Source organism: Thauera sp. K11, from assembly GCF_002354895.1.
GTDB lineage: Bacteria > Pseudomonadota > Gammaproteobacteria > Burkholderiales > Rhodocyclaceae > Thauera > Thauera sinica.
Genome location: NZ_CP023439.1, coordinates 1 through 55,703, shown reverse-complemented (window position 1 = coordinate 55,703; position 55,703 = coordinate 1). Strand labels below are relative to the sequence as shown.

The window sequence follows — 55,703 nt, the reverse complement described above, 5'->3', positions numbered from 1 at the left end:
GCGCATTGGGCAGCAGCGACAGGGTCAGTTCGGGTTCGGCGCCGATCGCATTCAGCCCCGGCGTGTCGAGCACCACCAGGCCCTGCTCGAGCAGCGGATGCGGAAACTGCACCACCGCATGCCGCCAGCTCGGGATCTCGACCTTGCCGTCGGCGCCCGGCTTGAGCCCGGTCTCGCCCTTGGGGTCGATCTTGAAGCCGAGCTGCACCGCCTCCTCCTGCGCGACCCGCTCGGTATCGCCGACGCGGGCGAGCGCGGACTGCAGCTCGGCGGCCTCCAGCGAGCGCAGCGGAAACACGCGCCACTCGTCGGCGAAGCGCTTGAGTTCGCTGACCGGCGCCTGCAGCGCACGCGTACGGATCGGCAGCAGGCGCAGTTCGGGCCGCGCATCGGCCGACCACTGCAGTTCGGTCGGGCACATCGTGGTCCGCCCCGCGCTCGAGGGCAGTATGCGGTCGCGATAGCCGGCGAAGAAGATGGCGTTGATCAGTTCCGACTTGCCGCGCGAGAACTCGGCGACGAAGGCGACCGTGAGCTTGTCGTCGCGCAGGCGCTCGAGCAGGTACTGCAGCCGCATGTCGGCCTGGACGTTGCCCACCTCGTTGCGGGTGAGCCAGCCGCGCAGCCTGGTGACGGCATCGGCGGCGCCGCTGCGCCAGCGGCTGTAGGCGGAAAACTGGTCGGCCAGGTTCAGGATCGGAGTGTTCATCGCACGGACCACGCAGGATTGAGGGCGCACGGCACGGCGCACGCGGCGCGCACCGGATGCGGCGTGAGCATAGCGTCGATCGCCTCCGGCGGCCATGCCCGCCGCCGGACCGCGGACCGGCGGCATCGTACGGCCGACAAACGTCGCCCTCGCGGCATCCCGCCCTGCGCCGGCCGTCCCGAGCGTACCGGCGCCGCTCGGAGGGCCGTGGACGCAGCAGGCATGGGGGCGTCTCCCTTCAACCCCGCGGCTGGCAGCGCGGGCAGAAATAGGTGGCGCGCTGCCCGCTGACGATGCGCTGGATCTCGCCGCCGCACACCCGGCAGGGCTCGCCGTCGCGGCCATAGACGAAATACTGCTGCTGGAAATAGCCGGGCCTGCCGTCGCCGCCGACGAAATCGCGCAGCGTGCTGCCGCCGGCGGCGATCGCCGCGCGCAGGGTTTCGCGCACCGCCGCCACCAGGCGCCCGCAGCGCTGCGGGCCGAGCCGGCCGGCGGGCGTCATCGGATGGACCCGGGCGCGGAACAGGCTTTCCGACGCATAGATGTTGCCCACCCCCACCACGCGCCGGCTGTCCATCAGCACGTGCTTGATCGGCGCGCGCAGCCCGCGCGTCGCACGGTGCAGCCAGGCGGCATCGAAGGCATCGTCCAGCGGCTCCGGCCCGAGATGCGCGAGCAGCGGATGGCGCCCCGCCTCCCCGGCCTGCCACAGCACCATCCCGAAGCGCCGCGGATCGCGCAGGCGCAGGGCGATGTCGCCGAACACGAAATCGACGTGGTCGTGCGCCCGCGGCGGTTCCGCGGCGGGCACCACCCTCAGGCTGCCCGACATGCCCAGGTGCACGATGACGCTGCCGCCGCCGAAATCGAACAGCAGGTACTTGGCCCGCCGCGACACCGCCAGCAGCCGGGCGCCGACGATGTGCGCCGGCAGGTCGTCCGGCACCGGCTGGCGCAGGCGCGGGTTGCGCACCACCAGTGCGCTCAGCACCCGGCCTTCGGCATGCGGACGCACGCCGTTGCGGGTGGTTTCGACTTCGGGCAATTCGGGCATGGCGATCCGGAACGGGCGTGCGGCGGGAAGGGACCGCAGCGCAAGCGGGGCTTGCGGCAGCGCGGCTCGCTTGCAGGTGAAACGGCAATCTGCCTAACATGGAGCGAACTGAATTCTAGTTCAGCCATCCAATGGCCGTCATCGCTGCGGCGGCATGGCCGTCCCGGCATGCGGTGCGCCTCGATCCAGTCCGCCGGACCTTATCCATGACCTTCAAGTTTGCCCGCTTCGCCCGCCGGACGAGTCTGGCCGTCGCGCTATGCCTTGGCGCCGGCCTGGCCGCCGCGGCCGAGAAGCCCAGGACCGGCAGCGATCTGCCGGCACAGGAACTGACGCCGCGCACGCTGTACCAGTTGCTGCTGGCCGAGATCGCCGGCGCACGCGGCCAGATCGGCCTGTCCACCCAGTTGTACCTCGACCTGGCACGCAACACGCGCGACCCCCGCATCGCCCGCCGCGCCACCGAGGTCGCGATGTTCGCCCGCAACCTCGAGGCGACGAACCAGGCCGCGCGCCTGTGGGCCGAGATCGCGCCGGATTCCCCCGATGCGCGCCGCATCCTGTCGAACGTGGCGGCCGGCGGCAACGGCAACCTGGAAGACGCGCAGGCGCAGCTCGCACGCGCGCTCGCCACCCACCCCGAGCGGCTCGCACAGAACCTGCTGGGACTCAATCGCGCGCTTGCGCGCATCGAGGACAAGCAGGCGGTCCAGACCATCGTGACCCGGCTCACCGATCCCTACCTCGACCTGCCCGAGGCGCACTTCGCCCGCGCGCAGGCGGCGATGATCGCGCAGGAGCCGATGGAAGCGGTGGCGGCACTGGATGCGGCGCTCGGCCTGCGCCCCGACTGGGAGCCGGCCATCCTGTTCAAGGCGCAGGTGCTGCAGCATGCCGGCGCGGCCGACGAGGCGCTCAAGCAGGTCGAGGCCGCGCTCGCACGCCAGCCGGACAGCCGCAACCTTCAGGTCGCCCATGCCCGCGCCCTGGTGGGCGCCAAGCGCTACGACGAGGCGCGCACCGAATTCCGCCGCCTCCTCGAAGCCGCGCCGGACGACCACGAGTTGCTGTTCGCGGCCGCGCTGCTGTCGCTGCAGCTCGACGACCCGGCCGATGCCGAGGCGCAGTTCAACCGCGCGCTCGCCGCCGGCCATCCGGAGCAGGACCTCATCCGCCTGCACCTGGGCCAGATCGCCGAGAGCCGCAGCGACGGCACCGCCGCGCGCAAGTGGTTCGACGAGGTCCGCTCGCCCGAACAGCGCCCCGAAGCCGTGATCCGCAGCGCGCAGAGCCTCGCCCGCGAGGGCCGGATCGACGAAGCCCGGCAGCGCCTCCAGACCGAAGAGGGCGACGAGGCCGCCCGCCGGCGCTACATCCTGGCCGAAGCCCAGTTGCTGCGCGACGCCGACCGGCCCGCCGAAGCGCTGGCGGTGATAGACGCCGCGCTGCGCACCCGCCCGGACGACGTCGACCTGATGTACGAGGCGGCGATGCTGGCCGAGCGGCTCGATCGCATCAACGTCATGGAAACCCGGCTGCGCCGCGTGATCGCGCTCAAACCCGACCACGCGCACGCCTTCAACGCACTCGGTTACTCGCTGGCCGACCGCGGCCTGCGGCTGAAGGAGGCCGAGGCGCTGATCGCCCGGGCGCTCGAACTCTCGCCCGACGACCCCTTCATCCTCGACAGCATGGGCTGGGTGCTCTTCCGCCGCGGCGATGGCACCGGCGCGCTGTCCCATCTCGAGCGCGCCTACCGCACGCGCCAGGACCCCGAGATCGCCGCCCACCTCGGCGAGGTCCTGTGGAGCCTGAACCGCCGCAATGATGCGAACCGCCTCTTCGACGCGGCGATGACCGCGCATCCGGAAAACAAGCTGCTCCGCGACACCACGCAGCGCCTGCGCAGCCGATGAGGCCGGTCGCCCCGCATGCACCGGCCGCCGCGCGCGCCGGTCGCCGTGCGTTGCTCGCCGCCGTGCTCGCCGCCGCGGCGACAGCGGCATGCGCGCCGCTCGCGCCCAGGGAGGCGGCGCCCGCCGCGCAACGCCGCGCCGTCGCCGCGTTCGAGCTGGAGGGCCGGATGTCGGCCAGCGACGGCAGCCGGGCGGCGAGCGGCAGGGTGGAATGGCAGCACGGCCCGGCCTCGGACACGTGGACGGTCTATACCCCGCTCGGCCAGGTGGCCGCCCGCCTGGAAAGCGATGCCGCCGGCGCCCGCCTGACCGACGCCGGCGGCCAGCGCATCGATGCCCCCCGCGCCGACGTGCTGCTGCCGCAGGTGCTGGGCGTCGAGGTGCCGGTGGCCCGGCTCGGTGACTGGGTACAGGCCACGCCCGCCGCCGGCGCCGAAGTGCGCTCCCGCGATGCGTTCGGCCGGCCCACGCAGGTGTTCGACCAGGGCTGGCGCATCGACTACCTCGACTATGCCGCGCCGGACCCCGGCGCGATGCCTGCACGCCTGGACATCTCCCGCGGCGACGCCCGCCTCCGCCTCATCGTCGACACATGGACGCCACGCCCCTGAGCGCCCGTACCGGCGCCCCGCGCACCGATCTTCCCGGCCGGCTCCTCGGCTGCCCGGCACCGGCCAAGATCAACCTCTTCCTGCACGTCGTCGGCCGCCGCGCCGACGGCTACCACCTGCTGCAGACCGCCTTCCGCCTGCTCGACTGGGGCGACACGCTCGATTTCGCGCTGCGCGAGGACGGAGCGATCCGACGCGTGAACGGCGTGCCCGGCGTACCCGAGGAGGAAGATCTCGTGGTCCGCGCCGCGCGCCTGCTGCAACGGGCCGCCGGCACCCGGCTGGGCGCGGACATCGCGCTGCACAAGGCGCTGCCGCTGGGCGGCGGCATCGGCGGCGGCAGTTCGGACGCGGCGACGACGTTGATCGCGCTGAACCGCCTATGGAACTGCGGCCTGTCGCGTGCCGGGCTGCAGGCATTGGGCCTGCAACTGGGTGCCGACGTGCCGGTCTTCGTCTTCGGCCGGGACGCCTTCGCCGAGGGCGTGGGCGAGGCGTTGCAGCCGCTGGCGTTGCCGCCGGCATGGTATGTGATCGTCTTTCCGGGAACCGGCGTCCCCACCGCCGAAATTTTTCGCGCGCCGGAGTTGACGAGAGACACCGCCCCCATCAAAATAGTGGACTTCGTTACGGGCACTACCCGAAACGACTTGCAGCCGGTGGCATGCAGTCGGTTTCCGGAAGTCAGGCGCGTGATCGACTGGCTGGCGCAACATGCGCCGGCGCGGATGACAGGCTCGGGCGCCTGCGTCTTTGCGGAAGTCGCATCGGAAACCGATGCACGACGCATCGCCGGAAGCTGCCCGGCGCAGTGGCAGGCGTGGAAAGTTCGCAGCCTGGCTCGCCATCCGTTGTACGAGTGGCTACAATAGCCGCCGTTTCACGGATCGACGCGCGGGCGATAGCGAAAAGGTTTCTTGGGGAGTCGCCAAGTCGGTTAAGGCACCGGATTTTGATTCCGGCATTCGAGGGTTCGAATCCTTCCTCCCCAGCCAGACAGCAACGGGCAGGCCATGGGCCTGCCCGAGTCGTTTTTGCGCGATGATTCTTACGGCATCGGAGTAGCGGTAATGCCCCACGGCAGCCTGATGGTCTTCACCGGCAACGCCAACCCCAAGCTCGGCGCGGATGTCGCGCGGCGCCTGGGGATTTCCCTCGGAGCCGCCACCGTCGGCCGCTTCTCGGACGGCGAGGTCAACGTCGAACTGCTCGAGAACGTCCGCGGCAAGGACGTCTTCGTCCTGCAGCCCACTTGTTCTCCGACCAACGAGAACCTGATGGAACTGCTGATCATGGTCGATGCGCTCAAGCGCGCCTCGGCCGGCCGCATCACCGCCGCGATGCCCTACTTCGGCTACGCCCGCCAGGACCGCCGCCCGCGCTCGGCCCGCGTGCCGATCACCGCGAAGGTCGTCGCCAACATGCTGCAGGCCGCCGGCGTCCAGCGCCTGCTGACGATGGACCTGCACGCCGACCAGATCCAGGGCTTCTTCGACATCGCGGTCGACAACGTCTATGCCGCGCCGGTGCTGCTGGCCGACCTCGACAAGCAGAAGTACGACGACCTGCTGGTGGTGTCGCCCGATGTCGGCGGCGTGGTGCGCGCCCGCGCCTTCGCCAAGCGCATGGAATGCGACCTGGCCATCATCGACAAGCGCCGGCCCAAGGCCAATGTGGCCGAAGTCATGAACATCATCGGCGAGGTCGAAGGCCGCACCTGCGTGATCATGGACGACATCGTCGACACCGCCGGCACGCTGTGCAAGGCCGCCGCCGCGCTGAAGGGACACGGCGCCAAGCGCGTGCTGTCGTACTGCACGCACGCGGTGCTGTCGGGTGCCGCGGTGTCGCGCATCAACGATTCCGAACTCGACGAACTCGTCGTCACCGACACCATCCCGCTGCGCGAGGAGGCCAAGGCCTGCGGCCGCATCCGCCAGGTCTCGGTCGCCTCGCTGCTCGCCGATACCATCCTGCGCATCAGCAACGAGGAGTCGGTGTCCTCGCTGTTCATGGAATGAGCTTTCCGCCCGTGCGGGCTGCATGCCGCACGGGCTTCCCCTCTCCGCCTGGTCGCGGGCGGAGTCTTCAACTCAGGAGCAACACAATGCAGATCGAATTCAAGGCCACCAAGCGTGACGCTCAAGGTACGGGTGCGAGCCGCCGCCTGCGTCGCGCCGGCCAGTTGCCGGGCATCGTCTACGGCGGCGCCGGCGACGTCCGACTGGTGCAGATGGACCACAACGAGCTTTACCACCTGCTGCGCAAGGAAGCGTTCCACTCTTCCGTGCTGACCATCGACATCGACGGCAGCAAGGAAACCGTGGTGCTGCGCGACACCCAGTGGCATCCGTACAAGCAGCAGGTGCTGCACATCGACTTCCAGCGCATCGACTCCGGCCAGAAGATGCACCTCAAGGTGCCGCTGCACTTCGTCAATGGCGACGTCAGCCCGGCCGTCAAGCTCGGCGGCTGCATGATCGCGCACCCGATCAACGAGGTAGACATCCAGTGCCTGCCGGCCAATCTGCCCGGATTCATCGAGGTCGACCTGTCGGCGCTGAACGCCGGTGAGACGATCCACCTGTCGCAGCTCAAGCTGCCAGCCGGCGTCGAGGTCGTGCACCACGGCGAAGGCGACCCGGTCGTGGCCAACGCCACCGTCGCCAAGGGCCCGGCACCCGAAGCCGCGGAAGGCGAAGCGGCGTAAACCTGCCTTCCCGCCCGCGGATGCCCGGGACCGACACCCGATGAGCGCCCCTGCCCGGCTGCCCGACAGGGGCGCTCTTTATCCCGTGGGGAGGATGTCGCGCAGCGACGGGAGGTTAGTGCAGTGAGCACCGCGCCCGCACGCGCGCCTCGTCTCGTCGTCGGCCTCGGCAACCCGGGGGCCGAATATGCGGAAACCCGGCACAACGCCGGGTTTTGGTTTTGCGAGCGCCTCGCCGACAGGCTCGGCGCTCGCTTCTCGTTCGAGTCCCGTTTCCACGGCCTGGCCGCCAATGCGCGAGAAGCCGGCGTGTGGCTGCTGATGCCGCAGACCTACATGAACCGCTCCGGCCAGGCCATCGGCGCGCTGGCGCGCTTCTACCGCATCGAACCGTCCGAGATCCTCGTCGTGCACGACGAACTCGACATCCCGCCCGGCCAGTTGCGGCTGAAGTTCGGCGGCGGGCTCGGCGGCCACAACGGGCTGAAGGACACCTCGGCCCACCTCGGCACCCACGACTACTGGCGCCTGCGCATCGGCATCGGCCACCCGGGCGATCGCAACGAGGTGGTGCACTTCGTGCTCAAGCCGCCGCGGCGCGAGGAACAGGCCCTGATCGACGAAGCGATCGACAAGGCGCTCGCGGTCTGGCCGCAGCTCGCACGCGGCGAACTCAACGCCGCCGCGACCCGGCTCAACGCGCGCCCCACCGCGCCCAAGCCGCCGAAAGCCCCGAAACCGCCCCCGGCCGACGCCGGCACCTGACGCTTTCCGCGCTCAGTAGCCCACGGCCGCGAGCGCGCGCAAGGGGCCGACCCGGCGGATCGACTCGATCTGCTCCGGCTGGCGCGTATACAGCGTGCCGCCGAAACACACGGCGCTCATCGGGATTCCCTCGAAACACTCCTGGCTGCGCGGCACCATCAGCAGCCAGCCGTCGCCCGCCAGTAGGTTGCAGGGCGGCAGCAGACCGTCGGAATCCGGCCTGAGCCCGAGTTCCCCGCATGCGGTGAGATAGGCCGCGTACAGGCTCTCCGCCGCCGTCTCCACCGGCACGCCCTGGCCGCAGCGCACGCGCACGAAGGCGTGCTGCATCGCCAGGGCCGGATGCCGGGCCACGCCCTGCTCCGGCAGCCCCCCGGGCAGTCCGGCGGCGAACGGCCGCAGGCTGGCGTTGCCCTCGGCCTCGGGCAGCCACTGCACATGCTTGTGGCGCTGGCTCGCACCGGCAGCGGTGCCGCCGTTGAACAGCCCGATGCCGCCCGCCTCCGCCATGATCGTCGCCAGCGCCGCAAAATCGGCTTGCGCCAGCGGCACCAGTTGTTCCTCGAACTCGCGGCGCGCCAGCACCAGATGGCGGTCGCACAGCGGGAACTTGTTCAGGATCGCGACGTGGGCATCGCCGAGGGGCCCCACGGTCAATTCCGGATCGGGGTTCAGGAAGGGATTGAAATTCGGGTCGCGCGGCCCTCCCGGAATCGCGACCTTGGTCGCATCCTTGGCCGCCAGCGACGACACCCAGCGCACGATGAAGCGCAGGCCCGCATCCTCGATCTCGGTCTGTTCGGCCTGCACCGGCTGCAGCGCCCCCGAAGCGCGCGCGCTCGCGCTGCGCGCATCGACCGCCTCCATCCAGCTTCCCGTCATGTCGTCTCCTCCACCAGTTCGTTTCCGGGCAAATGCGGAACAGGGATTGTAGACGCGGCATGCGTGCTTTGCGCCTGCGCACCCGCCGTTCCCCGCTTTGGAACCCCTGACGGCAACGCGGTACAATCCACGGTTTTCCACACCGGATCAAGGCAGTAGCGCATCCGCGCCGCCGTGCCGCCGGAACGACGAGGATTCACATGAGCCTGAAATGCGGAATCGTCGGCCTGCCCAACGTCGGCAAGTCGACCCTGTTCAACGCCCTCACCAAGGCCGGCATCGAAGCGGCGAACTACCCCTTCTGCACCATCGAGCCCAACGTCGGCATCGTCGAAGTGCCCGACCCGCGCCTGGATGCGCTGTCGGAGATCGTCAAGCCGCAGCGCGTGCAGCCGGCCATCGTCGAATTCGTCGACATCGCCGGGCTGGTCGCCGGCGCCTCCAAGGGCGAAGGCCTGGGCAACCAGTTCCTCGCCAACATCCGCGAGACCGACGCCATCGTGCACGTGGTGCGCTGCTTCGCCGACGACAACGTGGTGCACGTCTCCGGCAGCGTCGATCCGATCCGCGACATCGAGGTGATCGACACCGAACTCGCGCTCGCCGACATGGCGACGGTGGACAAGGCGATCAACCGCTACAAGCGCCCCGCCGCCGCCGGCGACAAGGAAGCCAAGGCGCTGGTCGCGGTGCTGGAAAAGTGCCTCCCCCAGCTCGACGAAGCCAAGCCGGTGCGCGCGCTCGACCTCTCCAAGGAAGAATGGGCGCTGCTGAAGCCCTTCTGCCTCATCACCGCCAAGCCGGTGCTGTACGCCGCCAACGTCGCCGAGGACGGCTTCGAGAACAACCCGCACCTGGACGCCGTGCGCGCCCACGCCGCGGCCGAAGGCGCCGAGGTGGTGGCGCTGTGCGCCGCGATCGAAGCCGAGATCGCCGACCTGGACGACGCCGACAAGAAGGACTTCCTCGAATCCATGGGCCTGGAAGAACCCGGCCTCGACCGCCTGATCCGCGCCGGCTACAGGCTGCTCGGCCTGCAGACCTACTTCACCGCCGGCGTGAAGGAAGTGCGCGCCTGGACCATCCACGCCGGCGACACCGCGCCGCAAGCGGCCGGCGTCATCCACACCGATTTCGAGCGCGGCTTCATCCGCGCGCAAACCATCGCCTACGAGGATTTCATCCAGTACAAGGGCGAAGCCGGAGCCAAGGAAGCGGGCAAGATGCGGGCGGAAGGGAAGGAATACGTGGTGAAGGACGGAGACGTGCTCAACTTCCTGTTCAACGTGTAAGCACAGGGGCGGCTTGATCCGCTGCCCTCGCGCCAGGCGTGGTCGAAGGCCGGCAGCGTCATTTCCGCCCGATCCTGCCCCGCAAGCCTGCAGCCATCGCGTGACCGGCCAGCGCGAGGAACGCCAAGGATGGAGCGCGCATCATCTGACACCAAGCCAGTACGCCGGAAGCGCAATCGACTCCCTGGCCGTTGAATACAGATCGCGAGCGTCAAAGTAGCGGGCGTGCGCAGTGTGGACCGTTTCCACGCCAGCGGCGCGTAGCGGCTGCAGGTGATGTGGAAATACTGCGTGACGACCAGGGCGGTCTTGAGGCCGCGCGACTTCATGATGGCAGCGCTGTTCCAAGCTGTCGCCTCGGTGTTGTCTCCGTGCTCGTCCAAGAGAATGGCTGCGCGTGGTACCTGCTGCCGCTCCGCCAGGTAGTCGGCCATGACGCCGGCTTCACTGAAGCCTCAAGAATCCCTCGCCCCCTGTCAGGCATGTCGGCATCCCTCCGCAAGGCCCTATGGCCTGCACTACAGGCGTGGAAACAGGGTAGTTGAATGAAGTTAATGAGGTATTCAAAAGGAGAATACCCTATTTAAAAGCCATGATTACCCCGTTGAGACGGCCTGGGCTTACATTGCCATGCACTCGCTTACCCCCGAGTCCCTCGCTGCGCTGCGCTTCGACGGCACCCAGGCGGCCACCCTGCGCTCGCTGGGTAAGGAGCGGGGGCGGCAGCAAGGGCGACCGGGTGCGTGCAGAAGTCCTGGGGCGCAGCCTGCCGTTTTCGATTTCGGAGATCGAGGATGCCTGCCCGGGTGCGAGCCGGGACATGGTGCGGCTGGTACTGCGGGCGATGAAATCAGAGGGACTGATCGAATCAACCGGCAAAGGGCGTGGTGCGAAATGGGTCAAGCAAGCATAAGGGGAGCATGATGGAACTGATCGACGACATCAGCCGCTTGCAGGACGACGACCTCAAGCAAACCATCCGACCAGGGCCATGACTGAAGATCGCGGCCTCGTGCTTTTCGATGTACGCCTATGAGGCGTTGAAGGCCGAACTGGAAAAGATCGACAAACTGGACTTCATCTTCACCTCCCCCACCCTTGTTGCCGACGAAGTCGCCGACAAGATCCGCAAAGAGCGCAGGGAGTTCCACCCCCAAGTTCGACCGGGGGCGGCTCAACCGCATCAACTGGGGCAACTATGCGGTACGAGCGGCGTGCTCCATGATCTGCTCGATACGCTGCGCCACCTCTTGATCGCCTTCGAATCGCAAGATGCGACATTGCCGGCTAGCGAGCCAAGCCTCGTGGCGCGCGCGACTGCGTCCCGGCAGTTTTCCCTCGTCATACTGGGCAGCCCATGTCAGGAACGCAGGATTTGCGCCGCCGAAGAGGGCGGTTTCCCGCGCTTCTATCCGCTGAAGTCTCAAGCTCGTAGGCAGTAAGAGGAACACCACCAGATCAAACGAATCTTCCAGTTCCGCACCCCAGCCACAAACCGAACCGGAAACGACGGTCCCATCGAATTGCCTCAGATGGTCGAGGATCATCCCCAGGCGCAGGCCAGTGTCGAACTTCTCCTGGAATGGCGAAGTGGTGGGCTTCCAGTAGAAATCGTCCGCGTCAGCGAAGCCAAGACCGAGCCGGGCGGCGAGGGCCCGCCCCAGGGTCGTGGTTCCGGAGCCGGAAGCACCCACTATGTTGATACGCTGGTATGGAAAGCTGGCCACGGTTGTGTTCAAAACAAGAATACGGACAACGATACAGTTTACGGGCGGTAGGCGTGAGGACACAGACTGGTCCATGATCTCCGGCGTACCTCCAGTCTGAACATTGGGGGCGCGTCCAGCGATTCCCACGAAGGCCGTGGCACGATTTCCCTGCAAAACCTAGTGTTCACGGGCCTTTGCCGAACGATCAACGTTTAAACGTGTGATCAACGTCGACCCTCCCCCCGCGTTCCGCGACGCCTTCCGGCGCACCGTGGAATCGGCCATCCGCGGAAGGAAGGGCACCTCCTGCGAGCGGGCGGAGCGCTCGTGCGAAAAGACGGACACGCGTGGCGGACGTGCTGCCGTCCGTGAACTCCACCCCGCCCGCAGGCTGGCCTACAATGCCGCTTTCCCTTGGACTCCACGCGCATGATCTTGCCTCCCGCCCATCGCAACGCCGCCAGGCGCGCACCGCAGTGCGTGGGCGGCCGCGTGCGCGGCAGGGGGCGTGACGCATCGCCGCAGTACGGGTTCGCCATGCAGCTCGACTTCAAGACGACAGGGTCTCCCGCCGTGCTTTCCCCGGCCGTGCGGGGCCGGCACCGGAGCTGAGCTTCCGGCCTCCCCGCACGGCACCTTGCCAGGGCGCACCCGATGTGCGCCTTGTTCAGCGTGCAGCCGCGGGTACCCACTTCCCGTTCCGATCCGAAGCCGTGAAAACGGCTGGCCCCAGGCCATTTCCCCGCAGCGGGACATGGGATCTTCGTCACCCGGACTGCAATCGAAGCATGCGCCCGTTCGCGATGGCGCACTTGCACATGGGAGATGCCATGGTTCCCGAGAAAAATCCCGCTGGGGAGAAGCACCACGCCAACGGCGGACTCCGCCAGCCGGTCCGCTGGTGCGGCGAAGACGGCAGCCGCCGGAAAGCGGCGTATCCGGCGATATTCGACCGGGTCGCCGAAACCTGCTGGCGAACGGCACCGTCCGGCCGGAGCCGCCTGGCGCACGCCGCCGGTTCGCTCGGCCCCGCCCTTCTCGCCGGCCGGCTCCGCGCGACCGGCAAGGGCAAGACGAACACGCTCCTCGCCGATGCGGACCTGCGGATCGAAAGATCGATCCGGGCCGTGGAGCATGGCGAGCCGATGCCGGGACATTCCGCCGGCGCACCGATGCGGGGCCGGCCATGACGACGTTCGCCCTGCCTTTTCCGCCGACGCTCGCCTACCCCCAGCCACCGCCCCTGCGCCGGTTGCGCGGCGCGCTTGCCGCCTGCGCCGCAGGCATCCGCCGGGCGCCGCGGATGGAGCTGCGCATCGACGTCCAGCACCCGCAGGAGGCCATCGAGGCCGAACTCGACGCCCTGCACCGCCGCCTGCACGGTGCAGACGATGCGCTGCAACGTTGCACTGTCCTGCCCTTCCCCTTCCCCGACCTGCTCTTCCGCCACCGCGAAGCGGACGGTGAGCACTATGTCTATGTCGAGGACGCCGCCCGCGGCCGGCTCGCCGGCTACACCGTCTTCAACCGCCTGATCGAGGTCGACCGCCTGACCGACCGCCACATGCGCTCGCCCCATTCCAGGTATGCCTCCGCCTACCAGGGGCGCGGGATCGCCACCGCGGTCTACGAATGGGGGCTGGACACGGGTTTCTGCCTCCTCAGCGGCGCCCGCCAGTCGACCGGCGCGCACGCCTTGTGGCAGGCGCTCGGCCGCCGCCATCCGCTGGGCTACGTCGCCATCCGCGACAAGCGGCTCCACTATCTCGGCACAGAGGTCGCTTCCCCGCTGCGGGAAGACCTGAACACACGCCTGATCCTGCGCGGCAAGGGCTGGAGCCTGGAGCGGATGCACGCACTGGGGCTGCTGCACGCGGACGCGGCGGCGGCCAACCAGGCTTTGCGGCGCCGGGCTTGAGGCAAGAGGCGCCGAACGCCCTGCGGAACGGGGCGCCGGCACCCCGTTCCGCAGGAGGCGGCCGCGCAATTTCCGAACCGCACGGGCCGCGCCTGGAACGCCAAAGCGCCGGTTGCAGGCATCCACCTGCGAGCGATCACGAGGTCTCCCGGCCGAGCGCCGGCAGACGCGAGGAGCGCTCGCCGTCCGGAATCCTCCGGAACGACCGCGAATCCGGGCGCCGCCGGACCGCCGCGCTCCTCTCAGCGCATGTCGAACAGTTCCTGGTGGAAGTCGGATGGCGCCAGTCCCTTCGCGACGAAGCCCTCGCGCAGCGACTGCGCAAACCCCGCCGGACCGCAGAACCACACGTCGGCCCCCGCCCAGTCCGGCACGGCCTTGCAGATGCGCGCGGCGTCCAGCCGCCCGTCCTTCGCCGACACCAGCACGTGCAGCCGTACCTTGGCCGCCTCCGCGGCGCGGCGCACGCGGCCGATGAAATCCTCGTCGGGAGCGCTGGTGCTGTAGAAGAGATCCACCGCCTTGCCGTCGGATTCCACCGCGAGCGCCTGCAGGCGGGCGATGAAGGGCGTGATGCCGATACCGCCCCCACCCAGATCTGGCGCTGCCTGCGGCCGTCGAAGGCGAAACGGCCGTACGGCCCCTCGACGATGACGGTGTCGCCGACGTGCAGGAGGTCGGGCAGGCGCGACGTGTAGTCGCCCAGACCCTTGATGAGGAAGAACAGCCTGCCGTCGCCCTGCCAGCCGGAGGCGATGGTGAAGGGATGCGCGCCCTCGGCCGGGTCGAAGGTAATGAAGGCGAACTGGCCCGCCTCGTGGCCGGGCCACTGTCCCTGGAAGCGCAGGCCGACCTTCAGCACGCGGTTGTCGTGGAAATGGGCCAGTTCCTCGATCTCGGCCACCACCTTGCGCCGCTGTCCGACCTTGCGCAGCAGCGACACCACCGCGCCGGCCGTGCCCCCGGCCAGCAGCAGCACCATCACCGGGCCGATGCCCTGCGTCCAGTAGCCGACGGGGATCAGCATCACCGCATGGAATACCAGCGCCAGATAGACCAGCGCGAGCAGGCGGTGGACCTTGAAGAACAGGCGATAGGGAAAGCGCTTGACCAGCGCCAGCACGATCAGCACGACCGCGGCGTAGAAGGCCCATTCGCCCACCGTCTCCGCCAGGTTGCGCTGCCCGTCCAGGAAGCGCAGGAACGGGTCGGTCTGCTCCGGCCGCGGGCCGCGCTGCGGACGCGCCAGCCAGCCCCAGCCCACGGCCCATTTCGTGCCCTGGGCCCACAGCCAGTGGACGATGGCCACCACGAGTCCGGTGATCCCCAGCCACTTGTGCAGCCGGTAAGCCTTGTCGAGGCCGCCCAGCACCGGCTCCAGGCTCACCGGGCGCAGCGCCAGGATCATCCCCGCGCTCATGACGCCGATGCCGAGGACGCCGGTGTAGTTGACCGCGACCTTGCGCAGGGCGAAGTACCCGTAGCCGCTCGGCAGCAGAGGATCGGCCATCCACCACAGCAGGCTCAGCAATGCGATGAATCCGGCATACACCAGCTTGATGTTCCTCATCTTCTTTCTCCTCTCCGTGCCCCGCGAGGCGCAGCGGGCGTGCGACGGCAAAGGCGCGGAACCAGTTGCATGCAGCAACATTATGCCCACCCGCCGCGCCCGGTTTGTATCGTCAGGTAGAGGCCCCGCCGCCGGCCGGCGGCGGGCCGGCGCTGCGCGCGGTCAGCCGGGCCGGCCCTTGAACAGGCCGCGTACCCAGTTCCAGCGGCTGATCAGCAGCGCCGCGAAGATCAGCGCGCAGCCTGCCAGTTGCAGGCCGGTCATCGTTTCCGCGAACCACCAGGCGGCGGCGATCGCCGTCCATACCGGCTCCAGCATCAGGATGACGGCGGCGTGGCTGGGGGTGGTCAGGCTCTGGCCGTAGAGCTGCAGCAGGAAGCGCAGCGTGGTGGCGATCAGCGCGCTGGCGACGAGCCAGCCCAGCGCCGCTGCCGGCACCTGTTCGGGCCAGCGCTCGAACCACAGCGCGGTGGGCAACACGAGCAGGCCCACGACCAGCATCTGCAGCGTGCTCAGCACCAGTACCGGCACGTTGCGCACGACATGCGAATTGACGTTGAACAACAGCGCGAACACCACGGCCGCACCGAGGAAGAACCACTGCCCCGGCTCGACGCGAAAGCCATGGGCGAGCGACAGGCAGGCAAAGCCCGCCAGCGCCGGCAGCAGCGCGGCCCAGGTGCTTGCCGGCGGACGTTCGCCGAAGAACAGCCGGGCGAACACCGGCACCAGGACGATGCCGAGGCTGGCGATGAAGGAGCTTTCGCCGAGGTGCCGGGTGTGCTGCAGCCCGAGAATCCACAGCGTTATGGCGCAGGCGAACAGTGTCCCGATCAGGAAGCCGCGGCAGAGGCCGCGGCGGTCGAGCGCGCGCAGTTGCGGCACCGCGAAAACCGCCAGCACGAGGCCCGCCAGCACGAAGCGCAGGCCGATGAACAGCAGCGGCGGCAGCCCGCCCAGCGCTTCCTTGGAGAAGATCCAGCCCGCGGCGGCGATGAAGGTGGTGAACACCAGCATCAGGTCGGCCTTCAGATGGTGTCCGGACGAATTCATGGGCGGGTCGGCTCTTGGCGCAGGAAAGCGCGCGATCGTAGCGCATCGCGCCGCGCCGTGGCCGTCCGCCGCCGCTTCCCGCCGGTGGCGGGCGCCCTCGCCTAGCCGCCGGGCGGGCGGGCCAGCTTGCGTTGCAGCGTGCGGCGGTGCATCTGCAGTGCGCGGGCGGTGGCGGAGATGTTGCCGCCGTGCTCGGCGAGTACGCGCTGGATGTGCTCCCACTCCAGCCGGTCGACCGACATCGGCGCCTCGGGCGCGCGGTCGCCAATGACGACGTCCTCGGCCCGCAACGCCTTGATGATCGCATCCACGTCGGCCGGCTTGGCCAGATACTGGGTCGCCCCCAGCTTCACCGCATCGACCGCGGTGGCGATGCTGGCGTAGCCGGTCAGCACCAGGATGCGCGCCCCCGGGCTGGCCTCGAGCAGGGGGCGGATCAGCTTGAGGCCGGATTCGCCGCCGATGTTCAGATCCAGCACGATGAATTCGGGCATGTGGTCGTGGGCGAGTTCGACCGCGCCCTCGCTGTCGGTCGCGCCGTAGCAGTCGAAGCCGCGCTGGCCGAGCGCGCGCACCAGCACGCGGTTGAAGGCGGGATCGTCATCGACCACGAGCAGCGTGGGGGCTTGATCCTGGGGGCTCATCTCGTGTCGTCCTGCAGGGCAAGGCTGAAACGCGCAATGGTGCCACCACCCGGCCGCGGGCGGAACGCCAGCGCGCCGCCGTGGTGCTCGATCGCCGCGTGGGCGAGGAACAGCCCCACCCCCATGCCGGCCGGGCGCGCCTCCAGCGGCCCCCGGCGCACGACCGCCAGCACATCCTCCGGAATCCCCGCGCCGCGGTCGGCGACCTCCACCACCAGCCCTTCCACGCCCCGGGCCGCCGTCACCTCCACCGCTTCGCCGGCGCGGCCGGCGGCGATGCCGGCATTGGCGGCGTTGTCGATCAGGTTGTGCAGGGCCTCGCCCAGGCTGGCGTCGGCGACGAGGCGGGCCGTCCGCACGTCGTCGCCGCAGGCCAGCACGGCCTGCGCGCGCGGGCGCAGGCTGCGCCAGCGCTCGACCACCGCCTCCAGCCAGTCGCAGGCCGCCACGGTGCCGCCGCCTTCGGCGCGCTGCTGGCCGGCCTCGCGCGTCAGGCTGTTGAGGATGGCCTTGCAGTGCTCGATCTGCTCGCGCATCAGCGCCAGATCCTCGCGGCCGTCGGCGGGGATGTCGCGGCGGCGCCCGAGTTCGTCGACCAGGATGCGCAGCGTGCCGAGCGGCGTTCCCAGGCGGTGGGCGGCGCCGGCGGCGAGCTTGCCGAGCCCCACGACGTAGGCATCGCGGGCGCGCTCCGCGCGCGTCGCGGCGAGATCGCGCTCGCGCTGCCTGAGCGCCGCATTCATGCGCGACACGAACCAGACCACCGTCACCGCCGAGAACGCGAAGCTCAGCCACATGCCGGCCAGATGCAGGTGCATCGCGAGGTCCGCGTCGGCGAGCCGGACCGGCTCGTGGTAGTGCCACAGGGCGGAATAGATGGCCACCGCGAGGGCGGCGAGCGCCCACGCGCGCGCGGCGGGCAGCACTGCCGCGCCGACGGCGACGATGGGAAGAAGCAGGGAAATCGCCGGATTGGTGACGCCACCGCCGAAGTACAGGAACGCGGCCCACGCGACCAGATCGACCGACAATTGCAGGAGCGCCCCGCCGCGCGCCGGCAGGCGCCCGGCCACCCCGGCATGCAGCGCGAGATTGAAGGCCGCCAGCAGCAGCGTGATGGCCAGCAGGGGGCGCACGGGCTGCGCCGGCGCGAGCAGCGGCAGCGCCAGCAGCGCGATCAGCGCCATGACGAGCACCGACATCCAGCGCAGTTGCAGCAGGCGGGCATGATCGGTGCGGCCATCGGCCGCCGGCCCGTCGGGCAGGGAGCACTCGTTCGGAATCATCAGGACTGGCGCGGAGGGTTGAAGAGTCGCTGTTTGCGGCACCTGCCGCTCGCCGTCCTTGCTTTACATCAAGGTTCGGAGATGCGCCAGTTCCTAGAATGCGTGTGCGACAAAACGCCACAGGACGGATTGTCGCAGGCAAGCATTCAAGCCTCGCATCTGCGCCGGCGGCCTGCCCGGTCCGGGATTCGGCGAGCACCGACACCTCTGCAAAGGGAGCGATAACACCATGAGCGACGCAACGATCAACCCGGGTAGCGAGATGCCCGACCCGAGCCGACGCAAATTCCTCAACACCGCGGCGCTCGCCGGCCTTGCGGGCGCCGGGCTGTCGGTGGGCCTGTCCGCCTGCAACAAGGAAGCGCCGCCGGCCGCGTCGGCACCTGCCGCACCGGCTCCCGCCGCGGCGCCGGCCGCCGCGCACGCCGGCCACAACCCGCACCTGGCACCAGGCGAACTCGACACCTACTATGGCCTGTGGTCCGGCGGCCACACCGGCGATTTCCGCGTTCTCGGCCTTCCGTCCGGACGCGAGATCCACCGCGTACCCTGCTTCGCTCCGGACGCGCTGGTCGGCTGGGGCATCACCAACGAATCGAAGGCGGTGATGGGCACCAAGCCCGACGGCAGCCTCAAGTACACCGTCGCCGACACGCACCACACGCACGCCTCGTACAAGGACGGCAACTACGACGGCCGCTACGCGTGGATCAACGACAAGATCAACAGCCGCATCGCGCGCATCCGGCTCGACTACTTCATCTGCGACAAGATCACCGAGCTGCCCAACGTGCAGGGCTTCCACGGCATCTTCCCGGACAAGCGCGACCCGGTCGATCCGGCGATCAACTACACCACCCGCGTGTTCTGCGGCGCCGAGTTCCACATTCCGCTGCCCAACGACGGGCGCGATCTCGAATCGCCGGAAAAATACCGCACGCTGTTCTCGTGCGTCGATGCCGAGACCATGGAAGTGCGCTGGCAGGTGCTGATCGACGGCAACTGCGACCTCGCGGCCACGTCGTACGATGGCAAGCTCGCCGCTACCAACCAGTACAACACCGAGGGCGGCTTCCGCTACGAGGGCATGATGTCGTCCGAGCGCGACTCGTGCCTGTTCTTCAACATCGCCCGCATCGAGCAGGCGGTGAAGGACGGCAAGTTCAAGACCTACGGCACCTCCAAGGTGCCCGTGGTAGACGGCACCAAGGAAGCCAATGCCGATCCGAAGACGGCGCTGACCGCCTACGTGTCGGTGCCGAAGAACCCGCACGGCGTGAATGCCAGCCCGGACGGCAAGTATTTCATCTGCGCCGGCAAGCTGTCGCCGACCGCCACCGTCATCGAACTCGCCAAGGTGCTGGAGTGGTTCGACGGCAACCTGCCCGAACTCGACAAGGCCATCGTCGCCGAGGTGGAAATCGGCCTGGGCCCGCTGCACACCGCCTTCGACGGCCGCGGCAACGCCTACACCACGCTGTTCCTCGACAGCCAGATCGTGAAGTGGAACGTCGATGCGGCAATCAAGTTCCATGCCGGCGACAAGGCGGTGCAGTACGTGGTCGATCGCCTGGACGTGCATTACCAGCCGGGCCACATCAACGCCTCGCAGTCCGAGACGATGTTCGCGGACGGCCAGTGGCTGGCGGTGGGCTGCAAGTTCTCGAAGGACCGCTTCCTGCCGGTCGGCCCGCTGCACGCCGAGACCGAGCAGTTGGTCGACATCTCGGGCGAGAAGATGGTCCTGGTGGCCGACCACCCGGTTCGCCCCGAACCGCACGACTTCATCATCTTCAAGCGCGAGCTGCTGTCGCCCAAGCAGGTCTACAACCTCGACGACTTCCCGAACGCCACCAAGGACATGAAGGAAGCGGGGATCTTCCGCGAGGGCAAGAAGGTCACCGTGCGGATCACCTCGCAGGCGCCCGCCTTCGAGCCGCGCGAGTTCAAGCTCAAGGTCGGCGACGAGGTCACCGTCATCCTGACCAACCTCGACAAGGTGGAAGACCTGACGCACGGCTTCGCCATCCCGAAGTACAACGTCAACTTCATCTGCAACCCGCAGGAGACGAAGTCGGTGACCTTCAAGGCGGACAAGCCGGGCGTGTACTGGTGCTACTGCACGCACTTCTGCCACGCGCTGCACCTGGAGATGCGCAGCCGCATGATCGTCGAAGCCTGAGCGCGGCATCGTACGAGGGGGCGCAAGGGGTATCCGCCCCTTGCGCCCCCGTTGCGTTCATGCGCATCGCAACCCCTTGTTTTTCCGGCCCGCCGATAAATTGATACGAAACAATTACAGGGCCGGAGGCAGTTCCTAGACTGCATCATCCTTTACTGATGGACCGTGCCATGAATCCGATCTCCGCCCTGCGCAGCCTTGCCGCGGGGGCGTTGCTCGCCGCCACAGCCCTGTTCTCCCCGCTTGCCGCCGGCGCCCAGGGCGCCTACGAGGCGCCGCTGCCCGCCGAGCTCAACACCGACCCCGAACTGTGCAGACACGTACCCTGCGAGGAGGTCGTGCCCGGCGCCGACAGCTTCTCCCCGCGCAAGGGCAAGCCCGCCTACGTCGAAGCCTACCGCAGCGAGGGAGACCGGAAGACGCTGGTGGGCTATGCCTTCCTGTCGACCGACATCGTCGACATCCCGGCCTACTCCGGCAAGCCGGTGATCACGCTGATCGGCATGGACACCAAGGGCATCATCACCGGCACGCGCATCCTGCGCCACAGCGAACCCATCCTGCTGCTGGGCATCCCGGAGAGCGTGCTGACCAAGTTCATCAAGCAGTACCTGGGCCGGTTCGTCGGCGACAAGATCGAGATCGGCAAGGGGCATGCGGACGAAGGCGTGATCGGCCTGGATGCGATCACCGGCGCCACCGTCACCGTGATCGCCGAGAATCAGGTGATCATGCGCTCGGGCGTCGCCATCGCGCGCCAGGTCGGCATCCTGAAGGTGGAGCCGAAGCCGCAGATCCGCTTCGCGCCGGTCGGCGACACGCCGGACTGGGCCCAACTGATGGAAGAAGGCAGCGTCCGCCGGCTCACCGTGCGGCCCGAGCAGCTCGGCATGCCGCGCGCCGGCCAGCCCTACGTCGACATGTACTACGGCTACCTGAACACGCCTTCGGTCGGCCGCAGCCTGCTCGGCAGCGACGGCTACGCCAGCCTGATGTCGCGCCTGAAGCCCGGCGAGCATGCGATCTTCATCGTGTCCAGCGGCACCGACTCGTTCAAGGGCTCGGGCTTCGTGCGCGGCGGCATCTACGACCGCGTGCAGGTCGCCCAGGACATGGACGCCTACACCTTCCGCGACCTCGACTACCTGAACCTGTGGGGTCTGAAGGCGGCGGGCGCGCCGGGCTACAAGGAATCGGCGATCTTCATCATCCGCGATCCGGGCTTCAGCGCCGCCTACCCGTGGAGCCTGGTCTTCCTCGCCAACAAGCTCGACCGCGAGACCGGCCATCGCGACTTCGTCAGCTTCAGCGACGAATACTGGGTGCCCGGCCGCTACATGGAAGGCGGCCGGCCGACGGTCGTCAAGCCGGACGCGCCGTGGCTGAAGGTGTGGAAGTCGCGCACCGCCGAGATCGCGCTGTTCGCCGCGCTGCTGATCGCCGTCGCCGCCGTGTATGCCAGCCGCGATGCGCTGACGCGCCGCTCGACGCGCAAGAACAAGTGGCCGGTGAACGCGTTCAAGTACACCGCCTGGGTCATCAGCATCGGCTTCGTCGGCTTCGGCCTGCTGGCGCAGCCGTCGATCACCCAGGTGCTGACGTGGTTCCACTCCCTGCTGTTCAAGTGGGAGTGGGAACTGTTCCTGACCGACCCGTTCATCTTCCTGTTCTGGATCTTCATCATCGTCACCACCTTCGTGTGGGGCCGCGGGCTGTTCTGCGGCTGGCTGTGCCCGTTCGGCTCGCTGTCGGAACTGCTGTACAAGGTGGCGCGCAGCATCGGCCTCGGGCGCTTCCAGTTCGCGCTGCCGATGAAGTGGCACGACCGGCTGAAGTGGGTGAAGTACGCCGCCTTCTTCATGCTGCTCGCGGTATCGATGTTCTCGATGGGACTGGCCGAGAAGCTGGCCGAGATCGAGCCGTTCAAGACCACCTACCTGGTCGGGCTGTTCAACCGTAGCTGGCCGTACACGCTGTTCGCATCCGGCATTCTGGCGCTGTCGATCTTCATGGAGCGGCCGTTCTGCAAATACCTGTGCCCGCTCGGCGGCGCGCTGGCGATGCCCTCGACCTTCCGCTGGTTCGGCCTGCGGCGCAAGCAGGAATGCAGCACCTGCAAAGCCTGTGCGGTAGGCTGCGGATCCTTGGCGATCGACGAGCACGGCCGCATCGACCACCGGGAATGCATGCACTGCCTCGACTGCATGGTGCTATACACGGACGAACATGCCTGCCCGCCGCTGGCCCAGGAACGCAAGCGCCGCACCAAGGCCGGGCTGCCGTTGACGCCGATCGGCCGCGACGGCTATTACATCCCCATCAAGCCGGTCCCGGCCGAGCAAGCCTGACGAACCGGCCACCCGAGGAGGACGCGAACATGGCAGACCCGCGCAGCATGACCGAACCGATGACGCCGCCCTATGCGTCGAACGGCGCGGCGGCACGGCTCGCCGCCGAGACATGGGACCATCTGTGGCCGTGGAGCCGCAGCGGCTTCCAGCGCCAGCGGGCTATCCAGGCCGCGGGGCTGGCGCTGGCGGTGGCCGCGAGCCTGGCCTGGGTGCTGGCGGCGCTGGGGCAACTGGCGCCGGCGGCGATCATCGGCTGGTGGTTCGGCTGGAGCGTGTTCGAGATCGCCGTGCGCATGGGCTCCAAGCCCTACGTGAAGGAAGGGCCGTGGTGGGGCCGCCGCTATCGCCGCGCCAGCCTGATGGACATGATCTGCTATGTCGGCTTCAAGAACCTGCTGATCGGGGCAGCGCTGTTCATCGGCCTCAAGTGGGCCGGCCTGCTGGTGCTGTGAGCGCCGCCGCAGCGCCCCGCCGCCACCTGCGCACCGCCCTGGGCCTGCTGGCCGCCTGCGCCGCCGCCTTCGGCACGCCCGCCGCGGCGGCGACGCTGCGCGTGGCGCCGGGCGGATCGATCCAGGCGGCCATCGAGCGCGCCGCTCCCGGCGACGTGATCGAGATCGAACGCGCACGCTACGAGGAAAACCTGCGCATCGCCAAGCCGCTGACGCTGCGCGGCCTCGACCGGCCGACCCTCTCCGGCGGCCTGAAGGGCGACACGATCCGCATCACCGCCGAGGACGTCACGATCGAGGGCCTGATCGTGGCGAACTCCGGCGACAGCCTGCGCGACCAGAACGCGGGCATCTACGTGTATCCCGGTTCGCACCGCGCGGTGGTGCGCAACTGCGATCTCGCCTACAACCTGTTCGGCCTGTGGATCGAGCAGGCGAACGACGTGCGGGTGGAGGGCAACCTCGTCACCGGCAAGCGCGACTACCAGAGCTCGCAGCGCGGCAACGGTATCCAGCTCTACAACACGCTGCGCGCGCAGGTGATCGGCAACCACGTGAGCTTCGTGCGCGACGCCATCTACGTGGACGTCACGCACGACGCCGTCTTCCGCGGCAACCGGCTGCATCACAGCCGCTACGGCACGCACTACATGAACTCCTACCGCAACCTGTGGGAGGACAACGACGTGTGGATGAACCGCGGCGGCCTGGCACTGATGGAGGTGCGCGACCAGGTGGTGCGCAACAACCGCGCCTGGGCCAACTCCGACCACGGCATCATGCTGCGCACGATCCAGGACGCGGTGGTGGAAAACAACGTCGTCGCCGGCAACCAGCGCGGCTTCTTCATCTACGACGCCGAATACAACACGCTGCGCGGCAACACCATCGTCGACAACGTGGTCGGCGTGCACCTGTGGGCCGGCTCCAAGAACAACCAGGTGGAGAACAACGACTTCATCGCCAACCGCGAACAGGTACGCTACGTCGGCGCACGCGACGAATTGTGGGGCGTCAAGGAAGGCAACCACTGGAGCAACTATCTTGGGTGGGACCGCAATGGCGACGGTTTCGGCGACGTCAGGTACGAGGCCAACGACCTGGTCGACCGGCTGTCGTGGCGGCACCCGATGATGAAGCTGCTGCTGGCGAGCCCGGCGGTGCAGACGCTGCGCCTGGTCGGCCAGCAGTTCCCGCTGCTGCGCGCGCCGAGCATCGTCGATCCGAAACCGCGCATGCAGCCGCACAACCCGAACTGGAGCCAATGGCTTGGAAGACACTTCCCCCGCCCGGACTGAAGCCTCGCCGGCGGTGATCGTCGCGCGCGGCGCGAAGAAGCACTACGGGCCGATCCGCGCGGTCGACGGCGTCGACCTCGAGATCGGCGCGGGCGAGCTTTTCGGCCTCATCGGACACAACGGCGCCGGCAAGAGCACGATGTTCAAGATGATGCTCGGCCTGATCCCCGCCAGCGCGGGCGAGATCCGCATCGACGGCGCCGCGGTCGCCGGCAACGGCGACTTCCGCGCGGTGCGGCGCAAGATCGGCTACCTACCCGAGAACGTCGTGCTGTACGACAACCTCACCGGGCTGGAAACCCTGCATTTCTTCGCCAGGCTCAAGGGCGTGCCCACCGCCGGCGCCCCCGCCCTGCTCGAACGCGTGGGGCTGGCCGAAGCGGCCAGGCGCCGCGTGCGCGAATACTCCAAGGGGATGCGCCAGCGCCTGGGCTTCGCGCAGGCGCTTCTGGGCAACCCGCGCATCCTGTTCCTCGACGAGCCCACCACCGGCCTGGACCCGGAGGCGATCCGCAGCTTCTACGCGATCCTGCGGCAACTGAAGGGCACGGGCGTGACCACGGTGATCACCTCCCACATCCTCGCCGAGATCCAGGAACGGGTGGACCGGCTCGCGATCATGACCGCCGGCAAGATACAAGCCTGCGGCACGGTGCAGGCGCTGCGCGAGCAGATGGACCTGCCGCTGTGGTTCACCGTGCGCGTGGCGCCGGAGGATTTCGCCGCGGTCCGCGCGGCGCTGGGCCATCTGCCGGTGGGCGCCGTCGAGGCGCGCGACGACCATGTGGCGGTGCAGTGCCGGCGTGACGCCAAGATGGCGGTGATCGAGGCGCTTGCGAGCCTGGACGGCAAGGTGCGCGACCTGACGGTACGCGAGCCCTCGCTCGAAGACGTGTTCTTCGGCTTTTCCGACTGAAGGGGCGGGACATGGAATTCGCGCAGATCGCCACCGTGGCCGGCAAGGAGTTCTGGGACCGCATCCGCAACCGCTGGGTGCTGGCGGTGGCGCTGGTGTTCACCGCCTTCGCGCTGTCGATCGCCTACTTCGGTGCCGCCCAGCAGGGCAGCGTGGGCTTTCGCTCGATCGAGGTCACCATCGCCAGCCTGGTGAGCCTGGTGATCTATCTCGTGCCGCTGATCGCGCTGGTGCTGGGCTTCGACGCCATCGTCGGCGAGCGCGAGCGCGGCTCGCTGGACCTCTTGCTGTCGATGCCGATCACCCGGCTGGAACTGCTGCTGGGCAAGTATCTCGGCCTGGCCGCCGCGCTCGCCTTCTCCACGGTGGCCGGTTTCGGGCTGGTCGGCGTGGTGCTGGCGGCCCGGCTCGACCTCGCCGCCCTGTTCCACTACTTCGGCTTCATGCTCAGCTCGGTGCTCCTGGGCTGCGCCTTCCTGAGCCTCGCGGTGATGGTGTCGGTGTTCGCCGGCGACCGCACGCGCGCCTCCGGCGTCGCGATCGCGCTGTGGTTCTTCTTCGTGCTGATCTTCGATCTGCTGCTGCTCGGCGCCCTGGTGGTCACCGGCGGGCAGACGGGCGGCGAGATCTTCCCCTACCTGCTGCTGGCGAACCCGGCCGACGTGTTCCGCATCCTGAACATCTTCGCGCTCGAGGACGTGCGCACCCTGTACGGCCTGGCCACCGTGTTTCCGCCCGCGCTGGCCCGCCCCGCCCTGCTCGGCGCGGTGATGCTCGGCTGGATCGCACTGCCGCTGGCGATCGCCGCCTGGAAATTCCGCAAGTAAAGACCCATGACAGAGAAGGCCCGACGATGACATACCGCTTGCCCCTCCCCCCACGCCGACGCCGGTTCGGACTCGCCCTCGCGACGCTGGCCGCGGCCGGCTTCCTCGCCGCCTGCGGCCCCGACACGACGGGCAGCAACAACGTGGTAGCGGTGGAGATCGACGCCAGCACGAGCTGCGCGCTCGACGGCATGGTGCTCGCCGACTACCCCGGCCCGAAGGCGCAGATCCACTACGACGGACAGGTCCAGCCCGAATTCTTCTGCGACACGGTGGAGATGTTCTCGATCTACCTGAACCCGGAGCAGGCGCGCCGCGTCGTCGCGCTGTACGTGCAGGACATGGGCAAGGCCGACTGGGACAACCCGAAGGGCCACTGGATCGACGCCAGGCGCGCGGTCTATGTACAAGGCTCCAAGCGCCACGGCTCGATGGGGCCGACGATCGCCTCCTTCGGCAGCGAAGCCGACGCGAAGACGTTCATCGAAACCTACGGCGGCACGCTGCTGCGCTTCGAGGACGTCAAACCCGGCATGGTGGCGCTCGACGGCGGCGCCCTGCACGATCAGAGGATGTGAACGATGGACCCGATCTACGGCCGGCTGCAGCCGGAGGCCGCCCTGCACACCCAGCAGCTCTCCCGCCTGGTCTACGAGGCGCGCGAAAACCGCCGGCGGGTGCTCGAAGCCGCCGGCGCCGCGGACGAAGAAGCGCTGCTGCGGCGCATCGCCGCCGGTGACGTCGCCGAGCACCCCGCCTACGAACACTACCTCGCCGCCCGCATCCTGGCCGACACCCACCAGGCCGCACGCGAGGCGTTGAACGGACTCCTGCAGGAGGCGAACCGCCGATGAGCCTGCATCCCGAACTCCTCGCCGCGATCGGGCACGAATTCGGCGACCGCCTCGCCGCGCCGCCGCAACTGACCCAGGACGCGCTGATCGTCCCCCTGCCCGGCGGCACGACGCTGACCGTGCGCTACGCGGCGCGCGACGCCTACTCGCTGCGCTGGCAGGTGTCCGGCGGCGGCGGGATCCTCGACATGGGAATCGACACGGCGCCGGTGCATCCGGCCCTGGGCACGCGCCCCAACCACCTGCACCTGCCCGACGGCCGCGTGGTGGCCGACCCGCTGACCAGCCCCGACGCCGCCCCGGCGGCAAACGTGGCCGCAGTCGTCAGCGCCCTCCTGGCCGACCCGCGGCTCTCGTCGCTGACGGCATGAGCGCCCCCGCACGGCCGCCCGAAGGGGGCGCTCATCCTCCCTCGGGGAGGATGTCGCGCAGCGACAGGAGGGTAGTCCAGTGAGCGCCGCCCGGCCGCCCGAAGGCGCTCGCACCGCAGCCCGTCAGGGGAAGGTAGCCCGGTGAGCCCCCGCGGCGTGCAGCTCCTGCTGATCAACGCGGCCGCGGCGAGCGCCCTGCTCGCCGCGGCGTTGCTATGGCAGCACGCGACACGCCCGCATGCCGATGCATTCGAACCGCCGGAAACCGACGTCTGCATCGTTCCGGCGACGCGCACGAACGCCGTCCATCCCTACGACCCCGCGTCCGGCCTCGGCATCCACGACGCCCGCCCGATCCCGGCCGACGCGCGCTGCGCGGTATGCGGCATGTACCCGTCGCGCTTCCCGCGCTGGGCGGCGCAACTGATCCTGGATGACGGCGGCGCGCTTTTCTTCGACTCGCCGGTGGATCTCTTCCTGTTCCTTGCCGAACCCGAACGGTTCGGTGCGGCGCGCGATGCCGCCCGGGCGGCCGCCCTCTACGTGTCCGACCATGCGGGGCGCGGCTGGGTGGACGCGAGGCAGGCGGTGTTCGTCACCGGTTCGGCGGCCCGCGGCCCGATGCGCGGCCCGGACCTGCCCGCCTTCGCCGACGAGGCGGGCGCAGCGGCCTTCGTGGCGGAACACGGTGGCCGCACCGTCCGCTTCGACGGTATCGATCCCCCCCTGCTCGCCTCGCTGCGCGACCAGAACCACGCCCGCCACACCCACTGACCGGCCCGGGCGATCGCATCCGACGGCGCGGACGCCCCGCCTTGCGCGGCGGTGAACGCAAACGGGAGATCCTGCGATCTCCCGTCCGGAGCCGGATACGAGGCGGGTGCGGCTTACTGCAGCTTGGAAACCATGTAGTCGACGCCGGCCTTCACCTCGTCATCCGTCAGCGAGGTGCCGCCGCCGCGCGGCGGCATCATGCCCTTGGAGCCGGTGAAGCCCTCGATCGCATGCTTGTAGAGCACGTCCTTGCCCTGCGCGACGCGCGGCTCCCAATCGTCCTTGTTGCCCGGGATGGGCGCGCCGGCGACGCCGGACGAATGGCACAGGGCACAGGTCTTCTTGTAGACGCTTTCGCCGACGGCATTTGCCGGTGCGGCCGCGGTGGGAGCCGGTGCGGGAGCCGGCGCCGCCGCGGGAGCGGCCGGAGCGGGAGCAGGGGCAGGCGCCGCAGGAGCGGCCGCCGGTGCGGCGGGCTGCTGGCCCGAATCCTGCCCGCAGGCGGACAGCAGGCCGGCGAGTGCCGCAGCGAGAATGAGATTGGATTTCTTCATCGATGTTCTCCGTAGGGCCCGCGCTTGGACGGACACATTGGCGGGAATGGGTCGCCATGCTAGCGGCGCCCCGGAAAAGAATGATTGATACGTGTCAATTTCCGCCGCGTGCCGGGCTTCGGCTGCCGGCCGGCTTCGTCCGCCGGTGGAACGTCCACAGCGCATTGCCGGCGTAGTGCCAGAGCAGCAGCAGCGCAGTCGTGACGACCTGCGCGGCGAGGTAGTGCAGGCCGGCGAAGTCGACGAACAGCGTCATCAGCAGCGCCGTCCACCCCAGGCCCATCGCCGCCACCACGAAGAAGCGCGGCAGCGCCTCGGCATGCGCGCGGTCGGAATCGAAGACGAGCAGGCGGGCGAGCGTGTAATTGACCACCGCCCCCAGCACGAAGCCCGCCGTCGCGCCGGCCAGCGGGCTGGCACCGGATCCTTCCACCAGCACCAGCAGCAGCGCGTAGTGGGCGAGCGTGCCGACCGCGCCGACGGCGGCGAAGCGGATGAAGCGGCGCAGGCCGCCGGGCTTGCTCATCGCGGCCTGCGCTCCTCGCCGGCCAGCATGCGGCGGTCGCGCACCACCGCCAGCGTCACGCCTTCGCGCTCCACCTTGCCGATGATCTCGCCCTTCAGCGCGGTGTGGCAGTCCATGTGGGTGGGCGACAGGAAGAAATCGGCGATCCGCCAATCCTTCGTGACCGTCAGCCGCGGGTCCAGCCACACCGCCGCCTGCAGAGATTCGGCGCACACCGCCACCGTGTAGCGGCGCTCCGGATGGCCTTCCCGCGCGACGAAGGCATTCAACTGTTCCGCGGCGTCGCGCAGGCTGTCCGCCCAGTAGTCCTGCTCCCAGCGCTCGGCGGTGCCGCGCAGGCCGCCGACGAAACCATTGTAGGCAACGTATTCATAGGGATGCAGGCGCGCCAGGCCGATCACGCTGCCCGCTGCCAGCAGCATGCAGCCGGCCAGCGCCGCCATGCGCCCGCGCGGCCAGCGCGCCGCGCGCCGCCATGCGGCGAACAAGCCTGCGCCGGCCAGCACCGCCAGCGGCGGCAGCAGGAAGGTGAAATGGCGGATGCCGTTGTACAGCGGCGGCGACGCCGCCAGCGTGTAGCCGATGGGGAACAGCGCGGCCAGCACCACCGGCAGCCAGGGCAGCGCCGCGCGCCGCGCGGCGGGCCCCGCCAGCGACGGCAGCGCCCGCAGCCCGCCGAGCGCCGCGAGCGCGAGGCCGAGCAGGAAGATCTCCGGCAGGCGTACCAGCAGGTAGGCGAGCAAGTAGTAGCCAGGCGCATCGCCGTTGGCCATGACCTTGCCGGCGAGGATGGTGTGCAGCAGGAAGGAGAAGTGCGAGAACGTGGTCATCGCCTTCCACAGGTTGCCCGGCGACATCATCGCCCACGGCCAGAACAGCGCCATCAGCGCGAAGGCGATCAGCGCCGCCGGCAGCAGCGCGACGACGGAGCGCCCGAACGCGGCCGCACGCGCCGCCGGCCCCTCGCCCTCGCGCAGCACCGCCGCGGCCAGCAGCGTCACGCCGAGGTAGAACACCGCGAACACCGCGCCGATGCGCAGACCGAACGCGCAGCCCAGGGCGATCCCCAGCCCCACCACGTCGCCGCGCGAGGGGCGCGGCAGGCTCGCCGCGACGCGCACGATGCAGTACAGCGACCACACCATCGCGGTGGCGAAGGGGATGTCCTTGGTATGCGTGAACATCGCGCCCGACCAAGCCCCGGTGACGAGCAGCACCACCAGCGCCGCCAGCGCCGCCCACTCCCCGGCCAGGCGGCGCGCGAGCAGCCAGGTGCCGGCCAGCCCGGCCAGCCCGAAGGCGGCCGACAGCAGGTGCCGCATGTTCCACACGTCCGGCCCGGCGGCGTCCACCACCCCGCTGCGCTCGATCAGGGCGGCGATGAGATCGAACAGGCCGCCGTAGAGGTAGAGGTTCTTGTACTGGAAGGCATGCAGGTCGCTCAGCCCGGAGGCGTAGAAATCGACCAGCAGCCGTCCGTAGACGTGCTGCACTTCCTCGTCGTTGCTGAGGCCGTGCTGATCGAAGGTCAGCAGGATGAAGACGCCGGTGGCGGCCAGCAGCAGCAGGGACAGGCGGCGCGCCCGGCGCCGGGCCGGCTCCGCCGTGGCCGCGGCGGCAGCGCCGCCTCCCCCCGCGATGCCGGCGGACGCCTGCGCGGATACGCTCATCGGCGCGGTTTCCGGTCGCCGTCGAAGCCGATGCGCTCGGCCACCAGGAACAGCGGCCGCCCTTTCACTTCGGTGAAGATGCGGCCGATGTATTCGCCGAGCACGCCCAGGCTGATGAGCTGCACGCCGGACAGGAACAGCCCCGACACCATGATCGACGCATAGCCCGGCAGATCGGTGCCGAAGATGAGGGTGCGCACCACCAGCCCGATGCCGTAGAGCCCGGACAGCCCCGCCATCGCCAGGCCGATCACCGACCACACCCGCAGCGGCAGCGTGCTGAACGCCGACAGCCCGTCTATCGCATAGCGCAGCAGACGCAGCGTGGACCAGGCGGAGGCGCCCGCGGCGCGCTCTTCCGGCTCGAACTCCACCGCCTCCTGGCGGAAGCCCACCCAACTGGTGATGCCCTTCATGAAGCGGGTGCGCTCGGGCAGGCTGTTGATGGCATCGACCACCGCGCGGTCGAACGCGCGGAAGTCGCCGCCGCCCTCGGCCAGCGCCACTTCGGAGACCTTGCGGAAGAAGGCGTAGAACGCGCGCGAGAGCTGGCGCCGCAGCCAGGGGTCGGTATCGCGCGACCGGCGCACCGCGGTGACCATCATCGCGCCCTGGCGCCAGCGTGCCAGCATCTCGGGAATCAGTTCGGGCGGATGCTGCAGGTCGCCGTCCATCAGCACCACCACGTCGCCGGCGGCGGCGCGCAGCCCGGCGGCCATCGCCGCCTCCTTGCCGAAGTTGCGCGCGAAGCGGATCGCCTTCAGCGCCGGGTCGATCGCGCACAGTGCCGCCACTTCGGCATAGGTGTCGTCGCGGCTGCCGTCATCGACGAAGACGATCTCGTACGCTGTCAGCGACATGCCTTCGAGCACCGTCGAAAGCCGCTGGTGCAGCAGACCCAGGGAACCACTCTCGTTGTAAAGGGGGATCACCACCGACAGCCGGGGGGGCGCTGCGGAAGACGACGCCGCATGGGAATGGGCGTCGAGGGAGTCGATATTCGACACGGGGAAACGATCCGGAAAAACACTCCCATCGGGAGCGATGGCTGTGCACGATAAACCATTCCAGGGCACCGCGACCGAGCGGCAACGTTACGCCGTTTTGCGCCGGAACCGCCCGCCTTTCGCGGCGGCATCGGCACGCATCCCGGGTGGGCCGCTCTTCGCCGCCTCGCGCGCCGTGGGCCGTCTTCCCGCCTGCAGCGGCGGAAGGAAAAGCGGCCGCCGCACCCGCGCGACGGCGGGCCCGATTGAGCGATACTGCCGGCCTCAGAACTTCATGCCGCACCGCATGGCCGCTCCGTCCCGCCTCCGCCCCATCGTCATCTGCGCCGACGACTACGGCCTCGCGCCGGGCGTTAGCGACGCGATCGCCGGGCTGATCGCCGCCGGCCGCCTGTCGGCCACGAGCTGCATGACCGCCCTGCCCGACTGGCGCCGCGCCGCCGCGCCCTTGCGCGAGATCATCGTCGGCGCGCCCGCCGACGTCGGCCTGCACCTGACGCTGACGGACCAGGCCCCGCTCGGCCGCGCACGCGGCCTCGCCGTCGCTGGCCGCCTGCCCCCGCTGGGCCGCCTGCTGCCCCGCGCCCTGGCACGCGGGCTGCCGGCGGAAGGCGTCGCCGACGAGCTGCGCGCGCAGCTCGACGCCTTCGAGGATGCCTGGGGCGCCCCGCCGGACTACGTGGACGGCCACCAGCACGTGCACGTATTGCCGGGCGTGCGCGAGGCCCTGGTCGCCGAGTTGCTGCGCCGCTACCCTGTCGGCCGCGTGTGGGTGCGCGACTGCGTCGAGGCGCCATCGCGCTGCCTGCGGCGCGGCGAATCCGTCGCCAAGTCGCTCTTCATCGGCGCGCTGGGCCGCGGCCTGCGCAAACGGCTGCGCGCCACCGGCATTCCGGCCAACGACGGCTTCAGCGGACTGCACGATTTCTCCGCCGCACGCCCGTTCGGCGACAAGATGCGGCGCTTTCTGCGCGCCCTCGGCCCGCGGCCGCTGCTGCACGTGCATCCCGGACGGGTGGATGCGGCACTGCTCGCCTGCGATGCGCTGACCACCCCGCGCGAGGCGGAACTGGCCTACCTGGCCTCGGACGAATTCGCCGGCGACCTTGCCGCGGCCGGCGTGCGCCCGGCACGCTTCGCCGGGCTCGCCGGCACCGGCCATGCCTGAGGCACCGGCCCGCGCACCAGGACGATCGCACGAGTGCCTGGAATCCGGTCTGGTGGCGGGGGATGCGTTCCGTCGGGCTGCGGAACTCGCCCTCGCTGCGCTCGGTGCTCGGACAGTCCTCGCCCGCTCCACGCATCCCCCGCCACCAGACCTGCCGTGCCGCGCCATCCAGGCCGACGGAAAGAACATCGTGCAATCGCCCTGGCGCGCGTGCCGCCCGCCGGGCGGTGACACCCCATGCCGGTGCTAACATCGTGCGCATGACATCCGCGCCGCCACCCGGCTACGTCGGCCGCTTCGCGCCTTCGCCCAGCGGTCCGCTGCATTTCGGTTCCCTGGTCGCCGCGCTCGGCAGTTGTCTCGACGCCCGCCGCCGGGGCGGGCGCTGGCTGCTGCGCATCGAGGATGTGGATGCGCCGCGCACGGTGCCCGGGGCGGCCGAAGCGATCATTGCCACGCTCTCGCGCTGCGGTTTCGAATGGGATGGCGACATCGTCTGGCAGAGCCGCCGCACCGGGGCCTACGCCGCCGCGCTCGAGCGCCTGAAGGCCGGCGGCGACGTCTTTCCCTGCGCCTGCACCCGCCGCGAGATGGCCGACTCGGCGCTGACGCGCGACGGCTCGCGCCGCTACCCGGGCACTTGCCGCAACGGCTTGCCGCCGGGGCGCCGCGCACGCGCCTGGCGGGTGCGGGCGGAGGGGTTGATCCGCTTCGACGATGCCATCCAGGGCCCGCAGCAGGAAGACCTGGCCGCGGACGTGGGCGACTATGTGGTGCTGCGTGCCGACGGCTTGTTCGCGTATCAGCTCGCGGTGGTGGTGGACGATGCCGAAGCCGGCGTGACCGACGTGGTACGCGGCGCCGACCTGCTGGATTCGACGGTGCGCCAGATCCATCTGCAGTCCCTGCTCGGCATGCCGCACCCGGTCTACGCGCATCTGCCGGTGGCGACCAATGCGGCGGGCGAGAAGCTGTCGAAGCAGACGCTGGCGCGCGCCATCGACGCGCATCCGCCCGGCGCCGCCCTCGCGGCGGCACTGGACTTCCTCGGCCAGCGGCCGCCGGCGGGGCTGGCGCGCGCGCCGGCGCGGGAAGTCTGGGACTGGGCGCTGGCGAACTGGACGCTCGCGGACGTGCCGCGCCGGCGTCATGCCGCCGCGCCGGAATTCACCTGAGGAGAGTCATACATGATCCAGGACGAGGCCGGCCTGCGCAGGCTGCTCGAGGAAACCCGCACCATCGCCGTGGTCGGCATGTCGGCGAGGCCGGACCGCCCCAGCAACGAAGTCGCGCAGTACCTGCGCAGGGCGGGCTACACGGTCATCCCGGTCAACCCCGCCTACCCGGAGATCCTGGGCGAGCGGTGCTACCCCAGCCTGCGCGAGGTGCCGGTGAAGATCGACATGGTCGACGTGTTCCGCAATCCGGCCGACGTGATGCCCATCGTCGAGGATGCCATCGCCGTCGGCGCAAAGAGCCTGTGGCTGCAGCTCGGCGTGATCGTTCCGGAAGCGGTGGCCCGCGCCGAGGCCGCAGGGATGGCGGTGGTGATGGACCACTGCGTGAAGATCGAGCATCGGCGGCTCCTGGGCTGACGTGCCGGCGGGCGGGGCATCGGTGCCTGCCCGACGTTCCGGGGCAGGTGTTCCCCCCGGGGTTGCGGAACTCGCTTTGCTCGGACGGTCGGATGGCGACTGATGATGGCCACTGCGTGAAGAGCTGGCATCGGCGGCTCCTGGGCCGACGTGCCGGGGGTGGACATCGGTGCCTGCCCGCCGCTCCGGGGCGGGTGTTCCTTCCGGGGCTGCGGAACTCGCTTTGCTCGGACGGTCGGATGGCGGCTGATGATGGTCGCTGCGTGAAGAGCTGGCATCGGTGGCTTTTGGGCCGACGTGCCGGGGGTGGACATCGGTGCCTGCCCGCCGCTCCGGGGCGGGTGTTCCTTCCGGGGCTGCGGAACTCGCTGCGCTCGGACAGTCCTCGCCCCTCCAGGAACACCCGCCCCGGAGCGGCTACGTGGTGGAGACTGCTTCGCCGGCGGCTGGAAGCACGGGGCGGAGACCGGCGAACGCATCAGTGCTTGCCGCCGTAGCCGGCGATGCCGATCGCCATCCGCACCACTTGATAGGCCAGCCAGTTCGCCATGCGCCGCATCAGCGGCAGGCGGCGCCAGCGTTCGGGCAGTTGTGCCTCCGCGCCGTCGCGCATGGCAGCCGCCAGGCTGTGCCGCAGTTGCACGGCAAAGCCTTCGTCCTCGATCACGACGTTGGCCTCGCGCGCCAGCAGCAGGCTGAAGACGTCGATGTTGCTGGAGCCGACGGTGGCCCAGCAGCCGTCGACCACCGCAACCTTGGCGTGCAGGTGGCTGCGGTGATATTCGTAGAGTTCGACGCCGCGCTGCAGGAAGAAGGGATAGAGCGCACGGGTCGCATAGACCTGCAGCGGATGGTCGCCGCCGGCTCCCTGCAGCAGCAGCATCACCCTCACGCCGCGCTGGGCGGCTTCGGCGAGGGCCTGGCGAAAGCGCCGTCCGGGAAAGAAATAGGCGTTTGCTATGACGATCTCGCTCCGGGCGCGCCCGATCGCGGCGAGGTAGGCGTCTTCGATGGCGCGGCGGTAGCGCAGGTTGTCGCGCACGACGTAGGCGGCGCGGATGGCGCCCGCCGCATCGCCGCGCGGCGGCGCCAGCAGCGGCTGATGCACGCGGCGGCGAAAGCTCGCCCATGCCACCAGCCGCCACAGGCGGTGGGCCGATTCGACGATGGGCTCGAGCACCGGCCCCTGGACCCGCACGGCGTAGTCGTAGCGCGGAAACGGCGAACCGTTGGGCGTGAAATCGTCGGTGATGTTGATGCCGCCCACATAGGCTTCGCGGCCGTCTATGGTCACGACCTTGCGGTGCAGCCGGCGAAGGCGGTGGCGGCGCAGGGACATGGCGCGCAGTTCGCGGCGATAGATCAGCACCTCGACGCCGGCTTCGGCAAGTTCGGGCATGAGGTCGCGCACGAAGTCGCGCCCGCCGAAGCCGTCCACCATCACCCGGACGACTACCCCGCGCCGCGCGGCGCGGCGCAGGGCGCCGGCGATGCTGCGGCCGACCTTGTCGGCGCTGAAGATGTAGCTCTGCAGGAAGATCTCGCGTTCGGCCGCGTCGATCGAGGCTTCCAGCGCGGGGAAATATTCCTGCCCATTCTCCAGCAACACGACCGCGTTGCCGGGAACGCTCACCGTCAAGGCGCCGGCTCCAGGTCTGCGGTGAGCGCCGCATGGTCGGAGATCTTCGCCCACGTTTCCCCGAAATGGACCTTCGCCTGGCGCACGCGGAAACCACGCACGTAGATGCGGTCCAGCCGGAAGAAAGGCAGGGCGCTGGGAAAGCTGCGCGCCGGCCGGCCGCGATCGACGCCGAACGCCTCGGTCAGGCCGAGCCGCTCGCCGATCAGTTCGTCGGCGTGATTGCGCCAGTCGTTGAAGTCGCCGGCGATGATCAGCGGCGCACCGTCCGGGGCCAGCCGCTCCATGCGCTCGGCCAGGGCCTGCATCTGGCGCCGCCGGCCGCCGGCGGTGAGCCCCAGGTGCACGCACACGCAGTGCACCGGCTTGTCGAACTCGGCCAGCGAGATCTCGCAGTGCAGCAGGCCGCGGCTCTCGAAGCGGTGGGCCGAGACATCCTCGTTCGCGGTCGACAGGATGTCGTGCCGGCTCAGGATGGCATTGCCATGGTGCCCGTGGTCATAGACGGCATTGCGGCCGTAGGCGGTCTGCCGCCAGGTGTCCTCGGCGAGGAACTCGTGCTGCGGCTGCCGCGGCCAGTCGGCGTGGCGGACCGGATGCCGCAGGTGCAGGCCCTGCACTTCCTGCAGGAAGACCAGATCGACGTCGAGGCTGCGCAGCCGCTCGCGCAGTTCGTGCACCACCATGCGGCGGTTGAACTGCGAAAAGCCCTTGTGGATGTTGTAGGTGCAGATGCGAAGCGACGTCATCATCCGGCCCCCGCGCAGCCCCGGCTTGCGGATCAGGAAACGGCGAGCATCCGGTCGAGCGCGACGCGGGCGAGTTCGGCCTCGTGCTCCGGCACCTTGATCTGGTTGACCACCTTGCCCTCGGCGAGGTTTTCCAGCGTCCATGCGAGATGCTGCGGGTCGATGCGCTGCATCGTCGAGCACATGCAGACGGTCGGCGCCATGAACTGCACCGTCTTGCCCTGCGGCTTCATCTCGTCGGCGAGGCGGTTGACCAGGTTCAGTTCGGTGCCCACCAGCCAATGCGTGCCGGGCGCGCCGGCCTGGATGGTCTTGATGATGTACTCGGTGGAGCCGACGTAGTCGGACTGGATGCAGACGTCCAGGCTGCTTTCCGGGTGCGAGATCACCAGGCCGTCCGGATGCTGCCTGCGCCAGCGCTCGATGTGGCCGGGCTGGAACATCTGGTGCACGGAACAGTGGCCCTTCCACAGCAGTATCCTCGCATGGCGGATCTGCTCGGGGTGAGGCCGCCGTATTCGAGGTCGGGGTCCCACACCACCATCTGGTCGAGCGGAATGCCCTTCTTGTAACCCGTCCAGCGGCCCAGGTGCTGGTCGGGGAAGAACAGCACCTTCTCTCGCTTCGAGAACGCCCAGTCGAGGATGGCGGGCGCATTGGTCGATGTGCACACGATACCGCCGTGCTCGCCGCAGAAGGCTTTCAGGTCGGCCGCCGAGTTGATGTAGGTGACCGGCGTGATCAGCGCGTCGGGCGCATCGAGCACCTCGGCCAGTTCGCGCCAGCAGCGCTCGACCTTGGCCAGGCTGGCCATGTCGGCCATCGAACAGCCGGCCGCGAGGTCGGGCAGGATGGCGATCTGGCTCGGCTTCGACAGGATGTCGGCGACTTCGGCCATGAAGTGCACGCCGCAGAAGACGATGTACTCGGCGTCGGTCTGCGAGGCGAGGCGGGCGAGCTTGAGCGAGTCACCGGTGAGGTCGGCATGCTGATAGACGTCGGCGCGCTGGTAGTGGTGGCACAGCAGCACCGCCTTGTCGCCCAGGCGCGCACGCGCGGCGCGGATGCGTTCCTGCGCGTCGGCGTCGGCGAGCACGTTGAAGCGATCGAAGCTGATGGGGGCGACTTGCATGATGCGAATTCGGTGTCCGTTGGGGAGTGATGTCGGTATCGGACCGGACCGTCTCCGCGGGGTTCCGGTCCGCGGGCCCCGGCTCAGCCCTGGTGCCAGGGCAGGCCGGCGTGGCGCCAGCCGCCTACGCGATTGCGCTGGCCGTTGGCGTCCTTGTCGCCCTCGAAGCCCTCGAGGACGTTGTAGCAGTTGCTGTAGCCGGCCGCGCAGGCAGTTCGCGCGGCCGCATCCGAACGCCCGCCGGAACGGCACAGGAACAGCACCAGCGCTTCGGGGTCGACCTGGTGCCTGAGCTGGGCGATGAAATTGGGGTTGGGCTGGCCGCCGGGATAGGTCTGCCATTCGATCTCGACCGTGCCGGGCACGCGCCCCACCCAGTCCCATTCGGCGCGCGTGCGCACGTCCACGAGCCGGGCGCCGGGCGCCAGTTGCAGAACCTGCCAGGACTCCGCCGGCGTCAGCGCGCCCTGGTAAGGCAGGTCGAGGGTGCTGGCACGCCGATGCGCGAGCGCCAGCAGGTCGGAGAGGGTTCCCATGCGTGCATCCGGCTAGAATTCTGAACGTACGAAGTATAGCGCCTGATCCGCAGCCCCCGACATGCCCTCCGCCGCCCCCCGTCCGCCCCTCAGTCTGCGCAAGGCCGCGCCGCCCGACGAGAACGCGGCCCGCGGCCGGGGCATCCAGCGCGTGGCGATCGTCGCGCTGGCGATCAATGCCGCACTGACCGTCGGGCAGATCGTGATCGGCCTGTTCGCCGGCGCCTTCAGCCTGGTCGCCGATGCGGCGCATACCCTGTCCGACCTCGTCACCGACGTGCTCGTGCTGGTGGCGGGCCGCCACAGTTCGAGCCCTGCGGATCTGCAGCACCCCTACGGCCACGCCCGCGTCGAAACGGTCACGTCGCTGCTGCTCGGCCTGGTGCTGGGCGGGGTGGGCTTCGGCTTCCTGTGGAGTTCCGGAGTCCGCCTGCAGCACATGGACCAGTTGCCCGCGCTCCATCCCGCGGCCCTGGCCATGGCCGTGCTCACGCTGGCGGCCAAGGAAGGCATGTTCCGCTACATCCTGGCCTCGGCGCGGCGCCTCCAGGCGCCGATACTGGAGACGAACGCCTGGCATGCGCGCTCGGATGCGGCCTCGTCGCTGGTCGTGGCGGCCGGCATCGGCGGCAGCCTCGCCGGCTATCCCTTCCTCGAACCGCTTGCGGCGGCGATCGTCGGCTTCCTGATCGTGCACATGGGCTTCCGGTTCGCGCTCAAGGCGGTGCGCGAACTGATCGACACCGGCCTGTCCGAGGAGGAACTCGCGCGGCTCCGGCGCACCATCCTCGACACGCCGGGCGTCGTCAATCTGCACGACATGCGTACCCGCCGCATGGCCAACCGCGTGCTGTGCGATGCGCACGTCCAGGTCGAGCCCAGGCTGACGGTGTCCGAAGGCCACCGCGTGTCCGACTCGGTGTACGCCCGCGTGCGCACCGCGCACCCCGAGGTGCAGGACATCCTCGTGCATATCGACCCCGAGGACGATGCCAACCTGCAAGGGACGCCGCCGGGGGTTCCGCCCGGGCGCGCGGAGGTGCTCGCCACGGTGGCGGACCTGCTGGGGCCGCCGGGGCCGAAGCCGAAGCGGGTGCAGATCCACTACCTGGGGGATCGCATCGACGTCGAAGTGCTGCTCCCCGCCTCCGTGCCCGACGAGCGTCTGCACGCACTCAATCGGCGCATCGAGGAATGGCTCGGCACGCATCCCGCCTATCGCTCGATGTCCTTTTTCGTGCAGATCGCACCATAACGGTGCATTCACCTTTCCGAATGAAACCATTCTGGTGCATGGCATCATCCTGCGGCGCGACCCCTGCGGGCTTTCCCCTTATGGCACAATGAATTTCTTGTGCAGGACGTCTTGGCATGGTTGATGCTTTACCCTGCCCACCGGAATTTGACGCCGCAACCGACCGATTTTCAGCAGACACCGCCTCATCTCACCAGGAGTGAATATGAACGCTCAAGACGTCATGAAGATGATCCAGGAGAACGAAGTCCGCTTCGTCGACCTGCGCTTTACCGACACCCACGGCAAGGAACACCACGTCGGCCTGCCGATTTCGGCGTTCGAGGAAGAGCATTTCGAGCACGGCCACCCGTTCGACGGTTCGTCGATCGCCGGCTGGAAGGGCATCCAGGCGTCCGACATGGTCCTGATGCCCGAAGCGACCACCGCCTACATCGACCCGTTCTTCGACGAAACCACGCTGGTGCTGACCTGCGACGTCATCGAACCGTCCGACGGCAAGGGCTACGATCGCGATCCGCGCTCGATCGCCAAGCGCGCCGAAGCCTATCTGAAGAGCACCGGCATCGGCGACACCGCCTTCTTCGGACCCGAACCCGAGTTCTTCATCTTCGACTCGGTCGAGTGGTCGGTCGACATGTCGGGCGTCTATAGCAAGGTCATCTCGGAAGAGGCCGCCTGGTCCACCGCCGACAAGTTCGAAGGCGGCAACTACGGCCACCGTCCGCGCGTGAAGGGCGGCTACTTCCCGGTGCCGCCGGTCGACAGCCTGAACGACGTGCGTGCCGCCATGGTGCTCGCGCTCGAAGCCTGCGGCGTGCCGGTCGAAGTGCATCACCACGAAGTGGCCAACGCCGGCCAGTGCGAGATCGGCACCAGGTTCAACACGCTGACCAAGCGCGCCGACTGGACCCAGGTCCTGAAGTACATCGTGCACAACGTCGCCCACCAGTACGGCAAGACGGCGACCTTCATGCCCAAGCCCATCGTCGGCGACAACGGCTCGGGCATGCACGTTCACCAGTCGATCTGGAAGGACGGCCAGAACCTGTTCGCGGGCAACGGCTACGCCGGCCTGTCGGAACTGGCGCTGTACTACATCGGCGGCATCATCAAGCATGCGCGCGCGCTGAACGCGATCACCAACCCCGGCACGAACTCGTACAAGCGCCTGGTGCCGCACTACGAAGCGCCGACCAAGCTGGCCTATTCCGCCCGCAACCGCTCGGCCTCGATCCGCATCCCCTACACCGGCAACCCGAAGGGCCGCCGCATCGAGGCGCGCTTCCCGGACCCCCTGGCCAACCCCTACCTCGCCTTCTCGGCGCTGCTGATGGCGGGCCTGGACGGCATCCAGAACAAGATCCACCCGGGCGATCCGGCCGACAAGAACCTGTACGACCTGCCGCCGGAAGAAGACGCGCTGATCCCGACCGTGTGCACCAGCCTCGACCAGGCGCTGGAGTACCTCGACAAGGATCGCGAGTTCCTGACCCGCGGCGGCGTGTTCTCGAACGACTTCATCGACGCCTACATCGCGCTGAAGTCCGAGGACGTCAATCGCCTGCGCATCACCACCCACCCGGTGGAATTCGACATGTACTACAGCCTGTAAGCGGCGGCAGTACCTTGTCATGGAGGGGGACGGGCATTGCCCGTCCCTTTTTTATCGGGTCTAATCCCTGCTCAGTCCTGCAGCAACCGGCGCGAACCGCGCGGGGCGCGGGGCGCGACTCTTCCGGACAAGGTCATGAGACAGCTTCGCCCTCTCACGCTCATCCTCGCCCTGTGTGCCGCACCGCTCGCGCAGGCCGAAATCTACAAGTGCGTCGATGCCGAGGGCCGCACGACCTACACCAACGATCGCAGCGCCGCCCGCGGCTGCAAGGCCATCCAGCAGGACCTGCCGGTCACCTCGGTCCCGGGGCCGGCCCGAGCGCCCGGCTCGGGCGCTTCATCCGGCCCCTCGCCAAGTACCTTCCCGCGCGTCAGCCCCAATGACCAGCGCGCCCGCGACGACACCCGCCGCCAGGTGCTCGAGAAGGAACTCGCCACGGAGGAAGCCGGGCTCGCCGAAGCGCAGAAGCAGCTCGCCGAGCAGGAAGCGGTACGGATGGGCGACGAGCGCAACTACCAGAGGGTGCTCGACCGCCTGCAGCCCTACAAGGACAAGGTCGAACTGCACAAGCGCAACGTCGAGGCGCTGCAGCGGGAAATCGCCAACCTGCGCTGAGCTGGCAGCCTGGCGCGCATCTTGCGTATGCGTTGGCAGCTATCCTGGAAGCGCCCATGGCCCCCACAACGCACCGAGTCCACCACCCCGCGTCCGGCGCCTTCGCCGGGCTGGAACTGCTGTCGTCCGCCGTCGTGCTGGTGGATGAACGGCTGATCATCCGCTACCTGAACCCCGGCGCCGAGAACCTGTTCGCGATCAGCCACCGCAAGCTCGTCGGCACGCCCCTGACGCGCCTGCTGGGAGAGCCGCCGGGGCTGGGTGCCGCGCTGGAGCGCGCCCTGCGCACCAACTGGAGCTACACCGGGCAGGACCTGAAGATCCCCCGCAACGACGGCGAGGCCATCCACCTGGACTGCACGGTGAGCCCGATCGAGGCTGCCGACGTGCGCCTGCTGCTGGAGTTCCGCCCGATTGATGCCCAGTTGCGCGTCGCCCGCGAGGAACAACTGCTACAGCAGCAGCAGGCCAACCGCGCACTGATCCGCAACCTCGCGCACGAGATCAAGAACCCCCTCGGCGGCATCCGCGGCTCGGCACAACTGCTGGAACGCGAACTCGACGACCCGCAGTTGCGCGAATACACCGAGGTCATCATCGCCGAGGCCGACCGCCTGCAGGACCTGATGAACCGCCTGCTGAACTCGCATTCGATGATGCGGCCGGCGCCGCTCAACATCCACGATGTGCTTGAACGCGTGCGCCGCCTGACGCTGGCCGAATTCCCCGATCTCGACGTGCGCCGCGACTACGACACCAGCCTGCCGGAGATCACCGCCGACCGCGAGCAGCTCATCCAGGCCATCCTCAACATCGTGCGCAACGCCGCGCAGGCGCTCGCGGGCAAGGGCGAGATCCGGCTGCGCACCCGCGTCGCCCGCCAGGTCACGCTCGCCAAGCGCCGCTACAAGCTGGCACTGGAATTGCAAGTGGTCGACAACGGCCCCGGCATCCCGGAGGAGATCCGCGACAAGATCTTCTATCCGCTGGTCTCGGGGCGTGATGGCGGTAGCGGGCTGGGCCTGTCGCTGGCGCAGAGCTTCATAGAGCAGCACCAGGGCATGATCGAGGTGGAGAGCCGTCCGGGGCGCACCTGCTTCACCATCCTGCTACCGATTTCAGATCGCGCGTGAGCGTTCGCCGCCGCGTCGCACCAGAACAGTGCATAAGAAATGAATACCGTCTGGATCGTTGATGACGACCGCTCCATCCGCTGGGTGCTGGAAAAGGCACTCGGCCGGGAGGACATTCCCTACCGCAGCTTCAGCTCGGCGAACGAGGCGCTGGAAGCGCTCGCCCACGCCGCACCGCCGCCGGCCGTGCTGATCTCCGACATCCGCATGCCGGGCGAATCCGGGCTGGTGCTGCTGCAGCGCGTGAAGTCCGCGCATCCGCAACTGCCGGTCATCATCATGACGGCCTATTCGGATCTCGACAGCGCGGTCGCCGCGTTTCAGGGCGGCGCCTTCGAGTACCTGCCCAAGCCCTTCGACGTGGATCAGGCGGTGGCACTCGTTCGGCGCGCACTCGAGGAAGGCGTGCACCAAAACGGTGCACCCGAGGATACGGCCCTGGCGCCGGAGATCCTCGGCCATGCGCCGGCGATGCAGGAGGTATTCCGCGCCATCGGCCGGCTGTCGCAGTCCCATGCCACGGTGCTGATCAACGGCGAGTCGGGCACCGGCAAGGAACTCGTGGCACGTGCGCTGCACCGCCACAGTCCGCGGCGGGACGCCTCCTTCATCGCCATCAACACCGCCGCCATCCCGCGCGACCTGCTCGAATCGGAGCTGTTCGGCCACGAACGCGGCGCCTTCACCGGCGCCGCCGCGCAGCGCCGCGGCCGCTTCGAGCAGGCCGACGGCGGCACGCTGTTCCTCGACGAGATCGGCGACATGCCCGCGGAGCTGCAGACGCGCCTGCTGCGCGTGCTGTCCGACGGCAACTTCTACCGCGTCGGCGGCCAGCAGCCGATCCGCGCCAACGTGCGGGTGATCGCCGCCACCCACCAGGATCTCGAGGAACGCGTGCGCCTGGGCCTGTTCCGCGAAGACCTCTTCCACCGCCTGAACGTCATCCGCCTGCGCCTGCCGCCTCTGCGCGAACGCCCGGAGGACATCCCCGTACTGGTGCGCCACTTCCTGCAGCGCAGCGCGCAGGAACTCGGCGTCGAACGCAAGCGCATCTCGGACGCCGCGATCGGCTACCTGCAAGGTCTGTCCTTCCCGGGCAACGTCCGCCAACTGGAAAACCTGTGCCACTGGCTCACGGTGATGGCGCCGGGCCAGGTCGTCGAGATCGCCGACCTGCCGCCCGAGATGCGCGACCAGCCGGCGCGCGAAACCCCGACGCGATGGACGGACGACCTCGGGCTCGAAGCCGACCGGCTGATCGCCACCGCGCCGGGCGAGGTCTTCGCCCGCCTCGAACGCGAGTTCGAAACCACGCTGATCCGCCGCGCGCTGGCCGCCACCGGCGGGCGCCGCATCGACGCCGCGCAGCTCCTGGGCATCGGCCGCAACACCATCAGCCGCAAGATCCAGGAACTCGGCATGGAAGAGGAACGCGGCGCGCGCGGCGGCGAACACCGCCACGACGAGGCCGAGCCCGAGCACTGATCCCGGGCGTGGCATGCTGTGCCGGCCCTGCTCGTGCAAGAGCAGGACGTTGACGGATAATGCATCCCTTGTCCGCCGCCCGGAAGTGCACATCGTGCCGCCCACCACGTCCATCGACCACACCGCCGAACTCTCGGCGCTGAACGCCGCGCTCGGCGCGCACGCGTCCGCTTTCGCCGTGGAGTGGATCGCTGCCTGCGAGTCCTCCAACACCGAACTGCTCGGCCGTGATCTGCCCGGCGACGAGCGCCTGCACGTGCTGGTCGTGGACCGGCAGCTTGCCGGCCGCGGGCGCCGCGGGCGCGAGTGGCAGTCCTTCGACGGCGGCAGCCTGACCTTTTCGGTGCAGTGGCGCCTCCCGCCGGCCGGCACTGCGCCGCAGGGGCTGTCGCTCGTCGTCGGCCTGGCCGTCGCCCGCGCGCTGGAGGATTCCGGCGTGTCGGGGGTGCAGCTCAAGTGGCCCAACGACGTGCTGGTGCACGGCCGCAAGATCGCCGGCATCCTGATCGAACTCGTCGCCCGCCAGGGGCGGACGGCGGCGGCGGTGATCGGCATCGGCATCAACCTGCGGCTGCCGGAAGGCGTACGCATTCCGGGCCAGGCGGCGGTCACCGACCTGAGGCACGAACTCGGCGATGGGGCGCCGGATCGCGCCGGCCTGCTGGCGGCCATTCTCAGCCAGTTGCGTGGACTGCTCGAAACCTATGCCGCCGCCGGCTTCGGCGCACTGCGCGGCGCGTGGGAACAGCGCAACGCCTTCGCCGACCTGCCGGTGCGCATCAGCGGCGATGCCGGCTCGGCGTGCGGCGCCTGCATCGGCGTCGACGACGACGGCGCGCTGCTGCTGCATACCGAACAGGGCGCGCGCCGCATCCTGTCGGGCGACGTGTCTCTGCGGCCGATGCCGGGAGGGCAGGCGTGATCCTGCTCGTCGATGCCGGAAACACCCGCGTGAAATGGCGCCTGGTCGGCGCCGACGCCGCCACCCCCCGCGCCGAGGGCGCCTGCACGCACGACGAGATCGAACGGCTGGGCGCCCCGCTCGCCCGCTACGCACCGATCACCCGCATCGTCGGCACCAACGTCGCCGGCCCCGCCGTCGCCGGGCACTTCGCCGCGCTGGCGCAAGCCTGGGGAGTAGTGCCGGAGTGGGTCACGCCGACGGCAAGCTGCGCCGGCGTGACCAACCGCTACGACGATCCGGCGCAACTCGGCGCCGATCGCTGGGCGGCACTGATCGGCGCGCGCCGGCTGCATGCGGGCGACTGTCTGGTGGTCAGCGCCGGCACGGCGACGACGGTGGACCTGCTCACCGCCGACGGCTGCTTCGAGGGCGGGCTGATCCTGCCCGGAGTGGAACTGATGCAACGCGCGCTCGCCAGCGGCACGGCGCAGTTGCCGCTGACCGAAGGACACTTCGCGCCGGCGCCGCGCTGCACCGCCGATGCCATACGCTCCGGTTGCCTGCAGGCGCAGGCCGGAGCGGTGGAGCGCATGTTCCGCCAGATCGCCGACCGCCCCGATCCGCTGTGCCTGCTCGCCGGCGGCGCGGCCGACGCGTTCGCCCCGCTTCTCGGGTTGCCGCTGCGGCGCGTCGACAGCCTGGTACTGCCGGGGCTGCAGGCCATCGTCAGCAGCCGCTGCTGAAAGATCACCACACCGAAGAAAGGGAGAAAGACCATGGAAGCCACCCGCATCCTGCTCGACGCCACCGACATTCCGACCCACTGGTACAACGTCGTCGCCGACCTGCCGACGCCGCCGGCGCCGCCCCTGGGGGCGGACGGCAAGCTCGTCACGCCCGAGCAGATGGGCGCCATCTTCCCCGGCGCCATCCTCGAACAGGAGATGAGCGCCGCGCGCTGGATTCCGATCCCCGAAGAAGTGCGCGAAATCTACCGACTGTGGCGGCCGAGCCCGCTGGTGCGCGCGGTGCGCCTGGAGCAGGCGCTCGGCACGCCGGCACGGATCTTCTTCAAGTACGAAGGCGTGTCGCCGGCCGGCTCGCACAAGCCGAACTCGGCCGTGCCGCAGGCTTTCTACAACAGACAGGCGGGCATCAAGCGCCTCACCACCGAGACCGGCGCCGGCCAGTGGGGCTCGTCGATCTCGTTCGCCGGGCAGATGTTCGGGCTGGAAGTGCGCGTCTACATGGTCAAGGTCAGCTACGACCAGAAGCCTTACCGCCGCCTGATGATGCAGACCTGGGGCGCCGAAGTGCATCCCAGCCCGTCGCCGCTCACCGAGACCGGCCGCCGGCTGCTGGCCGAGAATCCGGACAACGAAGGCTCGCTCGGCATCGCGATCTCGGAAGCGGTGGAAGAAGCCGCCGGCCGTGCCGATACCAACTACACGCTGGGTTCGGTGCTGAACCACGTGGTGCTGCACCAGAGCATCATCGGCCTCGAGGCAAAGAAGCAGTTCGACAAGGTGGGCCTCTATCCGGACATCGTGATCGGGCCCTGCGGCGGCGGTTCGAGCTTCGGCGGCATCGCCTTCCCCTTCCTCGCCGACCGCGCCGCTGGCGATGCGCGCGCGCAGAACCTGCGCTGCATCGCGGTCGAACCGACTTCGTGCCCCACGCTGACCAAGGGCCAGTATGCCTACGACTTCGGCGACGCCTCCGGCTACACGCCGCTGATGAAGATGTACACGCTGGGGCACGACTTCATGCCGCCGGGCATCCATGCCGGCGGCCTGCGCTACCACGGGGACTCGCCGCTGGTGTCGCAACTGCTGCATGCGGGCCTGATCGAAGCCTCGGCGGTGCAGCAGCTCGCCACCTTCGAGGCCGGCGTGCAGTTCGCGCGCGCCGAGGGCATCATCCCGGCGCCGGAGTCGTGCCACGCGATCCGCCAGGCGATCGACGAAGCGCTGCAGTGCAAAGCGACCGGCGAGGCCAAGACCATCCTCTTCAACCTCACCGGCCACGGCCATTTCGACATGAGTTCGTACGAGCGCTACTTCAGCGGCAAGCTCGAAAACTACGACTATCCGGCCGACGCGGTGGCGGCCTCGCTCGCCCACCTGCCCAAGGTCGGCTGATCGCGGTTAAGCTCTCGCCATGACGACGCTGCGCTTCCTGTTCATCCTGCTGGTCGTGCTCAACGCACTCGCCTTCGCGGCCATCAAGGGCTGGCTGGGCAGCGCAGCACCCGGCGGAGAACCGGAGCGCATCAGCAACCAGCTTCGTCCCGAGCAGATCCGCCTCGGGGCCGCCGGGATGGAAGAAGCGGCCCAGGCAGCCCCGGCGAGCGAACCGCCCCCCGCGCCGGACGAGGCGCCCACGGCCCCTGGCGAAGCGCCGGCGGAGACGGCGTCCGAAACCGGGGCGCCGGCCAGCGCGGCCGTGGCGGGCAGCGAGCCGGCACCGCCCGCCGTCCCCGAGGCCGCCGCCCCGCCGGCAGCCGCGCCGGTCTGCGTCGCATGGGCAGAACTGCCGGCGGACGAGGCCGACCGCCTGGCCGCCCGGCTCAATGCCGCCGGCTTCAAGTACGTGCGCACCCGCAAGGAAACGCCTTCCAGTTGGTGGGTGCGTACGCCGCCGCAGGGCAGTCGCGCGCAGGCGGAGAAACGGGTGGGCGAACTGCGCGAACTGGGCATCACCGACACCTTCATCGTGCAGGAAAGCGGCCCCAGCCAGTTCGCCATCTCGCTGGGACTGTTCCGCACCGAGAAATCCGCCCAGCAACTGCTTGTGCAGTTGCGCGCCAAGGGAGCACGCGACGCGAACGCGGAGCCGCGCATGACCACGACATTCCGCATCCAGGCCAGCCTGCCTCGCGATCGCGTCGCCGCCGTCGAGGGCCGGCGTCCGCCACTGAGCGAGCGGCGTACTGCCTGCACGCAATGAGGCCGCGTCCATGACCGCAACGCCGGCATCCCGCCACCGCCCCTTCGTGGTCGGCCTGACCGGCGGCATAGGCAGCGGCAAGAGCGCGGCCGCCGACCGCTTCGCCGCCCTCGGCGCGGCCGTCGTCGACACCGACGCCATCGCCCATGCGCTGACCGCCCCCGACGGCCAGGCGATACCGCACATCCGCGACGCCTTCGGCGATGATGCGATCGCCGCCGACGGCAGCCTGGATCGCGCCGCGATGCGCGCCCTGGCTTTCGCCGAGCCCCAGGCGCGCAAACGCCTCGAGGCCATCCTGCATCCGATGATCCGGGAGGAAAGCGAACGCCGATGCGAAGCAGCGGCCGGCACCTACGTGATTCTCGCGGTACCGCTGCTGGTCGAATCGGGCAGCTACCGCGAGCGCTGCGACCGCATCTGCGTGGTGGACTGCCCGGAGGCGCTCCAGATCGTGCGCGTGAAAGCGCGCAGCGGCCTCGACGACGCGCAGATCCGCGCCATCATGGCCGCCCAGGCGAGCCGGGAGGAGCGGCGGGCGGCCGCGGACGACGTCGTCGACAACGGCGGTACGCTGGATGAACTGTACGCACAGATCGATGCGCTTCACGAACGCTATGTCCGCGCCGCAGCCCTGGCCTGAAGCCCGGCCGGCGCCCGCCGCACGCCCCGAAGCGGGGCGGGTGCCGGCGGGCCCTGTGCTATCATCCGCGCAAGAATCCGGGATCAATACTGGCGGACTGTGTGCGGTGATCAGCTACGAATATCCCCTCAACGAGCGTATCCGCACTCTGCTGCGCCTCGAGGATCTCTTTCTCAAGCTGGCGCATTTCACCGCGAACAGTGGTCCGCAGGATCATCACATCGCGCTGCTGACACTGTTCGAAACCCTCGAGGTGGCGAGCCGTGCCGATCTCAAGGTCGATCTCGTGCAGGAACTCGAACGCCAGCGCCAGATCCTCGTGTCCTTCCGCAACAATCCGGAAATCTCCGAAGAGGCACTGGCCGGCGCGCTGTACGAGATCGAACAGGCGTCGACCGGCCTGCTGGCGATGGCCGGCAAGATCGGCCAGTACCTGCGCGAGAACGAGTGGCTGATGAGCATCCGCAGCCGCGCGGCGATCCCGGGGGGCGTGTGCGAGTTCGACCTGCCCTCCTACCATTACTGGCTCAACCACGCCCCCGAGGTCCGACGCCGCGACATCGAGGGATGGCTCAGTCCGATGGCACCGATACGCGATGGACTGGGGATCGTGTTGCGCCTGCTGCGCGCGAGCGGCCATCCCGAAAACCAGCTTGCACGTGCCGGCGCCTATCAACTGACCATGGCCGGGCGCAGTGCGCAGATGCTGCGTGTGCGGGTTCCGCGCAGCGAGCCGGTGGTGCCCGAGATCAGTGCCAACAAGTACGCGCTGAACATCCGCTTCCTGCTTCCGGAAACGGTGGCGCGCCCGCGCGTCGCCGAACGCGACGTGGCATTCGAACTCACCTTCTGCAGCCTGTGAGCACGCGATGGCGAAGGCCGTGAGAGCCGTCCGCTGCCCGACCTGCGGCAAGGACGTCGAATGGAAGCCGGAAAACCGCTTCCGTCCGTTCTGTTCCGAACGCTGCAAGCAGATCGACCTGGGCGCGTGGGCATCCGAAGCCTACCGCGTGCCGAGCGCACCGCCGGATGCCGAACTGCCCGACGCGCCCGCGCCCGCCGAACCGCCCGCACGGCGGCGCTGAACGGCGCCCGCCAGGAACGGTCCGGGCCGGCTACCCCAGCTTCCAGACCCCGCGAATCCCGGCGATGCCATGCGCGCCGGCATCGCGCGCCATCTCCATCGCAGACGCATCGAGGCCGCCGAGCGCGAACACGGGCAACGGCAGGCCGGCCGCAAGCGCGCCGAAGCGCTGCCAGCCCAGCCCCGGCAGGCCCGGATGGGTTCGCGTTGCTTCCACCGGGCCGAGCAGCGCGTAGTCCAGGCCAAGCGCCGCCGCCCGCTCGAGTTCGTCGCGGTCGTGGCAGGAGGCCCCCACCCACGGCAGCTCGGGACGCCCGTGCAACCCGGCGAGCAGGCGCGCCGGCAGATGCAGGCCGTCGGCCCCCACCTCGCATGCGAGGACAGGGTCGGCGTTGATCACCACCAGCCCGCCGTGGGCATGCACGCGGCGAACCACCTCGCGGGCGAAACCGGGCCGCAATGCCGCCTCCAGCCCGGCCTCGCGCACCTGGACCAGCCGCAGGCCGCCGGCAAGCGCTGCGTCCAGCGCGGCGAGCTGGGCATCGACGCCGAGTTCGGCCGCCTGCGTGATGCCCATCAGGCGCGGCAACCGCAGCGCCTTCAGGATGGGGCCGTTGGCCGGCAGCATCGGCTCCGGCACAGGCTCCTCGGGCCGTACCCAGGCCAGCGCGCCGTGCACCCGGTCGCGAATCTCGCCGGTCCAACCCGTGACCTCGAAAAAGTTGAGCGCGACGTGCGCATGCTCATACACATGCTCGCGGCGCAGCCACGGACGCAAATGGGTGACGTGGATGCCCAGTTCCTCGTCGAGTTCGCGGCACAGCGCCCGCGACGGCGACTCGCCCGCCTCCACCTTTCCGCCGGGGAATTCCCAATAGCCCGCATACACCGTATCGCCCGCCCGCTGGCCGAGCAGATAGCGGCCGTCCGGCAGGGTGAGCACGCCGGCTGCGACCTCCACCCGCTTGCGCGTCATGCGGCGGCGTCCTCGAGCTGGCCGGCGAAATCGCGCGCGAACTGCCAGGCGACGCGGCCCGAACGCGATCCGCGCATCAGCGCCCATTGCAGCGCTTCCTGGCGAGCGCCGTCGATCACGTCCGGCGGCACGCCGAAGCTGCGCAGCCAGTGCGCGACGATGTCGAGATATTCGTCCTGGCTGAACGGATAGAACGAAATCCACAACCCGAAGCGCTCGGACAGGGAGATCTTCTCTTCGACCGCCTCCCCGGGATGGATCTCGCCATCGACGTGGCGGGTCTGCAGGTTCTCGTCGTGATATTCCGGCATCAGGTGGCGCCGGTTCGAGGTGGCATAGACCAGCACGTTGTCCGAGACCGCCGCCACCGAGCCATCCAGGACGCTCTTCAGAGCCTTGTACGCATCCTCTCCCTCTTCGAAGGAGAGGTCGTCGCAGAACAGGATGAAGCGCTCGGGACGGCCGGCGACGAGGTCCACGATCTCCGGCAGGTCGACGAGGTCGGCCTTGTCGACCTCGATCAGGCGCAAGCCCTGCGCGGCATACTCATTGAGCACCGCCTTGATCAGCGAGGATTTGCCCGTGCCGCGCGCACCGGTCAGCAGCACGTTGTTGGCGCGGCGTCCTGCCAGGAACTGCCGGGTGTTGCGGTCGATGCGCGACTTCTGGTCGGCGACGTCCTGCAGGTCGGCGAGGCGGATCAGGTGCGGCGCCGCCACCGGCACCAGCGCGGCCCGCCCGTGGCGCCGCCGCCAGCGGAAGGCGACCGCGGCGCCCCAGTCGGGCTCGGCGGCGGGGCCGGGGAGGATGGCTTCGAGCCGCTCGAGCACGCGCTCGGCACGGCCGACGAGTTCGGCGAGTTCGTTCATTCGTCGCGCTTTTCTTCTGTCTGAGAGTTGGTCGGATCGCCCTGCCGGCGTCGGGGCCAGGTCGCCCAGACGATAATCGACAGCAACAGCAGGGCCAGCCCGGCTTCGAGAAAGATCACCCACATGGCGAACCTCGCGGGAAGTTCAGTCAGTCCCGGTATACTCCGGGGCCCAGGCAACCGAGTTTAACCGATCCCCCTCATGATTCACGTTCTTGCCCGGCGGCTGGCGCCGGGCGCGTCATCGGCATTTCTGCTTCTTCTCGCGGGCTGCGCCCAGCAGCCCGTCCCGCCCGCCCCGGTCACCTGCGCCCCCCAGCGCACCTGCCCCCCCTGCCCGGGCTGCCCTCCTCCGGGCAAACCTGCCGTCGCGCCCGCGGCACCGGCGGAACCCGCGGCAGGCGCCCCCGAGGCAACGAGCTGGAGCACGGTCGAAGGCTGGAACGACGACGATCCGGCCGCGGCCTTGCCCGCGCTTCGCAACTCGTGTTCGGTGCTCTCGCGCCAAGCGGCGTGGAAACCGGTCTGCGACGCCGCCGCCGCGCTCGGCCCCAGGCCGGCATCGGCGGCTGCGCGCCAGTTTTTTGAACAGCACTTCGTACCGTGGCGGCTGACCAATGCCGACCGCTCCGCGGAGGGGCTGGTCACCGGCTATTACGAGCCCGTCATCAAGGGCAACCGCAGCCGGGGCGGCCCCTACACCTGGCCCATCCATGGGCGGCCGGACGACATGCTGACGATCGAACTCGGCGACGTCTATCCGGAACTCAAGCATCTGCGACTGCGCGGCCGCCTGGTCGGCGGCAAGGTCCTGCCCTACTGGTCGCGCGAGGAACTGGCCCGGCGACAGGACAGGCTCCCGGCAAAGGTCCTGCTGTGGGCGAGCGATCCGATCGATCTTTTTTTCCTGCAGGTCCAGGGGTCGGGCAGGGTCGAGCTGCCGGACGGCAAGACGGTGCGCATCGGCTACGCAGACCAGAACGGCCACCCCTACCAATCGATCGGACGCTGGCTGGTCGCGCAGGGCGAGTTGCCGCTGGACAAAGCTTCGATGGACGGAATCAAGCGCTGGGCGCAGGACAATCCGGCGCGGCTGCCGGAACTGCTGAACGCCAATCCGAGCTACGTCTTCTTCCGCGAGTTGCCGGCCTCGGACGACGGCCCGCCCGGCGCACTGGGCGTGCCGCTGAACGCCGGGCGCAGCATCGCGGTGGATCCGCGCTACGTGCCGCTCGGCGCGCCCGTGTTCCTGGCGACGACCCGCCCGTCGAGCAGCACCCCGCTCCAGCGCCTGATGCTTGCACAGGACACCGGCAGTGCGATCAAGGGTGCGGTCCGGGCCGATTTCTTCTGGGGTCCGGGTCCGCAGGCGGGCGCTGAAGCGGGCCGCATGCGCCAGCAAGGCAAGATGTGGGTTCTACTGCCGCGCGGCCTCAATCCTCCCGGCCCGCGCTGAAGGGCTGCGCCGGCGTGTCCCCCGCGCCGACGCCCCGCTCCGGCCGATTCCGCGACGAGTCGCGGACGACCGGAACCTCCCCTCACTTCACGGCTGAGGCGGTGATGGCCTTCTCGAGTTCGGCAACCGGCACGAATCCACCGATGCGGGTGCCGTCGGCCAGGAAGATCGTCGGCGTGCCGCCGATCTTGAGCTTGTGCCCAAGCTCGACGTTCTTCTCGACGGCCGTCGTATCGCAGCTTGCCACGGCCGGCGCCTTGGCATTCACGATCCAGTCCGTCCACACCTTCGCCTTGTCCTTGGCACACCAGATGTTGTTCGACTTCGTGGTGGAGTCGGCGCTCAGGATCGGGTAGAGAAAAGTGTAGATCGTCACGTCATCCATCTGCGCGAGTTCCTTGCCGAGCCGCTTGCAGTAGCCGCAGTTGGGGTCCTCGAAGGTAGCGATGACGCGCTTGCCGTTGCCTTTCACCTGCTTGATGGCCTGGTTCAGCGGCAAGGTCGCAAAATCGATGGCGGAAAGTTTCGCCATCCGTTCCTGCGTCACATCCTTGCGCGTACGGGTGTCGATCACGCGGCCGTCGATGATGAAGCTCGCCTTCTCGTCCGTATAGACGATCTCACCACTCTTGAGCACGACTTCGTAGAGGCCGCCGTAGGGGGTCTTGGCGACCACCTCGACGGCCGCGCCACCGACAAAGGATTCGACCGCCTTCTTGACTGCCTCTTCGTTTGCCTGGGCGGCCGCCGTCAGGTTCAGCGCCAGGGCCGTGAGCAGGACCTTGACGGCGCCGCTTCTGAGCGAAAACTTCATCAATCTCTCCAAGAAATCAAAATTTGCCATTGATGGCATAGCGCACGAGCGCGTTGCTTACGACCGGCAAACGCGCGGTCAGGTTCAGTCCAAGGTTTCTGAGTCCCGAAACGAAGGGCAGTTGCGTGCCGAACAGCCTGTTCAGGCCATGCGTCGCGTATTGCAGCAGGAAAGGCTCCTCGGCCCTGCTCCTGGCATAGCCGCGCAGCACTGACTGGTTACCCGGATCTTCCCACGAATGCAGGCCCTCGAGCCTGTTCGCCAACGCCTTCGCGTCCTGAAAACCGAGGTTGATGCCATGCCCCGAGAGCGGATGGATGGCATGCGCCGCATCCCCGACGAGTGCGACCCGCGGCCGAACCACCTCGGCCACGCGCATCAGCCGCAGCGGAAACGCCGCCCGCGGCGTCCTCGGCGACAGCCGCCCCAGCGCGTGCCCCCCGGCAGCGGCCACGCGCGCGGCAAACGCCGCATCGTCGAGCATCATCAATTCGTCGGCTACCGCGGATTTCGCAGACCATACGATGGAGATCAGGTTGCCGGGCAGCGGCAACCAGGCAAGGATGCCTTCGGGCAGGAACCATTGAAATGCGGCCTGCCGATGCGGGCGCTCGCACTCGAAATTCGCCACTACGCCCGATTCCTCGTACGGCAGCACCGAGGCATCGATGCCGGCCTGCTGTCGCACCCAGGAATCACGCCCATCCGCGCCGACGATCAGAGCAGCTTCGAGCCGCTGGCCGTCTTCGAGCCGCAGCCGGACGGCATCTTCATCGCACTCGAGCCCCAGCGGACGAGCAGGGCAGAACAGGGTGACGTTGTGCTGGCGCTTCAGGCTCTCCCAGAGTTCCAGGTGCACCAGGCTCGACTCGCCTATCCATGCGAGTTCGCCAACCCCGCTCTGATATGCGGAAAATGTGAGCGATCCGCCCGCATCGCCAAAGATGCGCATTTCATGCACCGGGCTCATGCGGCGCTGATCGAGATGGCGCCAGATGCCGAGATCGTCGAGAAACTTCGCATTCGCCGGGCTGTACGCATAGATGCGGGCATCCCAGTCCTCGGGACGCCGGGGCCACTCGGAATCGATCAATGCAACCCGCAGCCTGGTCTTGCGCAATGCCACCGCGAGCGCGGCACCCGCAAGGCCGCCACCCATCACGATCAAATCGAACTTCAT

General features: G+C 69.1%; 55 protein-coding genes, 1 tRNA gene and 3 pseudogenes (1 of these 59 running past the window's edge). 36 read left to right on the top strand and 23 right to left on the bottom strand.

Annotated elements, in window-relative coordinates:
- Both CCZ27_RS00295 and mutM read right to left on the bottom strand, forming a co-directional pair.
- Positions 1–709 carry the 5' end (the start) of a dynamin family protein gene (locus tag CCZ27_RS00295; RefSeq protein WP_385961475.1) on the bottom strand. 1,268 nt of this gene lie to the left of the window's left edge, so only the first 709 of its 1,977 coding nucleotides appear in the window; the start codon lies at positions 707–709; its stop codon lies beyond the left edge, outside the window.
- A gap of 238 nt (positions 710–947) precedes the next feature.
- Positions 948–1,766: a bifunctional DNA-formamidopyrimidine glycosylase/DNA-(apurinic or apyrimidinic site) lyase gene (gene mutM / locus CCZ27_RS00290; RefSeq protein WP_096444843.1), complete on the bottom strand. Its 819-nt coding sequence runs from the start codon at positions 1,764–1,766 to the stop codon at positions 948–950.
- A 206-nt stretch (positions 1,767–1,972) separates the two neighbouring features.
- Between mutM and CCZ27_RS00285 the strand changes: the two genes are divergently transcribed.
- From CCZ27_RS00285 to pth, 7 genes are all read left to right on the top strand, one after another.
- Positions 1,973–3,682: a tetratricopeptide repeat protein gene (locus CCZ27_RS00285; protein WP_096444842.1), complete on the top strand. Its 1,710-nt coding sequence runs from the start codon at positions 1,973–1,975 to the stop codon at positions 3,680–3,682.
- On the top strand, positions 3,679–4,293 hold the full coding sequence (gene lolB / locus CCZ27_RS00280; protein ID WP_096444841.1) for a lipoprotein insertase outer membrane protein LolB: 615 nt from the start codon (positions 3,679–3,681) through the stop codon (positions 4,291–4,293). Before CCZ27_RS00285 ends, lolB begins: the two co-directional genes overlap by 4 nt.
- Positions 4,275–5,165 carry a 4-(cytidine 5'-diphospho)-2-C-methyl-D-erythritol kinase gene (gene ispE / locus CCZ27_RS00275; RefSeq protein WP_096444840.1) on the top strand — a complete coding sequence of 297 codons (891 nt, stop codon included), beginning with the start codon at positions 4,275–4,277 and terminating at the stop codon, positions 5,163–5,165. Before lolB ends, ispE begins: the two co-directional genes overlap by 19 nt.
- A 46-nt stretch (positions 5,166–5,211) precedes the next feature.
- A tRNA-Gln gene (locus CCZ27_RS00270) sits at positions 5,212–5,288 on the top strand.
- Positions 5,289–5,363: 75 nt separating this feature from the next.
- A complete protein-coding gene (locus CCZ27_RS00265; protein WP_096444839.1) occupies positions 5,364–6,314 on the top strand; it encodes a ribose-phosphate pyrophosphokinase in 951 nt (316 codons plus the stop codon).
- An 86-nt stretch (positions 6,315–6,400) separates the two neighbouring features.
- Positions 6,401–7,003 (top strand): 50S ribosomal protein L25/general stress protein Ctc, encoded by a 603-nt coding sequence (locus CCZ27_RS00260; RefSeq protein ID WP_096444838.1) that lies wholly within the window; start codon positions 6,401–6,403, stop codon positions 7,001–7,003.
- A gap of 123 nt (positions 7,004–7,126) precedes the next feature.
- Positions 7,127–7,768 carry an aminoacyl-tRNA hydrolase gene (gene pth / locus CCZ27_RS00255; RefSeq protein WP_096444837.1) on the top strand — a complete coding sequence of 214 codons (642 nt, stop codon included), beginning with the start codon at positions 7,127–7,129 and terminating at the stop codon, positions 7,766–7,768.
- A 12-nt stretch (positions 7,769–7,780) separates the two neighbouring features.
- Here pth and CCZ27_RS00250 read toward each other — a convergent pair whose 3' ends face one another.
- Positions 7,781–8,650, bottom strand: a complete 870-nt coding sequence (locus CCZ27_RS00250) for an ATP adenylyltransferase family protein (RefSeq protein ID WP_096444836.1) — start codon at positions 8,648–8,650, stop codon at positions 7,781–7,783.
- A gap of 200 nt (positions 8,651–8,850) precedes the next feature.
- On the opposite strand from CCZ27_RS00250, the gene ychF reads away from it, so the two are divergent.
- Positions 8,851–9,942 (top strand): redox-regulated ATPase YchF, encoded by a 1,092-nt coding sequence (gene ychF / locus CCZ27_RS00245; protein WP_096444835.1) that lies wholly within the window; start codon positions 8,851–8,853, stop codon positions 9,940–9,942.
- Between the two features lie 284 nt (positions 9,943–10,226).
- Here ychF and CCZ27_RS24670 read toward each other — a convergent pair.
- The 3 genes and pseudogenes from CCZ27_RS24670 to CCZ27_RS23180 form a co-directional block, all read right to left on the bottom strand.
- Positions 10,227–10,382: pseudogene (locus tag CCZ27_RS24670) on the bottom strand (ElyC/SanA/YdcF family protein); the annotation flags it as partial.
- A 459-nt stretch (positions 10,383–10,841) separates the two neighbouring features.
- On the bottom strand, positions 10,842–11,093 hold the full coding sequence (locus CCZ27_RS23185) for a hypothetical protein (RefSeq protein WP_157748387.1): 252 nt from the start codon (positions 11,091–11,093) through the stop codon (positions 10,842–10,844).
- A 45-nt stretch (positions 11,094–11,138) separates the two neighbouring features.
- Complete coding sequence (locus tag CCZ27_RS23180; RefSeq protein ID WP_157748386.1) at positions 11,139–11,669, bottom strand: AAA family ATPase; 531 nt, start codon at positions 11,667–11,669, stop codon at positions 11,139–11,141.
- 812 nt (positions 11,670–12,481) lie between these two features.
- Here CCZ27_RS23180 and CCZ27_RS00220 point away from each other — a divergent pair.
- Positions 12,482–12,841, top strand: coding sequence for a hypothetical protein (locus tag CCZ27_RS00220; protein ID WP_157748385.1), 360 nt, complete (start codon positions 12,482–12,484; stop codon positions 12,839–12,841).
- On the top strand, positions 12,838–13,569 hold the full coding sequence (locus tag CCZ27_RS00215; RefSeq protein WP_096444832.1) for a hypothetical protein: 732 nt from the start codon (positions 12,838–12,840) through the stop codon (positions 13,567–13,569). Before CCZ27_RS00220 ends, CCZ27_RS00215 begins: the two co-directional genes overlap by 4 nt.
- Positions 13,570–13,811: 242 nt before the next feature.
- Here CCZ27_RS00215 and CCZ27_RS00210 read toward each other — a convergent pair.
- The 4 genes and pseudogenes from CCZ27_RS00210 to CCZ27_RS00195 form a co-directional block, all read right to left on the bottom strand.
- Positions 13,812–15,139, bottom strand: a pseudogene (locus CCZ27_RS00210) (ferredoxin reductase family protein).
- 162 nt (positions 15,140–15,301) lie between these two features.
- Entirely contained in the window at positions 15,302–16,192 is an 891-nt protein-coding gene (locus CCZ27_RS00205; RefSeq protein WP_096444831.1) for a DMT family transporter, read from the bottom strand.
- 101 nt (positions 16,193–16,293) lie between these two features.
- Positions 16,294–16,836: a response regulator transcription factor gene (locus CCZ27_RS00200; protein WP_096444830.1), complete on the bottom strand. Its 543-nt coding sequence runs from the start codon at positions 16,834–16,836 to the stop codon at positions 16,294–16,296.
- On the bottom strand, positions 16,833–18,122 hold the full coding sequence (locus tag CCZ27_RS00195; RefSeq protein ID WP_096444829.1) for an ATP-binding protein: 1,290 nt from the start codon (positions 18,120–18,122) through the stop codon (positions 16,833–16,835). The genes CCZ27_RS00200 and CCZ27_RS00195 overlap by 4 nt, the downstream gene beginning before the upstream one ends.
- A 229-nt stretch (positions 18,123–18,351) precedes the next feature.
- Here CCZ27_RS00195 and nosZ point away from each other — a divergent pair, with 229 nt between their 5' ends.
- The 10 genes from nosZ (at position 18,352) to CCZ27_RS00145 (ending at position 28,147) form a co-directional block, all read left to right on the top strand.
- Positions 18,352–20,304 carry a TAT-dependent nitrous-oxide reductase gene (gene nosZ / locus CCZ27_RS00190; protein WP_096444828.1) on the top strand — a complete coding sequence of 651 codons (1,953 nt, stop codon included), beginning with the start codon at positions 18,352–18,354 and terminating at the stop codon, positions 20,302–20,304.
- A gap of 170 nt (positions 20,305–20,474) precedes the next feature.
- Positions 20,475–22,652 carry a NosR/NirI family protein gene (locus CCZ27_RS00185; protein WP_096451991.1) on the top strand — a complete coding sequence of 726 codons (2,178 nt, stop codon included), beginning with the start codon at positions 20,475–20,477 and terminating at the stop codon, positions 22,650–22,652.
- Positions 22,653–22,681: 29 nt separating this feature from the next.
- Entirely contained in the window at positions 22,682–23,107 is a 426-nt protein-coding gene (locus tag CCZ27_RS00180; protein ID WP_096444827.1) for a transcription regulator, read from the top strand.
- Between the two features lie 26 nt (positions 23,108–23,133).
- Positions 23,134–24,405: a nitrous oxide reductase family maturation protein NosD gene (locus tag CCZ27_RS00175; protein WP_096451989.1), complete on the top strand. Its 1,272-nt coding sequence runs from the start codon at positions 23,134–23,136 to the stop codon at positions 24,403–24,405.
- Entirely contained in the window at positions 24,377–25,321 is a 945-nt protein-coding gene (locus tag CCZ27_RS00170) for an ABC transporter ATP-binding protein (protein ID WP_096444826.1), read from the top strand. The genes CCZ27_RS00175 and CCZ27_RS00170 overlap by 29 nt, the downstream gene beginning before the upstream one ends.
- Positions 25,322–25,332: 11 nt before the next feature.
- Entirely contained in the window at positions 25,333–26,148 is an 816-nt protein-coding gene (locus tag CCZ27_RS00165) for an ABC transporter permease (RefSeq protein ID WP_096444825.1), read from the top strand.
- Positions 26,149–26,186: 38 nt separating this feature from the next.
- Positions 26,187–26,726: a nitrous oxide reductase accessory protein NosL gene (locus CCZ27_RS00160; protein WP_232516505.1), complete on the top strand. Its 540-nt coding sequence runs from the start codon at positions 26,187–26,189 to the stop codon at positions 26,724–26,726.
- A gap of 3 nt (positions 26,727–26,729) precedes the next feature.
- Positions 26,730–27,002 carry an MJ0235 family protein gene (locus CCZ27_RS00155; RefSeq protein WP_096444823.1) on the top strand — a complete coding sequence of 91 codons (273 nt, stop codon included), beginning with the start codon at positions 26,730–26,732 and terminating at the stop codon, positions 27,000–27,002.
- Positions 26,999–27,373, top strand: a complete 375-nt coding sequence (locus CCZ27_RS00150) for a toxin-antitoxin system TumE family protein (RefSeq protein WP_096444822.1) — start codon at positions 26,999–27,001, stop codon at positions 27,371–27,373. Before CCZ27_RS00155 ends, CCZ27_RS00150 begins: the two co-directional genes overlap by 4 nt.
- Positions 27,374–27,514: 141 nt before the next feature.
- The gene (locus CCZ27_RS00145; RefSeq protein ID WP_096444821.1) at positions 27,515–28,147 is read left to right on the top strand and encodes a nitrous oxide reductase accessory protein NosL; all 633 of its coding nucleotides are present in this window, start codon (positions 27,515–27,517) and stop codon (positions 28,145–28,147) included.
- A gap of 113 nt (positions 28,148–28,260) precedes the next feature.
- Here the strand turns inward: CCZ27_RS00145 and CCZ27_RS00140 are convergent, their stop codons facing one another.
- The 4 genes from CCZ27_RS00140 to CCZ27_RS00125 all read right to left on the bottom strand — a co-directional run bounded on the left by CCZ27_RS00140 (position 28,261) and on the right by CCZ27_RS00125 (position 31,904).
- Positions 28,261–28,701 carry a c-type cytochrome gene (locus tag CCZ27_RS00140; protein WP_096444820.1) on the bottom strand — a complete coding sequence of 147 codons (441 nt, stop codon included), beginning with the start codon at positions 28,699–28,701 and terminating at the stop codon, positions 28,261–28,263.
- Positions 28,702–28,795: 94 nt separating this feature from the next.
- A complete protein-coding gene (locus CCZ27_RS00135) occupies positions 28,796–29,227 on the bottom strand; it encodes a GtrA family protein (protein ID WP_096444819.1) in 432 nt (143 codons plus the stop codon).
- Positions 29,224–30,897, bottom strand: coding sequence for a glycosyltransferase family 39 protein (locus CCZ27_RS00130; RefSeq protein ID WP_096444818.1), 1,674 nt, complete (start codon positions 30,895–30,897; stop codon positions 29,224–29,226). Before CCZ27_RS00130 ends, CCZ27_RS00135 begins: the two co-directional genes overlap by 4 nt.
- Complete coding sequence (locus CCZ27_RS00125; protein ID WP_198363230.1) at positions 30,894–31,904, bottom strand: glycosyltransferase family 2 protein; 1,011 nt, start codon at positions 31,902–31,904, stop codon at positions 30,894–30,896. Before CCZ27_RS00125 ends, CCZ27_RS00130 begins: the two co-directional genes overlap by 4 nt.
- Positions 31,905–32,190: 286 nt before the next feature.
- Here CCZ27_RS00125 and CCZ27_RS00120 point away from each other — a divergent pair, with 286 nt between their 5' ends.
- The 3 genes from CCZ27_RS00120 (at position 32,191) to CCZ27_RS00110 (ending at position 34,667) form a co-directional block, all read left to right on the top strand.
- Positions 32,191–33,072: a ChbG/HpnK family deacetylase gene (locus tag CCZ27_RS00120; protein ID WP_096451985.1), complete on the top strand. Its 882-nt coding sequence runs from the start codon at positions 32,191–32,193 to the stop codon at positions 33,070–33,072.
- A 260-nt stretch (positions 33,073–33,332) separates the two neighbouring features.
- Positions 33,333–34,247: a tRNA glutamyl-Q(34) synthetase GluQRS gene (gene gluQRS, locus CCZ27_RS00115; RefSeq protein ID WP_096444817.1), complete on the top strand. Its 915-nt coding sequence runs from the start codon at positions 33,333–33,335 to the stop codon at positions 34,245–34,247.
- Positions 34,248–34,259: 12 nt separating this feature from the next.
- Positions 34,260–34,667, top strand: coding sequence for a CoA-binding protein (locus CCZ27_RS00110; protein WP_096444816.1), 408 nt, complete (start codon positions 34,260–34,262; stop codon positions 34,665–34,667).
- A 478-nt stretch (positions 34,668–35,145) separates the two neighbouring features.
- On the opposite strand, the gene clsB is transcribed toward CCZ27_RS00110, so the two are convergent.
- The 4 genes and pseudogenes from clsB to CCZ27_RS00090 all read right to left on the bottom strand — a co-directional run bounded on the left by clsB (position 35,146) and on the right by CCZ27_RS00090 (position 38,723).
- On the bottom strand, positions 35,146–36,306 hold the full coding sequence (gene clsB / locus CCZ27_RS00105; protein WP_096444815.1) for a cardiolipin synthase ClsB: 1,161 nt from the start codon (positions 36,304–36,306) through the stop codon (positions 35,146–35,148).
- On the bottom strand, positions 36,303–37,055 hold the full coding sequence (locus CCZ27_RS00100) for an endonuclease/exonuclease/phosphatase family protein (RefSeq protein ID WP_096451983.1): 753 nt from the start codon (positions 37,053–37,055) through the stop codon (positions 36,303–36,305). The genes clsB and CCZ27_RS00100 overlap by 4 nt, the downstream gene beginning before the upstream one ends.
- Before the next feature lie 32 nt (positions 37,056–37,087).
- Positions 37,088–38,187: pseudogene (nadA, locus tag CCZ27_RS00095) on the bottom strand (quinolinate synthase NadA).
- An 83-nt stretch (positions 38,188–38,270) separates the two neighbouring features.
- Positions 38,271–38,723, bottom strand: a complete 453-nt coding sequence (locus CCZ27_RS00090) for a rhodanese-like domain-containing protein (RefSeq protein WP_096444814.1) — start codon at positions 38,721–38,723, stop codon at positions 38,271–38,273.
- A gap of 61 nt (positions 38,724–38,784) precedes the next feature.
- On the opposite strand from CCZ27_RS00090, the gene CCZ27_RS00085 reads away from it, so the two are divergent.
- The 12 genes from CCZ27_RS00085 to CCZ27_RS00030 all read left to right on the top strand — a co-directional run bounded on the left by CCZ27_RS00085 (position 38,785) and on the right by CCZ27_RS00030 (position 50,410).
- Positions 38,785–39,978, top strand: a complete 1,194-nt coding sequence (locus CCZ27_RS00085) for a cation diffusion facilitator family transporter (protein WP_096444813.1) — start codon at positions 38,785–38,787, stop codon at positions 39,976–39,978.
- 205 nt (positions 39,979–40,183) lie between these two features.
- Complete coding sequence (gene glnA, locus CCZ27_RS00080; protein ID WP_096444812.1) at positions 40,184–41,593, top strand: type I glutamate--ammonia ligase; 1,410 nt, start codon at positions 40,184–40,186, stop codon at positions 41,591–41,593.
- Positions 41,594–41,728: 135 nt separating this feature from the next.
- Positions 41,729–42,211, top strand: a complete 483-nt coding sequence (locus CCZ27_RS00075; RefSeq protein WP_096444811.1) for a DUF4124 domain-containing protein — start codon at positions 41,729–41,731, stop codon at positions 42,209–42,211.
- A 56-nt stretch (positions 42,212–42,267) separates the two neighbouring features.
- Positions 42,268–43,344, top strand: a complete 1,077-nt coding sequence (gene glnL, locus CCZ27_RS00070) for a nitrogen regulation protein NR(II) (protein WP_096444810.1) — start codon at positions 42,268–42,270, stop codon at positions 43,342–43,344.
- 39 nt (positions 43,345–43,383) lie between these two features.
- A complete protein-coding gene (ntrC, locus tag CCZ27_RS00065; RefSeq protein WP_096444809.1) occupies positions 43,384–44,829 on the top strand; it encodes a nitrogen regulation protein NR(I) in 1,446 nt (481 codons plus the stop codon).
- Between the two features lie 94 nt (positions 44,830–44,923).
- Positions 44,924–45,751 (top strand): biotin--[acetyl-CoA-carboxylase] ligase, encoded by an 828-nt coding sequence (locus CCZ27_RS00060; RefSeq protein ID WP_232516504.1) that lies wholly within the window; start codon positions 44,924–44,926, stop codon positions 45,749–45,751.
- Complete coding sequence (locus CCZ27_RS00055; RefSeq protein WP_096444807.1) at positions 45,748–46,476, top strand: type III pantothenate kinase; 729 nt, start codon at positions 45,748–45,750, stop codon at positions 46,474–46,476. The genes CCZ27_RS00060 and CCZ27_RS00055 overlap by 4 nt, the downstream gene beginning before the upstream one ends.
- 33 nt (positions 46,477–46,509) lie before the next feature.
- On the top strand, positions 46,510–47,874 hold the full coding sequence (locus CCZ27_RS00050) for a TrpB-like pyridoxal phosphate-dependent enzyme (RefSeq protein ID WP_096444806.1): 1,365 nt from the start codon (positions 46,510–46,512) through the stop codon (positions 47,872–47,874).
- Positions 47,875–47,893: 19 nt separating this feature from the next.
- Positions 47,894–48,682, top strand: a complete 789-nt coding sequence (locus CCZ27_RS00045; protein ID WP_096444805.1) for an SPOR domain-containing protein — start codon at positions 47,894–47,896, stop codon at positions 48,680–48,682.
- A gap of 10 nt (positions 48,683–48,692) precedes the next feature.
- Positions 48,693–49,325, top strand: coding sequence for a dephospho-CoA kinase (coaE, locus tag CCZ27_RS00040; protein WP_096444804.1), 633 nt, complete (start codon positions 48,693–48,695; stop codon positions 49,323–49,325).
- Positions 49,326–49,431: 106 nt separating this feature from the next.
- On the top strand, positions 49,432–50,187 hold the full coding sequence (zapD, locus tag CCZ27_RS00035; RefSeq protein WP_096444803.1) for a cell division protein ZapD: 756 nt from the start codon (positions 49,432–49,434) through the stop codon (positions 50,185–50,187).
- 7 nt (positions 50,188–50,194) lie between these two features.
- Complete coding sequence (locus tag CCZ27_RS00030; protein WP_096444802.1) at positions 50,195–50,410, top strand: DNA gyrase inhibitor YacG; 216 nt, start codon at positions 50,195–50,197, stop codon at positions 50,408–50,410.
- A 30-nt stretch (positions 50,411–50,440) separates the two neighbouring features.
- Here CCZ27_RS00030 and CCZ27_RS00025 read toward each other — a convergent pair whose 3' ends face one another.
- From CCZ27_RS00025 to CCZ27_RS24495, 3 genes are read right to left on the bottom strand one after another with little or no spacing between them, the layout of a single operon-like run.
- Positions 50,441–51,385 carry a Nudix family hydrolase gene (locus CCZ27_RS00025; protein ID WP_096444801.1) on the bottom strand — a complete coding sequence of 315 codons (945 nt, stop codon included), beginning with the start codon at positions 51,383–51,385 and terminating at the stop codon, positions 50,441–50,443.
- Positions 51,382–52,254 carry an ATP-binding protein gene (locus CCZ27_RS00020; protein ID WP_096444800.1) on the bottom strand — a complete coding sequence of 291 codons (873 nt, stop codon included), beginning with the start codon at positions 52,252–52,254 and terminating at the stop codon, positions 51,382–51,384. The genes CCZ27_RS00025 and CCZ27_RS00020 overlap by 4 nt, the downstream gene beginning before the upstream one ends.
- Positions 52,251–52,379, bottom strand: a complete 129-nt coding sequence (locus CCZ27_RS24495) for a hypothetical protein (protein WP_269769086.1) — start codon at positions 52,377–52,379, stop codon at positions 52,251–52,253. Before CCZ27_RS24495 ends, CCZ27_RS00020 begins: the two co-directional genes overlap by 4 nt.
- Before the next feature lie 367 nt (positions 52,380–52,746).
- Between CCZ27_RS24495 and mltA the strand changes: the two genes are divergently transcribed.
- Positions 52,747–53,709 (top strand): murein transglycosylase A, encoded by a 963-nt coding sequence (gene mltA / locus CCZ27_RS00015; RefSeq protein ID WP_503660837.1) that lies wholly within the window; start codon positions 52,747–52,749, stop codon positions 53,707–53,709.
- Positions 53,710–53,791: 82 nt separating this feature from the next.
- Here the strand turns inward: mltA and CCZ27_RS00010 are convergent, their stop codons facing one another.
- Together CCZ27_RS00010 and CCZ27_RS00005 are read right to left on the bottom strand one after the other, a co-directional pair.
- Positions 53,792–54,523, bottom strand: coding sequence for a DsbC family protein (locus CCZ27_RS00010; RefSeq protein ID WP_096444798.1), 732 nt, complete (start codon positions 54,521–54,523; stop codon positions 53,792–53,794).
- A 16-nt stretch (positions 54,524–54,539) separates the two neighbouring features.
- On the bottom strand, positions 54,540–55,703 hold the full coding sequence (locus CCZ27_RS00005) for a UbiH/UbiF family hydroxylase (RefSeq protein WP_096444797.1): 1,164 nt from the start codon (positions 55,701–55,703) through the stop codon (positions 54,540–54,542).

Excerpts from the sequence above, each read along its gene's own strand:
- mutM (WP_096444843.1), bottom strand. The coding sequence starts at position 1,766 with ATGCCCGAATTGCCCGAAGTCGAAACCACCCGCAACGGCGTGCGTCCG.
- CCZ27_RS00285 (WP_096444842.1), top strand. The coding sequence starts at position 1,973 with ATGACCTTCAAGTTTGCCCGCTTCGCCCGCCGGACGAGTCTGGCCGTC.
- lolB (WP_096444841.1), top strand. The coding sequence starts at position 3,679 with ATGAGGCCGGTCGCCCCGCATGCACCGGCCGCCGCGCGCGCCGGTCGC.
- ispE (WP_096444840.1), top strand. The coding sequence starts at position 4,275 with ATGGACGCCACGCCCCTGAGCGCCCGTACCGGCGCCCCGCGCACCGAT.
- CCZ27_RS00265 (WP_096444839.1), top strand. The coding sequence starts at position 5,364 with ATGCCCCACGGCAGCCTGATGGTCTTCACCGGCAACGCCAACCCCAAG.
- CCZ27_RS00260 (WP_096444838.1), top strand. The coding sequence starts at position 6,401 with ATGCAGATCGAATTCAAGGCCACCAAGCGTGACGCTCAAGGTACGGGT.
- CCZ27_RS00250 (WP_096444836.1), bottom strand. The coding sequence starts at position 8,650 with ATGACGGGAAGCTGGATGGAGGCGGTCGATGCGCGCAGCGCGAGCGCG.
- ychF (WP_096444835.1), top strand. The coding sequence starts at position 8,851 with ATGAGCCTGAAATGCGGAATCGTCGGCCTGCCCAACGTCGGCAAGTCG.
- CCZ27_RS00220 (WP_157748385.1), top strand. The coding sequence starts at position 12,482 with ATGGTTCCCGAGAAAAATCCCGCTGGGGAGAAGCACCACGCCAACGGC.
- CCZ27_RS00215 (WP_096444832.1), top strand. The coding sequence starts at position 12,838 with ATGACGACGTTCGCCCTGCCTTTTCCGCCGACGCTCGCCTACCCCCAG.
- CCZ27_RS00205 (WP_096444831.1), bottom strand. The coding sequence starts at position 16,192 with ATGAATTCGTCCGGACACCATCTGAAGGCCGACCTGATGCTGGTGTTC.
- CCZ27_RS00200 (WP_096444830.1), bottom strand. The coding sequence starts at position 16,836 with ATGAGCCCCCAGGATCAAGCCCCCACGCTGCTCGTGGTCGATGACGAT.
- CCZ27_RS00195 (WP_096444829.1), bottom strand. The coding sequence starts at position 18,122 with ATGATTCCGAACGAGTGCTCCCTGCCCGACGGGCCGGCGGCCGATGGC.
- nosZ (WP_096444828.1), top strand. The coding sequence starts at position 18,352 with ATGAGCGACGCAACGATCAACCCGGGTAGCGAGATGCCCGACCCGAGC.
- CCZ27_RS00185 (WP_096451991.1), top strand. The coding sequence starts at position 20,475 with ATGAATCCGATCTCCGCCCTGCGCAGCCTTGCCGCGGGGGCGTTGCTC.
- CCZ27_RS00180 (WP_096444827.1), top strand. The coding sequence starts at position 22,682 with ATGGCAGACCCGCGCAGCATGACCGAACCGATGACGCCGCCCTATGCG.
- CCZ27_RS00165 (WP_096444825.1), top strand. The coding sequence starts at position 25,333 with ATGGAATTCGCGCAGATCGCCACCGTGGCCGGCAAGGAGTTCTGGGAC.
- CCZ27_RS00155 (WP_096444823.1), top strand. The coding sequence starts at position 26,730 with ATGGACCCGATCTACGGCCGGCTGCAGCCGGAGGCCGCCCTGCACACC.
- CCZ27_RS00150 (WP_096444822.1), top strand. The coding sequence starts at position 26,999 with ATGAGCCTGCATCCCGAACTCCTCGCCGCGATCGGGCACGAATTCGGC.
- CCZ27_RS00140 (WP_096444820.1), bottom strand. The coding sequence starts at position 28,701 with ATGAAGAAATCCAATCTCATTCTCGCTGCGGCACTCGCCGGCCTGCTG.
- CCZ27_RS00135 (WP_096444819.1), bottom strand. The coding sequence starts at position 29,227 with ATGAGCAAGCCCGGCGGCCTGCGCCGCTTCATCCGCTTCGCCGCCGTC.
- CCZ27_RS00130 (WP_096444818.1), bottom strand. The coding sequence starts at position 30,897 with ATGAGCGTATCCGCGCAGGCGTCCGCCGGCATCGCGGGGGGAGGCGGC.
- CCZ27_RS00120 (WP_096451985.1), top strand. The coding sequence starts at position 32,191 with ATGGCCGCTCCGTCCCGCCTCCGCCCCATCGTCATCTGCGCCGACGAC.
- gluQRS (WP_096444817.1), top strand. The coding sequence starts at position 33,333 with ATGACATCCGCGCCGCCACCCGGCTACGTCGGCCGCTTCGCGCCTTCG.
- CCZ27_RS00110 (WP_096444816.1), top strand. The coding sequence starts at position 34,260 with ATGATCCAGGACGAGGCCGGCCTGCGCAGGCTGCTCGAGGAAACCCGC.
- CCZ27_RS00100 (WP_096451983.1), bottom strand. The coding sequence starts at position 37,055 with ATGACGTCGCTTCGCATCTGCACCTACAACATCCACAAGGGCTTTTCG.
- CCZ27_RS00090 (WP_096444814.1), bottom strand. The coding sequence starts at position 38,723 with ATGGGAACCCTCTCCGACCTGCTGGCGCTCGCGCATCGGCGTGCCAGC.
- CCZ27_RS00085 (WP_096444813.1), top strand. The coding sequence starts at position 38,785 with ATGCCCTCCGCCGCCCCCCGTCCGCCCCTCAGTCTGCGCAAGGCCGCG.
- glnA (WP_096444812.1), top strand. The coding sequence starts at position 40,184 with ATGAACGCTCAAGACGTCATGAAGATGATCCAGGAGAACGAAGTCCGC.
- CCZ27_RS00075 (WP_096444811.1), top strand. The coding sequence starts at position 41,729 with ATGAGACAGCTTCGCCCTCTCACGCTCATCCTCGCCCTGTGTGCCGCA.
- glnL (WP_096444810.1), top strand. The coding sequence starts at position 42,268 with ATGGCCCCCACAACGCACCGAGTCCACCACCCCGCGTCCGGCGCCTTC.
- ntrC (WP_096444809.1), top strand. The coding sequence starts at position 43,384 with ATGAATACCGTCTGGATCGTTGATGACGACCGCTCCATCCGCTGGGTG.
- CCZ27_RS00050 (WP_096444806.1), top strand. The coding sequence starts at position 46,510 with ATGGAAGCCACCCGCATCCTGCTCGACGCCACCGACATTCCGACCCAC.
- CCZ27_RS00045 (WP_096444805.1), top strand. The coding sequence starts at position 47,894 with ATGACGACGCTGCGCTTCCTGTTCATCCTGCTGGTCGTGCTCAACGCA.
- coaE (WP_096444804.1), top strand. The coding sequence starts at position 48,693 with ATGACCGCAACGCCGGCATCCCGCCACCGCCCCTTCGTGGTCGGCCTG.
- CCZ27_RS00030 (WP_096444802.1), top strand. The coding sequence starts at position 50,195 with ATGGCGAAGGCCGTGAGAGCCGTCCGCTGCCCGACCTGCGGCAAGGAC.
- CCZ27_RS00025 (WP_096444801.1), bottom strand. The coding sequence starts at position 51,385 with ATGACGCGCAAGCGGGTGGAGGTCGCAGCCGGCGTGCTCACCCTGCCG.
- CCZ27_RS00020 (WP_096444800.1), bottom strand. The coding sequence starts at position 52,254 with ATGAACGAACTCGCCGAACTCGTCGGCCGTGCCGAGCGCGTGCTCGAG.
- CCZ27_RS24495 (WP_269769086.1), bottom strand. The coding sequence starts at position 52,379 with ATGTGGGTGATCTTTCTCGAAGCCGGGCTGGCCCTGCTGTTGCTGTCG.
- CCZ27_RS00010 (WP_096444798.1), bottom strand. The coding sequence starts at position 54,523 with ATGAAGTTTTCGCTCAGAAGCGGCGCCGTCAAGGTCCTGCTCACGGCC.
- CCZ27_RS00005 (WP_096444797.1), bottom strand. The coding sequence starts at position 55,703 with ATGAAGTTCGATTTGATCGTGATGGGTGGCGGCCTTGCGGGTGCCGCG.